Here is a 56,068-nt window from a genome sequence, read left to right as displayed (position 1 = left end):
GTTACCGGGATCTCCCGTCCGTCTACTCGCATCTCGCCAGAACTCTCTTCTCTCGGGGTTACCGACCGTCTCAGTTACCTCGATCAAGGTACCGCGTGAGGGTTCGGCGACTGGGAAGCCGGACCTGTCGTTACCTCCTCGATGCCAAGCAACATTCTCTTCGGACCCGCGGGAGCGGGCTTCGGCGCGTAAAATTCACTTTCCGGACGTTCGTTCATTTCGACGACAGGGAGTGCGTATTCATGAGCCCCGACGCCAGCGGTGTGGACGGTCGGGTTCCTGACCTGCCGACCCCGTCGACCAGAATTTCCGTCACCGAGGATTACGCGGCCGAGATCGACGAGCTGTCGAGTCTCAAGCACAAGCTCGGCGTGCTGGAGCCTTCGGAGTTCGCGGATGCCTGGAAGCAGGGCTATCCGTACGAGAAGAAGATGTCGCGCCGCGAGTACGAGCGGAAGAAGCGGCGTCTGCAGATCGAGTTGCTCAAGCTGCAGCTGTGGGTCAAGGAAACCGGTCAGAAGGTGCTCATCATCTTCGAAGGTCGCGATGCTGCCGGTAAGGGCGGGTCGATCAAGAGATTCACCGAGCATCTCAATCCCCGTGGAGCCCGCGTGGTCGCGCTCGAGAAGCCCACCGACATCGAGCGGACGCAGTGGTATTTCCAACGCTATGTCGCACACCTACCAAGCGGCGGCGAGATAGTGATGATGGACCGGTCCTGGTACAACCGCGCCGGCGTCGAACGAGTGATGGGTTACTGCACGCCGACGCAGTATCTCGAGTTCATGAGAGAGACCCCGGACTTCGAGCGGATGCTCGTCAACTCCGGGATTCATCTGCACAAGCTGTGGTTCTCGGTCAGCCGCGAAGAGCAGTTGGCGCGGTTCGCGGCCCGCCGAACGGACCCGGTGCGTCAGTGGAAGCTCTCACCGACCGATCTGGCTTCGCTCGACAAGTGGGACGACTACACCCAGGCCAAGGAAGCCATGTTCTTCTACACCGATACCGGGGATGCGCCCTGGACGGTGATCAAGAGCAACGACAAGAAGCGCGCTCGCCTCGAGGCGATGCGTCACGTGCTCGCCAGCTTCGACTATCCCAACAAGGATCACCGGGCTGTCGGTACTCCGGATCCCTTGATCGTCGGGCCGGCGTCGGCCGTATTCGAAGAGGGCGAGCACGTGAACGTGGAGTTGCCTCAGCTCTAGCGCAGGTGATCGCTCAGATCGAACTGGCCTCTGCCCACAGATTGATGCCGCTGTCCTTGGCGTGCTGATCTATGGAGGCCAGTTCGGCTGCGCTGAATTCGAGATTGTCGAGCGCGCCGACGTTGGCTTCGAGTTGGGCGACACTGGACGCACCGATCAGTACCGAGGTGACCCGCGAATCGCGGAGTGCCCAGCTCAGTGCCAGCTGAGCCAGCGACTGGCCGCGGTCTGCCGCGATGTCGTTGAGCGCGCGGATGTGGGTGAGAGCGTCGTCGGTCAACCACGACGGATCCAGTGACTTACCTTGAGCTGCACGGGAATCCTCGGGGACGCCGTTCAGATAGCGATCGGTGAGCATGCCTTGAGCGAGTGGTGAGAACGCGATGACGCCGACGCCGAGATCGTCGACAGCCGACAGCAGGTCCTGCTCTATCCAGCGGTTCAGCATCGAATAGCTCGGCTGGTGGATCAAGAGCGGAACCCCCGCAGCGGCGAGCAGTGCGGCGATTTCACGGGTGCGCTCCGGCGAGTACGAACTGATACCCGCGTACAGGGCCTTGCCCTGCTGGACAGCGCTGATCAGGGCGCCTGCGGTCTCGTCGATCGGAGTTTCGGCGTCAGGGCGATGGCTGTAGAAGATGTCGACATAGTCGACGCCGAGTCGTCCGAGCGACTGATCGAGGGACGACAGCAAATACTTGCGGGAACCACCGAATCCGTAGGGGCCGGGCCACATGTCCCAGCCGGCTTTGGACGAGATGACCAATTCCTCGCGGTACGAAGAGAAATCCTCACGCAGGATCCTGCCGAAGTTCGTCTCGGCGCTTCCGTACGGGGGACCGTAGTTGTTCGCAAGATCGAAGTGGGTGATTCCGAGATCGAATGCCCGCCGCAGAACTGCGCGCTGGTTCTCGATCGGTACGTCGTCGCCGAAGTTGTGCCAGAGGCCCAGCGAGATGGCCGGGAGTTTGAGACCGCTCCGACCGGTTCGGCGGTACGGCATGGCTTCGTAGCGGTCCTGCGTGGCGACGTACTGATCGGACATGGTGCCTGCCTTCACATCGTTGTGTTTGCGGTTGAGCGTTCACTCCCGACCATTATCGCCGACGGCGCTCAGGTGTGCCGGCCGCTGGAGGTGTGTCAGTCAAAATGCTTGCGGTTTAAAGCAATTCGATCGATCTTTTGGACCGATGTTCAGGTTCGAGTCACAGTGCCGGGCGGCGGTGACGTCGACCACGTCTGGGCTCGCATCTAAGGGAACGGTAAGGAATCGCGGCTACCATGGTCACAGTCGATCGGCGATACCGATCGCCGATTCGCTTCGAACATGTTGCCCAGCAGCCGGATCCGGGGTCCGGCGAGGAGATCTATGTCGACGCAGTCCGTAGTGCACGCACAATCATCCGCAGACGAGAGCGTCGTGGGGGATTCGTCTCCGCCGGGTGGTGGAAGCAGGCGATATCTCGAGCAACTGATCAGATACGACGTGCCGGCGTCGCTGGTCGTATTCCTGGTGGCGCTTCCCCTGTCATTGGGAATTGCGATCGCCTCCGGGGCGCCGATCATGGCAGGTCTGATCGCCGCAATCGTCGGCGGAGTGGTGGCCGGAGCTGTGGGAGGTTCACCGCTGCAAGTCAGTGGTCCCGCAGCCGGCCTGACCGTGGTGGTCGCCGAACTGATCGGCAAGTTCGGGTGGAAAGTCACCTGCCTGATCACCGTCGGCGCCGGAATTCTGCAGATCGTGTTCGGGCTCAGCCGAATTGCCCGTGCGGCGCTGGCTATTGCTCCAGTGGTGGTGCATGCGATGCTCGCCGGTATCGGCATCACCATTGCGCTACAACAGGTTCACGTGTTGTTGGGTGGAAGCTCGGCCAGCTCGGCGCTGGACAATCTACGGCAGTTGCCCGCACAGATCGGTGCCTTGCATGTCGAGGACCTGATGATCGGACTCGTCGTCATCGCCACCCTTCTCGGGTGGCGCTATCTCCCTGCCGGTGTCCGCAAGGTTCCGGCGGCGTTGGTGGGCATCGTATTGGCAACTCTCGCTTCGCTGGCGCTGCCGATCGACGTCGAGCGTATTGCTCTCGACGGATCTTTGCTGGACTCGATCGGCCTCCCCGCTCTGCCCGACGGCCAGTGGCTCGGCGTCGCAACCGGCATCCTCACCATCGCCCTGATCGCCAGTGTGGAGAGTCTGCTCTCGGCCGTGGCCGTGGACAAGATGCACTCGGGCCCGCGGTCGAACTTCGATCGCGAGATGCTCGGCCAGGGCACCGCGAACATGGTGTCCGGGGCCATCGGCGGCCTTCCGGTCACCGGGGTGATCGTGCGCAGTGCGACCAATGTCGAGGCCGGGGCGAAGTCCCGCGCGTCGTCGATCATGCACGGCCTGTGGATTCTGCTGTTCTCGGCTGCGCTCGCCGGGTTGGTCCAGCAGATTCCGAAGTCTGCATTGGCCGGACTGTTGATTGTCATCGGTATTCAACTGGTCAAGCTGGCGCACATTCGGTTGGCGCGACGGACCGGTGATCTGTGGGTGTACGGCATCACGGTGGTCGGCGTCGTGTTCTTGAATCTGCTCGAGGGCGTCCTGATCGGGTTGGCGCTGGCCATCGCCCTCCTGGTGTGGCGTGTCATCCGCGCAACTGTCACCGCAGAAGAGTTGGGCGACAACGATTCCGGGAAGTGGCGCGTCCTGGTCGAAGGCTCGTGCACCTTCCTGGTGCTGCCCAAGCTGACGTCGGTGCTCGCCGGAATCCCACCGCGGTCGGACGTCACCGTCGAGCTGTCAGTCGACTTCCTCGACCATGCCGTCTTCGACGTCATCGAAGAGTGGGCGAGGCAGTACGAGTTGGCAGGTGGTTCGGTGATCATCGACGAAGTCGGCTCGGTGAGTATGGAGAGCGCGACCACCGGTCCGCCGAAGCGCGGCGCCGCAGTCACCGACCTGCGCGGCTTGCTCGCGCCGTGGGGCAGTTGGCAACCACAGGCTTCGGGGAGGAATCTGAGCAGCCCGCCGGCCTTGCGGCCCATTCTCGACGGGGTGTCCAACTATCATCGCCATCGCGCCGAAGCGATACGGCCGCACATGGATCAGTTGCGCGACGGGCAGAACCCCGACTCCCTTTTCCTCACCTGCGCAGATTCGCGAGTGGTGCCGAACATCATCACGAGCAGTGGCCCCGGTGACCTGTTCACCGTGCGCAATGTCGGAAACCTGGTTCCTGCCGGCGGCCGCGATACGTCGGTGGAAGCGGCACTGGCCTTCGGGATCGACGAGTTGGGTGTCAGTTCGGTGGTCGTGTGCGGACATTCGGGCTGCGGCGCGATGCAAGCACTCCTGACCAACGGTCCGTCGGAATCGGGAGTCGTCGGTGAATGGCTGCGGCATGCGGAGACGAGCTTGCAGGCCTATACGAGTGGCCATCCGGTCGCGCGTGCTGCGGCCGAGGCAGGTTTCTCGGAGGTCGATCAGCTCGGAATGGTCAATGTCGCAGTCCAATTGCAGACTCTCGAACGCCATCCTCTCGTCGGTCAGGCCCGTGTGGATGGTCGCCTGCGTATCGCCGGACTGTTCTTCGACATCGGCTCGGCTCGGGTCATCGAAGTGACAGCGTCGGGGATCGGCCAGTTGATCGAGACCTGAAGGGCTATTCGGGTCCGGGCTGATCCCTGAGTTCGACCAGCAGGCGAGCCCCGCCGAGTGGACTGTCGTGAAATGTCGTCCGTCCGCCGTGCAGGGCCGCCTGCTGCGCCACCAGCGCCAGGCCCAAACCGGAGCCTGTCTTGCCTGCCGTCGATCCGCGAGTGAAGCGCTCGAACACGCTCGAGCGTTCCTCGGCCGGTATTCCGCAACCGTTGTCGTCGATCGTGATCGTGACGGTGTCTGGTGAATCGGCCGGGCGAGCGAGGGTGATGCGCACCGCGCTCGCGCCGCCGTGGCGGACTGCATTGGTGATCGCGTTGTCGAGGATCAACCGGATTCCGCCGGGAAGGGCCCGGATGCAATAGGGGAGTGGGGAATCCACCGTGACGACGCCGACGTCGAGCCCAGGATGATGTCGGCGTGCGTCGTCGGCGGCGATGTCGCAGACCTCGGTCAAATCGGTGTCCTTGAAATCCTCGGCCGTCGAGAGTTCACCCTTCGCCAGGCGCTCGAGGTCTCTCAGAGTTGACTCGACGCGGCCCTGCGCGCGGGCCAGATCTGTGAGGATCTCGCGTCTTTGTTCGTGATCGAGGTCGTGAATGGACAACACTTCGATGTCGGTTCGCATTGCTGTCAACGGAGTTCGGAGTTCGTGAGCCGAGGCGGACGCAAAATCTCGGGCGGCGGCAAGGGCGGAGTTGGTTGCGGCTTGCGCTCGAGCGACGTCGCTGAGCATCGATTCTGCTGCTGCGGCAAGCTCGTCCGCTTCACGGATTCCGGAAACCTCGGTGGCGAGATCGGGATCGCGCCTGGCGATCCGGCGGGTCAACTCCACGAGGGGGCGCACCGCCGGGCCACCGAACAACCATCCCAACGCAGCTGCGGCCGCTACGGCCCCGACGCCGAAGAACGCAACCTGTCGCTGTTGGTCGACTGTGATGTCTCGCGCTTCGGCATAGGGAACCGCCAGCGAGACAAGGGCATTGATCCCGTCGGCCTCGGCGGTATATGCCCGGTACTTCGTACCGTCCACGTCGACGGTCGCCGAGCCGACCGGTAGTTCGGGCAGTCGCGTCGGGGTACTGGATTTGACGGTTCCGTCGGTGTCGGAGCGGATGGTCACGGAAAAGGCGCCGCCGTCTCCGAACGCGCCGAGAAAAGGTCCCGCTGTAGCCGCATTGGCCACGATGACCGTCGATGCCGTCTCCAATCGACGGTCCAACTGCGCCAAATTGTTTCGTGCGATAGCCAGTGCAACGACCACACCGAGTGCGATGACGATGAACGTCGCCCCCAGTGCCGCGGCCGCGGCAACGCGAGTTCGTAGTGAGAAGCGGCGACGCTTCACGGGTTCTCCCGAAGCACGAACCCGACGCCGCGAACGGTATGCAGCAGACGAGGTGAACCGCCGGATTCGAACTTTCGACGCAGATAGCCGATGAAGACGTCCACGACGTTCGTGTCGGCGACGAAGTCGTAGCCCCACACCAGTTCGAGGAGACGTTCGCGAGTGAGCACGATGCCGGAATTGTGTGCGAGCACTTCGAGTAGCTCGAATTCGCGTTTGGTGAGCGGTACTTCCTTGCCGTCGACACGAACCCGGCGACCGGAGAGATCGATGTCGAGGTTTCCGACCCGCAGGGTATTCGTACCCTCGGAGTGATCGCCGGCCGGAGTGTTGCTGCGACGGAGCATTGCGCGGATCCGGGCAACCAGTTCGGCAAGAACAAACGGTTTGACCATGTAGTCGTCTGCACCGGATTCGAGCCCGGCGATGCGATCGTCGACCGAGTTGCGCGCACTGAGCACGCAGATCGGGATTTCGTTGCCGGCGGCACGAAGCGCCGTCACCACACCGGTGCCGTCGAGCACCGGCATGTTGATGTCGAGGACTACCGCGTCCGGTCGCTTGTCGGAGATCACTCGGAGCGCGTCGGCGCCGTCCACCGCCGTCAGTACGGTGAATCCCGAGAGCCGCAATCCGCGTTCGAGTGAGGTCAGGACGTCTGCGTCGTCGTCGACTACGAGGATTTTCGGTATCTCGGTCACAGCCCCATTGTGCCTTGCCTGGTACGTCGGGTTTCGCCGATCAGACCGGCAAGTCGGTACCGTCCGGACGCAGACCGGCCATGAACACCGCGACCAACCGCGGGACCAGGTTCGGCATGGCCTCGTCGGACAACTCGATTTGCGGGCGCGTCAGTTTGGCCAGAGCCATTACGAATTCGAGCGGTTGCAGATCGGCGCGAACCAGTCCGGCGCTCTGAGCGGCGCCGATCGTCGCGGTCATCTTCGTTTTCGTCACCTCACGCACCGCCAGAACTTCGGGCGCCAGCTCGGTGAAACTGCGTTCCACCAGTGCAGGAATGAGCGCACCCAGGCGCAGTTCCACGAGGCGGTCCACCAGCGTGTGCCACGCGTTTATCGGATCGGTGGACATTGCCGTGAGTGCGATGTCGGCAGCCTCGCGGACATCGGTCAGTGTTGCGACGGCAACGGCGGTCACGAGGTCCTCGCGCGTCGGAAAGTTTCGATACAGCGTGGCGATGCCCACTTTCGCGAGTTCTGCGACTGCATCGAGCGGCGCGTCGTGCCCGCGCTCGGTGAACACCGCTCGTGCGGCGTCGACTATTGCGTTTCTGCGTTCACGTGCATCGGCTCGCACATCCACCTCCGGTATTGACAGTTCATCATAACCGGAGGAATATCTTCCACAAATAGTGGAGGAAAAACTTCCACTTAGGGAGGGTAGTTATGAACGCCGACGTCGAAGCACGGGACCGCAAGAAGTTGGTGGCTGTGGTGTTGGGCTTGTCCGCCGTGATCGGGCTGATGCTGCTTGTCTTCGTACTGCCCTCGGTCAACAGTGGCCCGCACGAACTGAAGTTGGGCATCACCGGTCCAGCTGCGGCAACCGAACAGATCAGCACCTCGCTCGAGGCGAGTAAGCAAGGCGCCTTCGATACTCGAGAATTCGCTGACGCCGACGCCCTGCGTGACGCGATTCGGAATCGCGACGTGGTCGGCGGAATCGCCGTTGATGCCAACGGTCCTCACGTGTTGATCGCGACCGCAGGCGGAACCCCGATCGCCCAAACCTTGACCGGTCTGGCCAGTGGGCTCGCGGAGAGTTCGGGGGTGAAGGTTCCCGTCGAAGACGTTGTGCCGTTGACGGCGGACGACCCGACCGGTGCTGGGCTCACGGCATTGGCCTTGCCTCTGGTGTTCGGTGGAATCATGCCTGCTGTTGTTCTCGTGCAGCTGTTTCCGCGCAGCATTGTCAAGCGAGTGTTGGGCGCTGCCGGCGTCGCGGTTGTCGCGGGTTTTGCCCTGACTGCCATTCTGCAGTTCGGTACCAGCAGCCTTGACGGAAACTACCTGCTCACCGCGCTCACACTCGCCGTTGGTATTTCGGCCATCTCGCTTCCCATTTTGGGGCTCGAATCCCTGCTCGGGATGAAGGGGTTCGCGTTGGGCGCCGTCACGATGATGTTCATCGGAAACCCACTCTCGGGGATGGCGACAACTGCCGCGTGGTTGCCCGCAGGCTGGGGCGCATTGGGGCAGCTGCTCCCACCCGGCGCCGCAGGAGCATCCGTCCGTTCGATGGCGTTCTTCGACGGCCATGGCGCCACCACGCCACTTCTGGTGCTGGTGTGCTGGATTGCCGTCGGGATCGCGCTGTGCGTGGCTGCCGGCCGGAAGAAGGCGTCTGCGCCGGTTATCGAACCGGAGGCTGCGCTGGTCTAGCCGGCGTAGCTTGCGTACGGGGTCAGGTCGGGAATCGGCCAGACCCCGTCAACGCGTTCCACGGCCAGTTCGGCGACCACGGTGTCCTCGTCCATCGGTAGAGGTCGGAGGATTCGGGGCTTTTCCGCCTCCCATTCGACGTCGATGCCCGCGGAGGTCAGGGCGTCCTGATCGATGACGGCGACGACCAGCGGCAATGTGAGGTCGCCGAACACCAGATCGAGCACCGAAGCGAGTGCGTCCGGGGTCGTTGCGCGAATGAATCCTGCCTCGTCGTAACTGATTCCGCGCGTCGAGACCTCGTACTCACCGAAACGCTTGCATGCTTCCCAGTCGTCGGCGATAGCGACGTGGACGAGTCGTTGTCCGGTCATGCAGTGCTCCTGTAGTATTCGAATTAATGAAACGTCAACGTAGCATTAATTTACCGGCACGGTAACAGGGGACTTGATGGAGCAACCGCGCAGACGTGGGAGAACCAGTGACGCCGAGCGCGCCGAACGACGCAACGAGATTCTCGACGTCGCTGTCGACTCGTTTCGAGATGTCGGGTTCGCCCGAACTACCATCGAGGGCATTGCCACGGTGGCCGGCGTCGCCAAGCGCACCGTGTACAGCTACTTCGGCGACAAGTCTGCGGTCTTTGCAGCTGCGGTTGCGCGTCAGCACGCGTACGTCGACAATGCCGGCGAGGGCCAGTCCGACCTGCTCGCCGCTGCAGTGGACATCGTCATCGCCCTGCACAGCGACAACTCGATTGCGCTGCACCGCATGATGATCGGCGAGGCAGTGCAGTTCCCTGAATTGGCCGCAGCGTTCTACGAATCCGGCCCGGCCAAGTCGATTGCCTTTCTGGAGAAGATATTGATCGATCAGCACGGCCAGAAGGCTGCGCTGTGCGCGGATCAGTTGTACACCTTGCTGCTCGGGGAGGAGCACCGGCGGCGACTGCTCGGGCTCACCTCCGAACCGACAGTCGAAAGAGCGGCGCAACTGGCGGCCCGCGCGGTGGGATGCGTTCTGAGATCTGATCGGTAGGCTCGACTGGGTGAGTAACTCTGTGATCTGGTTTCGACGCGATCTGAGGGTCGGTGATCTTCCGACTCTGACTGCAGCGGCGGATGCCGGCGGACAGACGTTGGGTTTGTTCGTCCTCGACGAGAAGTTGCTCGGACCGGCAGGCTCACCCCGCCAGAATCAACTGTTCGCCAACTTGTCGGCACTCGACAACCAGCTCGACGGACGATTGATGGTTGTTCGAGGTGATCCGGCAGACGTGGTGCCCCGCGTGGCGGAATCCGTTGGCGCCGAAGAAGTTCACATCAGTGCCGACTACGGGCCCTACGGCCGACGGCGCGACACGGCCGTGGCCGAGAAGGTGGAGTTGATCGCCACCGGGTCACCATATGCCGTGGCGCCCGGACGCGTCACCAAGGCGGACGGTGATCCGTACAAGGTGTTCACGCCGTACTTCCGTCAGTGGATGGAACATGGTTGGCGGGGCCCCGCGTCGACCGATGCGGGGACGGTCCGTTGGTTCGATCCGAGCGAGAAGGACGGTGGCCCGCGCCGGGTGAGTATCCCCGCGCCGTCCGGCACCGTCAGCGATGTCGTCGGTGAGGCCGGTGCGCTCGAACAGTGGAAAGAATACTGCGAGAACGATCTTGACCGGTACGACGACGAACGAAATCGACCCGACCTCGACACCACGAGTCGGATGTCGATCCCGCTCAAGTACGGCACGATTCATCCGAGAACCATGTTGGCAGATCTCTCCAAGCGACTCGGAGACGGCGCTCAGGCGTACCGTCGCCAGCTTGCTTGGCGAGACTTCTACGCAGACATCCTGTTTCAGCGCCCCGACAGCGCGCGGAAGAACTACGACGACAAGTTCGACCGTTTACGTCACGACGGGGGAGTCGACGCAGACGCCGCCTTCACGGCCTGGTGTGAAGGCAAGACCGGCTTCCCGATCGTGGATGCCGGCATGCGGCAACTCGCCGCCGAGAACTGGATGCACAATCGGGTCCGAATGATCGTCGCGTCATTCCTGGTGAAGGACCTGCACATTCCGTGGTGGCGCGGCGCACGGTACTTCATGTCGCAACTGGTGGACGGTGACTTGGCCTCCAATCAGCACGGGTGGCAGTGGACTGCCGGGTCGGGTACGGATGCTTCGCCCTTCTTCCGCGTCTTCAACCCGATCACGCAAGGGGAGAAGTTCGATCCCGACGGCACATACGTCCGTCGGTGGGTCCCCGAACTTCGCGATGTTCCCGGGAAGGCCGTCCACTCGTTGAAGGCGATGCGCCCAGTCGACTACCCGGACCCGATCGTCGATCACGCGCACGAGCGTGAGGAGGCCTTGCGCCGGTACGGCGAGATCAAAGGCTGAGTGCTCAGTGATCTGCGGGCGCTACGCGGACGCGGTTTCCGTCCAGATCTGAAATGACGAACGTCAGACCGAAGACATCTTCGTTGGGTTCTTCGACGACCTCGACTCCCTTGGCCACCCAATCGTCGTGGATCGCCCGAATTTCGTTGCTCCCACCGTCGACCAAGATGCCGACTTCGAAATTGCGCGGTGTCGCGGGATCGAGGTCGCGGGACTTGCCGCTCCACAGTGCAAGGACCACACCGCCGCCGAGGTCGAAGGTCATGTACCGAGGGCTGAGGACCTCAGGCTTCGCGTCGAACAATTCGCCGTAGAACGCTGCTGCGGAGGCGGCATCGCTGACGTAGATCAGAAACTGGTTGGGTAGTCGCACTGTGGTTTTCCCTCTCCCGTTGATTTTCGGGCCACCGGCAGCGGGGCGTGTGCCTGGTCGTGCGGGGCTGCGTTCAACAATCCCCGCGCGCCGGACGAATGTCCAAGAACAAGTGCGTCTGAGTGGCAGATGGATTACTTATGACGACTGCTGCAGTCACACCACACTGAGGTGGTACCCGACGCTCAGGTTCCGGTAGTAGCCGTCGATGTAGCTCGAGATGAAGTAGTGATCAGGGTCGGTGGTGCGAGTTCCGTCGGTGTCGAACTGCGGATAGTCGTTGGCCATGAAGACTGCTTGTCCGCCGTCGGGAGTGGAATAGACGACGTCGACCGTCAGGCCGCGCGGGTCCTGGTTGTATGCCGTGACGATCTCGGTCTCGTGAGGCGCGAGCGACTGGCGTGGGCTCTGCATCCACTGTCCGTAAGGGTTGTCGGCGCCTTCGAGATGAATTGTCTGTTCGGTGTCGTTGCTGATCGTCATCGTGATGCTGTTGCCGGTTGTGGGAAGGGTTCCGGCACTGGCGATTCCGCTCAATCCCAAAGTGAGGGCGCCGGCGGCCAGAGCTGTGATTGCGGCAACTACGTAGCGTGGGTTCGTCATCGTCGGTGTCCTTTGTCCGGGTGAGCGTTCGGTTGGCTCTCTCGAAGACAACTATGTCGGAGCAGATCGATGTCGTATGTCCACTCCCCGGACCCTGTGCAGGCGGAACGGTGTGTCCACCGATCGGGGGACACCTACTCCGACACCGAGACGGCTTCGACCTTTCGCTCGCCGGTGACCAGCAGTCCGATCAGTGCGGCCGCCGCGAGCACCATGACGAGTGCTCCGTAGCCACGCGTCGTATCCACCAATCCGACCTTGCCGACCAGGTAGCCGGCCAGCAAGGCGGGAAGACTGTTGGCCAGATATGCGATGACGTAGACGGTGGACAACAAACCCGCGCGTTCGTGGTTCTCGGCCAGCGGCATGACGGTGAGGATAGTTCCTTGGAATCCTGCTCCGAAGCCGATACCTGCAACAGCCGTACCGACCAGAATCAATACGGCAGAGGATGTTTCAGCACCGATGAGTGTGACGGCCACCCCGAGCACCAAGGCGGTGGTTCCGATCAGCATCACGGTCCGGCCGCCGAGTTTGCGGAAGGTGAGTACTGCTGCCGCTCCGAATCCTGTCAGTGTTGCGACCATGACGGCACCGATGAGGGAGCTGTGAACGTCAAGTGCGTTGCGCGCCAATGCAGGTCCGAGTGAGAGGTAGAAACCTCCCAGCGCCCAGACCGCGATCAGGCACGGTGCGGTCAGGGCAATCATCGTGCGCGCCTGACGAGGAACGGCCAGTGTGGGGCGCAGGGACTGCCAGGCTCCGGGGCGTCCGCCCGAAGTCTCGGGAGCGGCCCATACTCCGAAGATCTCGAGAATGACAAGCACGAGAAGGACCAGGTAGACAGTGCTGGTGGGCCGGGGCAGGTGCTCGCTGATGAGGCTCGAACCCACTGCTCCGACTGCAAGCCCCATCGTCGGAGCGACGCTGTTGATGATCGATCCTCGGCCCGGAGTGCGTTCGAGGTCGATCAATGCCGAACCCAGAGCGCTGATTGCAGCGCCGGTGGCAACACCCTGTACGACCCGGGCGATGAGCAGGATGGTCAAACCGTCGGCCGAGGCGAACAGCGCGAGCGAGACTGCCTCGAGCGCGAGTGCTCCGAGCAGGACCGGGCGCCTGCCGATGTGATCGGACAGGGATCCGGCGGTCAGGAGCGTGGCGAGCAATGCGAGAGCGTAGATGCCGAACACGAGCGTCGACGCGAGCGAGGAGAATCCCCACAACTGTTGATAGTGCTCGTACAACGGTGTCGGGGTCGCGGATGCGCCCAGGAACGTGGCGATGATGACGGCGATGAGTGTGAAAGCGACGCCTCGCCCAAGGCGTGGGCGTGAAGTGCTCTCGGTCTGTGGTGAAACGGTCGTTGTCATTGTCGTAGCGCTTCCCGTGCGGGTGGTGAAGACTTCAAACGCAAATACTTTGCGTTTGGGACGCTACGCCTGGCCGTAGCCTAATGCAACATCTTTGCGTTAGTATTGGATTTATGAGTCCGTCCGCAGGTCCGCGCCCCGGTGGCCGTAGTGCGCGCATCCAACAGGCCGTGCATGCGTCGGCGCGCAAGTTGTTGGAACAGCGTGATCGAGCCGAGATCACGGTGCCGATGATCGCGACCGATGCGGGAGTGACCCCGTCGACCATCTATCGGCGGTGGGGTGACATCAACGAAGTCTTTGCCGACGTCTCGATCGAGAGATTGCGCCCGGACGCCGACCCGCGTGAAACGGGCTCGCTCCGAGGGGATCTGACGATTTGGGCGCAGGAGTACCTCGAGGAGATGTCTGCGCCTGTCGGTCGCGCTTCGTTGCGTGACGTGTTGATGAGCGACGATCAGACGCATGCACCGGACGGTACGAAGAAGTTCAAGTGTGCCTTCTTCTGTCGGACGCAGATCGACGTGATCCTCGCGCGTTGGCCGGAAGCTGCCGGCGTGGATGGTGATTCGGTGGTCGACCATGTAGTGGCGCCGATCATCTACCGAATTCTGTTCGACCTCGAACCGGTTGTGCCGCAGCGAGTTGCGGAATTGGTGGATCAGACGCTTGCCCTCGCGGCGCGGGTCGTTGCCGAAGGCTGATCGCTACGTAGTCGGGCGTGGACGTGCATGTCGTGCCAGCCGTCGGCGTGCCTGGCGGAGCTTCGTCGAACACCTTCTTCGCTGAACCCTGCTTTGGTGGCGACTCGGCACGATCGTGGGTTGTGGATCGAGTGCTCGAGTTCCAGTCGATGAAACCCCGCTTCGCGGAATGCCCACTCGGACAGTGCGGTTACAGACTGGGTGCACAGTCCGCGGCCGCGCGCCGCTGGGGTCACCCAATACGCGAGCTCGGCAGTGCCGTCCCACAAATTCACCCCCTTTGCTGCGATTCGACCGAGGAGTTCATTTGTCTCGGGAGCGGCGATCGCCCAATGGCATTCGGATTCGCTTGCCCACCCGTCTCTCCACTGGGTGAGCCAACCCCGTGCTTCGTCGATCGAGTCGGCGCGGCGGATGTGCCAACGCTGAATCGACGGATCGCGAAAGGCTTCCATGACGGCCGGTGCGTCGTCGCGGGTCCAGGGTCGGAGAATCGCGAAAGTCCCGACGTGGATCGAGGGTTGGTCCATTCCCCGGAGATATCCAGCGGCGATAGCGGGCGTGGTCAACTTGGGCACGTGAAGCATCATCGCCTACCCGCCTGATGGCGGGCAATGGCGTGAGCTTTCCGGTCATTATCCCTGCCAGTCTGCGTTCAGTCGGCGCGCAGATTCCAGAGTTGCGATGGCCTCTTCGGTGTCAACTCGTGCGAGTACCAATGCACTTACCGTGCAGGAGAGAAGGATTCGAGTGCGATCTGAGAGCGTGGCGTCTGTCTCGGTTGGAAACGCGGCGTGTAATCCACTGTTGATCGCGTCGGCGAGTTCTCGGCGGTACGCGCGGATCACTGCGGCCGCCGCATCGTCGTGCGCGCCGAGTCCGGCAGCCGTATTGAGAAGTAGGCAACCGCGCCGAGGCGAGTCGGCGGTCATGGTGCCGATCGCGTGCGCAAGCGAGGAAAGGTAGTCGTCGACTGCGTCTGCCCCGGGATTTGTCGTGAGGCTGCGCAGACGTGGCCGGATGACATGGTCGAGGTACATCTGCACGGCGGCGTCGAACAATCCGCGCTTGTTGGTGAACGAGTTGTAGAGACTTGACCGACTCAGCCCCGTCGCGGATTCGAGGTCGCCGAGTGAGGCACCTTCGTATCCGCGTGCCCAGAAAACGTCCAAAGCGGCAGCGACCACGGCTGTTGTGTCGAATTCTTGTGATCTGCCCATCAAAGCCTCGCTCTTTCTGTATCGTTCGGTCCAGTATATATTGGACCGAACGATACAGAATTCACTCGAAGCAACAGGAGCTCACCGATGAACGTCGCCGGCTACATCTTCGCGGGACTGGCCGCAGCAGTGCACGTGTACATTTTTGTCCTCGAATCGATTCTCTGGACGGCCCCGAAGACCCGCGCCACGTTCGGCGTGAAGTCCGAGGAAGAGGCGATCACCACGCAGCCGCTCGCCTTCAACCAGGGCTTTTACAACCTTTTCTTGGCGATCGTGTCGGCGGTCGGCATCGTGATTGCGGCGACCGGCTCCGCGTCGGTCGGAATTGCCCTCGTACTGGCAGGCACAGGATCGATGGTTGCCGCGGGATTGGTGCTGATTCTCTCGTCTCCCGACAAAGCCCGCGCAGCCGTCGTACAGATGCTTTTCCCAGCTATTGCCGTTGTTCTGCTGGTAATCCACCTGCTCTGAGTGGTCTCTATCCGCCGCCGAGCACCAGTGATTCGATCAACGCAAAAGCACCGTTGAGTGCTCCGCAATCGAAGGCTTCGGCCAGGGCGTAACCGATGACAAGTTCGTCGGTGCTCGGCGTGCTCGACCAGACTGCGTCGGTCTGTCTGGGATCGGATTCCTCGTTCTTGGAGAAGTGCCCGATCCGCAATCCGTCGCGGGTGAATGCACTGTTCGCGTCGTCGACTGGGGCGAAGTTCAAACTCACGCCGTCGACGAGTGCCGAGACAGAGTACGAGCGACGGGACAGAAACCCTTTGCCGACAGTGAGTTCGACTTCATCGCCACCGACAGTGAAGAACAAGTCGGCGGCGGCGCGCGTTCCGATGGGTGTGCCTTCACGGCGCGGGGCATCGACTCGACGCGTCAACAGAGCGTGTGAGTTGCCGTTTCGGACGTCGACGACCCCCGTGTCGACATCGAACGAGATCTCGACTTTTCCGTGAATCGGGTCCATTACGGCGTATTTGACCGTCACTGTGCCTACCCCCTGTAAGTGTGAACTCGGGTCCATAATACGTGGTGGGAGCGTTGTCCAGTATGCCCGAATCCAAAAAAATAGTGCCGAATGACGCGCGTTTGCGGCCAAATGCTTCTACGCTGGGTCTTGGGTTTGTTGCGCATCCCACAACGGTTTGTCCCACGCCAGACGAGGAGCGCCTATGAGGTTGTCGACTACTTGTTCTGTTGCTACGAAGGCTTGATCAAGCCGGAATTGCCTCTGCCGGATGGTGCTCGAGACCCATCCGGCAGAGGCAATTCTGCATCAGTTCGGGCCTTCAGCCGCCGGCGAATTTTTCCGAGGTGCCGAGATCGATCGGCAACGCGATGCCGGTGATCCCGCGGCCTGCCGGCCCCACCAGATAGAACACCGCATCCGCAATCACCTCGGGGTCGACCCACGGGTGGGGCAGCAGATTCAGCTTCGACATGATCGGAGCGGTATCGGCGAGGACAGGATTCTCCAAGTCTGGACGGAACGCACGAATCATCGGTTCGTTGTCGATCATCGTCGTACGCACATTGCCCGGGTGTACGGAGTTGACTCGGATGTCTGCCCAGCCGAGTTCGTTGGCCAGAGACTTCGCCAACCCCCGAACGGCGTGCTTGGACGCGGAGTAATGTGCAATCCCCGGCACGCCTCGAAGCCCGGCCATCGAGCTGATCAACACAATGGATCCACCTCGATTGCCGTTCATGATGTGCGGAATCGACACCTTGGTCGTCAACCAGACGCCGGTGACGTTGATGTCCATCAGCTCGCGGAACTCTTCGGCGCTCAGGTCCCAGGACAATTTCGCCGACGCCGCGATTCCCGCGTTGGCGATCACGATGTCCAGTCGGCCGAGTTTCTCGACTCCGGCGTCGACCGCTGATTTCAGGGCATCGAGGTCGCGAGTGTCCGCGACGGATGCGACGATACGCCGGCCCTGAGCTTCGACCAGGGCGACGGTCTGGGCGAGGTCGGCTTCGGTGGCCATGTCGTACCCCGCCGTTGCGACCGGCGCGCAGAGATCCACCGCGATGATGTCCGCGCCCTCGGACGCGAGCTTGACGGCATGCGCCCGCCCTTGACCACGCGCCGCTCCGGTGATGAATGCGACCTGACCGTCCAAATTGCCCATCGAACTTCCCCTGCCCGTCTGAATCGTTGAAAACTGGAACGTGTTCATACTGCTACGTCCGGAGGCAGACAGACAGGGGAATTCGCTGAATCCTTATCCGCGAAGGAGTTTGGACAACTCGTCCAATACGCTCGCGTCCTCGATGGTCGACGGGACCGTGTACTCCTCGTTGTCGGCGATCTGCCGCATGGTCTTGCGGAGGATCTTGCCGGAACGAGTCTTCGGTAGTGCGGCGACGACGGTGACGTCCCGGAACGTGGCGACGGCACCGATCTGGTCTCGCACCCGCGCGACCAGTTCTTGTCGGAGTGTTTCGGGATCGATGTCGACGCCGGACTTGAGCACGACATAACCGCTCGGCCGTTGCCCCTTGAGTTCGTCGTGAATGCCGATGACCGCGCATTCGGCGACAGCCGGGTGGCCGGCGACGACGGCCTCCATGCTTCCGGTTGAAAGGCGATGTCCGGCAACGTTGATCACGTCGTCACTTCGTCCGAGCACGAAGACGTAGTTGTCCTCGTCGATGTATCCGGAGTCGCCGGTGAGGTAATAGCCTTCGAATGTCGACAGGTAGGACTTCACGTACCGGTCCTCGTCACGCCACAGTCCGGCGAGTGTTCCGGGAGGAAGCGGCAGGCCGATCACGATGTTGCCCTCGGTGTCCGGACCCACGAGTTCGCCCTTGCCGTCGACGATTTCGACGCGGTATCCGGGGCAGGCGACGGTGGGTGAGCCTGCTTTGATCTCCATCGGTTCGAGGCCGCGCAGGTTCGCGCAGATGGCCCAACCGGTTTCGGTCTGCCACCAGTGATCGACCACCGGGCGATCGAGAATCCGAGTAGCCCACTCGTAGGTGTCGGGATCCAAGCGCTCGCCGGCCGCGAACAGTGTGTCGAGCGACGAGATGTCGTACTTGGCAAGCTCTTTTGCGTCCGGGTCGGCCTTGCGGACCGCGCGGATCGCTGTCGGAGCGGTGAAGAGTGCCGACACGTTGTATTCGGAAATGATGCGCCAGAACGCACCGGCGTCGGGGGTGCCGACGGGCTTGCCTTCGTACATGACCGTCGTGGCTCCGGCGAGCAACGGTCCGTAGACGATGTAGGAGTGGCCGACCACCCAGCCGACGTCGGAGGCGGTCCACCACACCTGTCCTGGGCTGATGTCGTACAGATTCTTCATGGTCCACGTCAGCGCAACGGCATGGCCACCGTTGTCCCGGACGACGCCCTTGGGCTTACCGGTCGTTCCCGAGGTGTAGAGGATGTAGAGCGGATCCGTCGCGGCGACCGACACCGGGTCGGCCGGGGTGGCGTCGGCGATCAGCTCGTCCCAGTCGAACCAGGCTGCGGCACTTGACTTGTAGTCGGAAGCTGCACCGGGAATCTGCTCGCGATTCTTCACGATCACGGTGTGCGCGGGAGTGGCGGACAGTTGCAGAGCCTTCTCGACCATCGGCAGGTACTCGATTGTTCGTCCGGGTTCGAGGCCGCCGGACGCCGTCACGAGCACCACTGGACCGGCGTCGTCGATACGGGTTGCGAGCTCCTTGGCCGCAAAGCCGCCGAACACCACCGAATGCACCGCGCCGATTCGCGCACACGCGAGCATCGCGATCGCAGCCTCGGGGATCATCGGCATGTAGATGATCACGCGGTCGCCCGCCACCACACCCTGATCTTTCAAGACGCCGGCGAAGAGTGAGACCTGCTCGAGCAATTCGGCGTAGGTGTACGTGGCCTTGGTGGGGACCATCGCGGAGTCGAAGATCAACGCGGTCTGATCGCCGCGGCCGTCGCGGACGTGCCGATCGAGGGCATTGAAGCTGGTGTTGAGCGAAGCATCCGGGAACCAGCGATAGATCGGCGCGGCAGAGTCGTCGAGAGCCTTGGTGGGCGCGACATCCCAGTCGACGGCCCGCGCAGCGTCGAGCCAGAACTTCTCCGGCTGATCCATGCTCTCGCGATATGCGTCGGCATACGTGGTGTGGGACGCCTGCTCGGAAGAGCTCATCGACGTGTGTCCTCTCGTGAACTTCGTTTACCGGTGACCTGAAACACCTTAGGTCACCGTCAGTGCGGTGCGCCTCAGTAGCGGTGGGGGTACCGTCCCTTTGCGCCGGGCGGGCCTGTCCCGTCGGCCAGTGGCGCGCAGGGGTGGGATAGGGCAGGGACTGAAAGGGGGGGATCGATGTGACAGGTGCAGCGCAACGCGCAGGCTTCTGGGGAGTCCTCGCTCTGCGTGACTTCCGACTTCTGTGGACCGGCGACGCAGTCAGCGGTATCGGAAACGGTGTCACGACCGTCGTACTGTCGCTGATCGCGCTTCGCGAACTGGACGCGAGTAGCTTCCAGATCGGTGTGCTGGCATCGGCAGTGTGGTTGCCGTGGTTGATCGTCGGACTACCAGCCGGTGCCTGGATCGACCGGCTGCCTCGGCGCCCGATCATGATGATCGCGAACGCTGCGTGCGCGCTGTTCTTCGCGAGCATCGCGATCGCCGGCTTCCTGGAGGCGATGACATACGGCCACCTGCTCCTGGTCGCGCTGCTCACCGGTACAGCCACCGTCTTCTTCCAGGCGGCCTATCACTCGTATCTCCCCACGGTGCTCGCCGAAGCGGATCTTGTCGAAGGGAACTCGAAGATTCAGGGCGCCGAGGCCGCAACTCGGGTGATCGGCCCAAGCGTCGGTGGGCTGGTGGTTGCAACTGTCGGGCTCGCGGCCGGTCTGGTTGTCGACGCGTTCACGTTCGCCTTCTGCTTCGTATGCATCTGGCTGATTCGTGTGCAGGAGACCGTCCATCGCGGACAGAATCAGCGAGAACCGTTGCGACGCCAGATTGCGCTCGGACTGCGATTCGTCGCCGGTGATCCGTATCTGCGGTCGATCGTCGTCTACGGCACTCTGCTCAATTTCGGTCTCACCGGGTACTCCACGATCCAGATCGTGTTCCTGGAAAAGACGGTTGGCGTGGGGGAGTTCGGACTCGGGCTTCTCCTGGCGATTGCCGGGGTGGGCGGAATTGTCGGATCGATGATCGCGCGCCCGCTCGGCCGCAGATTCGGCACTGCCCGAAGCGTTCTCACCTGTCAGTTGGTGACGGGACCGTTCATCCTGTTAGCACCTCTGACGACGTACGGTGCCGGCCTGTTCTGGTTCTGCATCGGCGGCATGGTGATGGTTGCGGGCGTCGTGTCGTGCAACGTGGTGCTCGGCAGTTTCCGTCAAAGTTACTGTCCGCCGGACCGCCTCGGACGAGTGGTGGCAACGAGTATGTTCCTGCTGCACAGCAGCATTCCGCTCGGTGCTCTGACGGCAGGCTACCTCGGCGACGCAGTGGGACCGCGCGGGACGATGTGGATCATGGCCTGCCTGATCGCGCCGTGCGGATTGGTCCTGCTCTTCAGCCCGCTCCGCGGGATCCGCGATCTACCGAGTCGGCCTGCGATCTCAGTGCGGTAGAGAATCGCTGCGGTAGGGGATTACTGCGGTAGAGCCGCGGCGGCCTCTTCGCTACGAATCGCGATGCGAAGAGTCGCGAGCATGAACAGCGACACTGCGAAACCGAAAAGCGCGCCGAACTGGTCCTGCGTGAACAGATAAACCTGCGTCACCAGGAGGCTCACGATGAGGGATGCACGCAGGAGCCTTAATGCTCGCAGGTACGGACCTCGGAAGAGGAACCACACTCCCAGAACCACAAGAACTCCGGTTGTGACGGTGGAGATCTGGACCACCAGGTCGGAGACGTCGTCGGCCTCGACGACGTTCTCGGAAACCAACGCGTAGATCACCTGGACAATCGCCAGAAGAGCCTGCAGTACGAACAGGGTCAGTACCAGTCGGCGGACGACCCGGTGCCGGAGCAGTTCCTCGGCACGGTGGAAGAACGCGTTGCGGCCACGAGTGATCTTCGATTCGATACCGCCGGTCGGCGGAGTCTGTGAATGCAGGCCGGCTTTGATCGAATCGACGAGGTCGGTGAGGCTGCGGTCTTCGACGCCGTCGAGTACGCGGAGGGCGTGGTTGTACTGAATCTCGTCGAGCTGACCGAGAGCGAGGTCCGAGAGCGCTCGCGCCCCGATGGCGAGCCGATGACGATCATTCATTCCGCGCCGAATCACCACCTCGCGCGCGGCAAGATAGAAGAGAACGAAGACGACGTACATGATCGCGATGGCAGGCTGGTAGAAGTAATCGACGTCGGCGGTGACGAATTTTCCGACCTCGTCAATGAAGAGACCGAACCCGATTCCGCCGACGAGCGTGGCCAGGTCACGCGTGCGAGAGCCTTCGGTGATGGCGGTCGCCACGATGGCTACGGCCATCAGCAATCCGCCCCAGAGAACGTGTGCGATGTGGAGGGCGCCGCCCCCGATCTGGGGATAGCCCGTTGCCGCCAGATAAGCGCGGGTGATCAGCACGGTGGCGATGCCCGCGAACAGGAACAATTCGAAACGAGCGAGTGCCGCGCGGTCGTAACTGTGCGGCAGCGTCAGCGCATTCCGGTCCTTCGTCGTCATTGCGGAACTCCCAGGTTTCGATAGCGCGCGATACGGGAGGACTGGCGATCGATGTCCGACTCTTCGGCAAGCACGAAGAGTTCGTGCGCTATCGCAGCCCCTACCCTCTTGGAGAATTCCACGGGTTCGTCGGCCGCGTCAGGCGTTTCGGGAATGATCGCGTCGATCACGCCGTCTCGAAGCAGATCCAACGAACGAATGCCCTGCGCTGCCGCCATCTCCGGTGCGTGACTGATGTCGCGATGGACGATCGCGCTTGCGCCTTCCGGCGGCAGGGGAGCGAGCCACCCGTTCTGTGCCGCGAGTACCCGATCGGCGGGCAGCAGCGCGAGCGCCCCGCCGCCTGTTCCCTGGCCGAGCAACACCGACACTGTCGGGGTCTTCAGCGTCACGAGGTCGGCGATGCAACGGGCGATCTCAGGGGCCAGTCCACGTTCTTCAGCTTCTTTGGACAGCGACGCGCCCAAAGTGTCGATCACGAGGACAAGCGGGAGTTGTAGTTCTTCGGCAAGTTTCATGCCCCGTCGCGCTTCCCTGAGCGCGGCCGGTCCCATCGTGGTGAGCGCGGATTGGCCACTGCGGTCTTGGCCGAGCAGGATGCACGGAAAGCCTCGGAAGCGGGCGAGCGAGAGCAAGATCGTCTTGTCGGTTTCACCCTGCCCGGTGCCGCTGAGCGGTACCTGTTCAGTTGCGGCATGGCGGAGCAACTGCCGGATGCCGGGTCGATCGGCCCGGCGCGAGAGCATCACCGACTGCCAGGCGGGAACATCGGGAATCTCGGGTGAGGGAATCGGGTCCGTGGCCGCCGGGGCCGGGGGATCGGTGAGCACGCACAACGCTCGGTTGACCAGCAGACGGAGGCGGTCGACGGGGACGACGCCGTCGATCACGCCGTTGCGATACAAGTTTTCGGACGTCTGGATACCGTCGGGAAACTTTTCGCCGTACAGCGATTCGTAGACACGGGGTCCGAGGAATCCCACCAGAGCACCGGGTTCCGCGACGGTGATGTGGCCGAGGGATCCCCACGAGGCAAAGACCCCGCCGGTGGTGGGATTGCGCAGGTATACCAGGTAGGGCAGGTGTGCCGCTTTGTGAACAGCCACTGCCGCAGCGATCTTCACCATCTGAACGAAGGCGACGGTGCCCTCCTGCATCCGCGTTCCGCCGGAGGTGGGCGAGGCGAGCAGCGGGAGTTGTTCTGCCGTAGCACGTTCGACGGCGGTCACGATCCGCTCGGCCGCGGCGACTCCGATGGAACCGGCGAGAAAGCTGAATTCACAGGCAATTACCGCGACCCGACGGCCCCGAACCGTACCCACACCGGTGACGACGGACTCGTCAACTCCGCTCTTCTCGCGGGCCTTCGCCAGGTCTTCCGCGTATTTCGCGCCAGGTCCGACGTCGACGGGCGGGGAGTCCCAGGAGACGAAGCTCTCGGGATCGAGTACCGCAGTGAGTAGTTCTTCGGCCGAGATTCGCACAACGTCCTCCAAGTAAGCAGCACCCCGTCCAGGATGAACCTACCTGGACGGGGTGCTGCCGGGATCGTGTGGCGTCAGTTGTGTGCCGGATAAATCAGCGTCCGAACGCCTCTTTCCACGAAACGACCTTGCCGATGCGAAGGATGGAGCGCTGGTAGATCTTTGCCGCGATCATCGACAGCGCAGCGGTCACCACCAGCATCAGCAGAATCGTTCCCACGATCTGGAACGGAGAAGCAACACCGGCGGAAATGCGCAGGGGCATGAGGATTGCCGAGAACGGCGGAATCCAACTCAACACGTTGCTCAGGGTTCCTTCTGGATTGCTCACCGAAACGAAAGCCACGCTGACCATTGCCATGACGAGCAGCGCGAGAGGCATCGCGGTGGCGTTGACGTCCTCCTGTCGCGAGACCATGGACCCGGCGGCGGCGTACAGCACGGCGAAGAAGAGGAAGCCGAGAATGAACCACCCGAGAGTGCCGAACAGAACGCCGATTGCGGTGCCCGTCACGGTCAGGACGCCCGTCGCCAGTCCGGTGGCGACGCCCGCGACGGCATAGGCAGCCATCTGCATCAGGCCGACAGCACCGATTCCGAGAACCTTGCCCCACAACAACTGCAGTGGACGGAGAGTGGAGAGCAGCAACTCGACGACACGGCTGGACTTCTCCTCGACGACGCCCATCGCCACGTACGTTCCGAACAACAGGATCTGCATGTACAGGAGCACCACAGCAGCGATCGACATCGCTATACGTTGGCCCTGTTCGGGATCCGGGGGATCGATGGCATCGATGGTGACCACTGCGGTGGACGTGGCTTCGGCGAGCTGAGCCGGGTCGATCCCCGCAGCGGACAGCGCATTCGATTGTGCCTGCTGTGCAACGGAACTCTCGATGACGGCCCGCAGATTCGTGGCTACTTCCTTCTTGGTCACGACAGTGACGCCGCCGCCCGATCCAGCGATCACGGCCACGTCGAGGTCGCCGTCCTTGACTTGATCACGCGCGGTGCCGTCGTCGGAAACCTCCGTTACCGTCACGGGATTTCCGAGGGTGTCGCCGATGGACACCATCGTGGCACTGAGTGATTGGTTGCCGACCAAGCCGATCTTCGACTTGTCCTCGTCGCCGCCGGAGAAGAGCGAGAAGGCGATGATGCCGCCGATGATCGCGACCAGAATGATGACGTTGCTGATCACAAAACTCTTCTTCGAGATCTGCGTCATGAATTCGCGTCGGGCGACCAACCCGATGGCTCGACCTCCGCTCAACTGGTTGCTCATGCGGCTACTACCTCTCGGAACAGATCGGTCAGTGACGGACGTCGTAGCGTGAACTCGTGCACCGGTCCGGTTTTCAACGCTGCATGCAGGATCTGCTGATCGTCGGCGGTTCCGTCGACGCTCAGGAGCGTTCGGCCGTCGAGGTGGCTCAGTGTGGTGACACCGATCAGATGGTGTGCCCAACCGACCGGCGCGTCAGGGGCGAAGACTTCGATTCGGCCGTCGCCCTTGCCTCGTAGTTCGTCGACGGTTCCGATCTCCCGCATGCTGCCGCGGCTGATGATGCCCACGCGATCGCACAAGCGCTCCACCAGATCCAGCTGATGGCTGGAGAAGATTACGGGAACACCGGTGCGAGCCTTCTCGACCAACACGTCACTCATGACATCGACCGCTACGGGGTCAAGGCCCGAAAACGGTTCGTCCAGAACGAGTACCGATGGGTCGTGAACCAGCGCCGCCGCGAGCTGCACACGTTGCTGATTACCGAGGGACAGGGAATCGACGGTGTCCTTGACGCGTTCGGCGATGCCCAGACGTTCGGTCCACCGCTCGGTGGCCGCGTGCGCGTCGGCCTTCGAGAGTCCGTGTAGCTCGGCCAGATAGGAAAGTTGCGCTCCCACCTTCATCTTGGGGTAGAGGCCGCGTTCCTCCGGCATGTATCCGATAGTGCGACGCACGTCGAGGTCGACGGGTTTGCCGCCGAGGCGAACTTCTCCCGAATCTGCTCCGAGCACACCCAGCGCAATGCGCATCGTGGTCGTCTTGCCGGCGCCGTTGCTGCCGACGAATCCGAAGATCTCGCCTGGGCGCACTTCGAAACTCAGGTTGTCGAGTGCGACGACGTCGCCGTAGCGTTTCGAGATGCCGTCGATCGTGAGGGTGGCTGACATGGGTCCTTCCCATCGGTCGAGTGGTGCGCTTCGGTAATACGGGTCAGAGATCGAACTCTTCCGAATCAATCGGATCCGGGTCTGGATTGGTCCACGAGAGAATCATCGCGGGCGTGCACGCGCCGATCAGCATTGCAGTCAGTGCCAATAAACCTCCCGTGTAAGGCAGCCTCTCTACATTCCACTGCACCGACGAGGTGAAAATGAGGAAAATGGCGACAATGAAGACCAACGTTTGGGTCACGCTGAGCCCGACGGAGCGAGCGTCGTTGCGTTGCTGGATCTCCCATTCGTCCAACGCCTGCCGCGGAGCATCCCCTTGCCGGCCCGACACGATTTGAAGTGAGGACCACGTCGGCAGGAACAGCAGGGTGAGGACCGGCCATGCCACGGCGAAGAGCGGATTGAACAGGCATGCTGTGCTGACGGCAACCATCGTGGTGAACAGGACCGCCAGGGCGACGACGAGTACGCGCCGACGTCGACGGGTTCGCCAATTCGGGAGCCAATGTCGGAACGTCTCCTCGTTCTGCAGGAACCGCCGAGTGCGGTGGGCCTGGTAGCGGTCGATCAGATTTGATTCAGGCACTTGGCTTTTCACTCCCCTCGGTAGTGCGGTCAGATCGGTAGACCTCCGTCGACGGTGCATTCCGGTAGACCTCCGTCGACGGTGCATTCCGGTAGACCTCCGTCGACAGCGGCCCGAACTCCGTCCGGGAGAACACCGCCTCCACCGGGAGGTCGAACACCCAGCAGATTCGGAATGCAAGATCCAGGCTGGGGTAGTGGTCACCGCGTTCGAGTGCCCCCACCGTCTGCGGATTCACGTCGACGAGTTGCGCAAGCTGTGCCCGGCTCATCTTCCGCTCGGCGCGAAGCACTCCGATGCGATTGAAGATGGGGAGCGCGTCTCCCCGCCGGACTGGGCTCATGCATCAAAGTGTTGTAAAAACCCAACAGTTTGTCAACACGAACCGCGATTGTTCCGCTTCTGGGGCGTGCCGGCGGATAAGGTTCGGGCAACGGAAGGGGCTTGGCATAGTGGTCGAACAGTTGGTGCTCGAAGAGTCCGGCCTGGTCGTGCAGGTGTGCGAGGATGGTAGCTACTGCGTGGGACCGCAAGGGCGCGAAGCGGTCTGGCGCGATCCGATGGAGAAGGGTGCAGTCATCGGTATCGGGCAGCACACTCCGGGGGATGTGGAAGGCGAATCGTGGTGGGTCGTGTACGGCCAGTCGGACATCGGGGCGGACGTCACCGTTCGACTCGAGGACGGGTCGCACGTGCCGGTTTCGCGCCTCGGTGAGATCTTCGCCAGTGAATGGGTGAGTACCCCGCAGCAGGCGTTGCTGTACCGGTCCGATCGCCCGGTGGAGTCGCAGCCCACTAAACTGTCTGTGCTGTTCGCCAGGCCGAAGTTCATGCCCAAGGCGGCGTTTCCGGAGAATGATCGCTTGTAGTTGAAGCGAGCTGCCGTCGGGAGGCTGGCAGCCATTTTCTCGAAACATTACGGTACGTACTGTACTGTTTTGGAATGACAACTTGGCCGAACGACCTCGCAGTAGTGCAAGTGCGCGTAGCGCGACCCACCGACAGGCTCGACGACGTGATTGCGTTCTATCGCGACTGTCTGGGATTGCCAGAGCTCTACCGGTTCTCCGGTCATGCCGGGTACGACGGAATCATGCTGGGTCTGCCGGATTCGAACTATCACCTCGAATTCACGACCCACGAAGACGGAAGCTCGTGCCCGGCGCCGACGCAGGACAACCTGTTGGTGCTCTACTTCGCCGGCGAGTCGGCGATGTACGAGGTAGTTCAGAGGTTGGGGGAAGCAGGGCACGAACCCGTTGGCGCCGAGAATCCGTACTGGGAGGAGAATGCGGGGATGACTTTCGAAGATCCCGACGGCTGGCGTCTGGTGCTCATGCCGCGGCCGGTGCTGTAGATGGTGCGCGCCCGCGACGAGCGGATCGACGACGCCGTTCTGGCGGCAACCCTGGAGTTGTTGGGGGAGAACGGATATGCGGAGCTGTCGATCGGTTCGGTGGCGACGAGAGCGGGCGTGCATCGACCCGCCATCTACCGGAGATGGCCGTCGAAGCGGCATCTGGTGGTGGACGTCGTCGTGGCGCACATCGGCACTGATCCAACGCCGGACACCGGCGATCTCAGGGCAGACCTGGTCGCCGGCATCACGACATTGGTTGTGGGGCTGAGCGAAACGGTAGTCGGGCGGATCCTGCCCGCGTTGGTCGCGGATCTGGCGGCGGACCCGGAATTGGCGCGGGATTTCCAGTCGGCATTCTTTCAGCCACGACGCGATTCCACTGCGGCAGTGCTGGAATCGGCGCGCCTACGCGGCGACATACGGAGCGACTTCGACCTGGACTTCGTCCTGGACGCGCTGGCGTCGCCGATCTATTACCGAGCGTTGTTCCGTCACTTACCGCTGGACGCGCTCCTGGCCGAGCAGTCCGTCGATTCTGTGCTGCTGACGTTGACTCCCCACGAAAATTCTTGAAGCCGTTTCGATTCAGTTCAATTCGACTGGATCAGGCCCGACACGGCTGTCGGTGTTCAGCGCTGCGATGGCCGCTGACTCGTCGGCATCGAGTGCGAAGTCGAAGATTGCGGCGTTGTCGCGCATGCGTGCAGGCGTGACCGACTTCGACAGAACGGTGTGACCCTGTTCGAGATGCCAACGCAGAATTATCTGTGCCGGGCTCTTGCCTTGTGCTGCAGCAATTTTCCCGATGGCCGGGTCGTCGAGGATGGTTCCCTGTCCCAATGGGCTCCAAGCCTCGATTTCGATGCCGCGACTTCGCGCGTACTCCCGTGACGCGTGCTGTTGCAGTCTGGGGTGCAATTCGATCTGGTTGACGGCCGGGGTGATCGAGCTGTGCTCGGCCAGCAGTTCGAGGTGCTCGGGCAGGAAGTTGGACACACCGATCGCCCGGGTGCGGCCGGAGGCGAGAATTTGCTCGAATGCCGCCCAGGTCTCGACGAACAGGCCCTTTGCCGGCGCGGGCCAGTGAATCAGATAGAGGTCGACGTAGTCGAGTCCGAGCTTGTCGAGGCTGGTGTCGAAAGCGGCGAGTGTTCGGTCGTGGCCCTGATCGTCATTCCACAGCTTGGTGGTGACGAACAGCTCTGACCTAGGGATATCCGAACCTGCGATGGCGCGGCCGACCCCGGCTTCATTTCCGTAGATCGCGGCCGTGTCGATGTGGCGGTAGCCGATCTCGAGAGCTGCGGCAGTGACCTCTTCGGTCTGTGCGTCCGGTACCTGGAAAACGCCGTACCCGAGTTGCGGGATGGTGATCGGCTCGCCGGTGGTTCCGTGAGTCAGTGTGCGGTCGGGGATCGACAACATTGAAGAGTGCCTTTCGGGACTGGGATGTGGCAGCTCGACGGGGGATCATGTCATCCGCGGGCCCACTATGCCGCGCATGCAACTATTGCGTGCGCCTGATAAATAGTTGCACACGCGGGTTGTTTGCGCAAGCAGAGTCGATCGGCTACTCCTCGAAGAGCTGTCCGTTCTCCATTCTCCACCGGCGCGTGCTTCGGGTGGACTGCAGCATGCGTCGATCGTGAGTGACCAGAAGGAGGGTTCCCTCGAACGACTCCATTGCCTGCTCGAGCTGTTCGATCGCCGGAAGGTCGAGATGGTTCGTCGGCTCGTCCAGTACCAGTAGGTTCACGCCGCGAGCCTGGAGCAAAGCAAGTGCAGCCCTTGTTCTCTCGCCGGGGGACAGGGAAGCGGCAGATCTGAGTACGTGGTGTCCGCGCAGGCCGAACTTGGCGAGGAGAGTGCGGACATCGGCATCGGGCCAGTCCGGAACCTGTGCCCCGAAGGCCTCCACGACTGGTTGATCACCTTCGAACAATCCACGCGCCTGATCGATCTCACCGATCGCGACACCGGAACCCAGCGACGCGATGCCCTCGTCCGGGACGAGTTTGCCGAGCAGGACGTTGAGGAGGGTGGTCTTGCCTGCCCCGTTCGCGCCCGTGACGAGAATTCGATCGCCCCAGTCGATCTGCGTCGTGACCGGACCGAACGTGAACTGACCGCGAGTTACCTTGGCGCCGTTCGTGGTTGCGACAACGGAACCGGACCGCGGCGCCGCCGCGATCTCCATGCGAAGTTCCCACTCCTTGCGCGGTTCCTCGACGACTTCGAGTCGCTCGATGCGACGTTGAGTCTGGCGTGCCTTCGCGGCTTGCTTCTCCGTCGACTCGGTCCGCAATCCGCGTCCGATCTTGTCGTTGTCCTTGGCTTTACGACGCGCGTTGCGGACGCCGTGTTCCATCCAGTTGCGCTGCATCTGTGCGCGATCTTCGAGATCGGAGCGGGTGCCTGCGTATTCCTCGAACGCCTCGCGTGCGTGCTGGCGGGCGATCTCGCGTTCGGCGAGGTACGACTCGTAGCCGCCGTCGTACACGGCGATGTCCTGTTGTGCCAGATCGAGTTCCACGATCCCCGTGACGGTGCGCGAGAGGAACTCGCGATCATGGCTCACGACAACCAGTGCTGCGCGCGTCTCGGCGACAAATCGCTCCAACTGCTCGAGACCGCGTAGGTCGAGATCGTTGGTGGGCTCGTCCAACAAGAGAATGTCGTAGCGCGAAAGCAACAGTGACGCGAGGCCGGCGCGCGCGGCCTGACCGCCGGACAATGCCGTCATATGTGCATCGAGTGGAACTCCGAGACCGAGTTCTTCGACCACCTTCTCGGCGCGCTCGAGCAGGTCGGCGCCGCCGAGAGCGAGCCAGCGTTCCAGTGCCGGGGAGTACAGATCCTCTTCGGCTTCGGCCAGGGTTTCGGCTGCGGCGTTCATGACTTCCTCGGCGTGGGCGACGCCGGTGCGGCGGCCGAGGAACTCGAGGACGGTCTCACCCTCGATGCGATCGGGTTCCTGCGCGAGGTAACCGACCGCAGCATCCGGCGGGCTGAGGATGATCGAACCTTCGACGTCGGCGGTTCCGATTCCGGCCAGTGCGGTGAGAAGCGTCGACTTGCCAGCGCCGTTCGCGCCGACGAGGCCGATGACGTCGCCGGGGGCAACGGTGAGGTCGAGGTCGGAGAACAGGGTGCGTTCTCCCCGGGAAGCAGAGAGGCCGCTGATGCGCAGTGTTGCAGTCACCTGAGAAGTATCCCCGGTGCTGTGCGCCTTTATTAACCGCGGGCGGTTAATAAAGGCGCACAGCAGTCAGCCACGGACCAGGTGATACCAGCACGGATGTGCCGCACGGACCGGAAGTGGCGATTCACTCACGTCCGCGGCCATGCTCGAGGCCATCGACCAACCGTCGAATGCTCGCATGACGTCCTCCTCCGAGACGCCGTGTGGCATCGGCCAACGGTGCCCCGGTCCGAATGCGAACATCACCATGGACGCCCCGGGTGCGGTGATCGCGTTGACCGACCTCCCGTAGTCCCGTCGTTGATGATCGGTGAGCCCGTGAAAACAGCCGATGTCGAGCACCAGCATGTGCCCGCCGTCGACAGCAATGTGCAGGTCTGCCGCGTCCTCGTGGAGGAACCGGACGTCGACGTGTGCTTCACGCGCGTGTATGCGCGCTTTGTCCAGCGGTTCCTGTTCGGCGTCGACGCCGGTGACGTGCCAACCGCGTTGCGCCAGCTCGATGGAATGGCGTCCGGTGCCGCAACCGATATCGAGTGCACGGCCACCTTCCGGGACGGGAATCGCATCCAGAAGGCCGGACAGTTGAGCGTCGAACCCGTGCCCGGTGTGCTCCCACGGAGTGACACCGACCTTGTAGGCGAGACGATATGAAAGATTCATCGCTCTCTCTTTTCTCGAGGCGATTCCAATACTTGTCTTCCAAGGTAGACCGGCATTTCGGGCGGTACAAGGGCACTGCCCGGAGGTTCGGCGGGGAATGCCTCCCGGCCCTCGCGCGTTGGATCCATATATGACCGAGACCAACGATGTGACCTCTGTACCGACCATTGTTCTGAACGACGGTAAGACGATCCCCGCACTCGGATTCGGTGTGTTCCAGGTTCCGGACGACGAGACGCAGGAGGCCGTCTCCACAGCCCTGAAGACCGGCTACCGCAGTATCGACACCGCCAAGATCTACGGCAACGAGGTGGGCGTCGGCCGCGCGATCGCCGAATCCGGCATCGCCCGCGAAGACCTCTACATCACGACAAAACTGTGGAACGACGACCAAGGCTACGACTCGACGCTTGCGGCATTCGACGCCAGCCTCGACAAGTTGGGTCTCGAGTACCTCGACCTGTACCTGATCCACTGGCCGGTTCCGTCCAAGGACCTGTACGTCGAGACGTTCAAGGCATTCCAGAAGCTCAAGGCCGACGGACGGGTTCGATCCATCGGTGTCTCCAACTTCACCATCGAGAACCTCGAGCGTGTCATCGGTGAAACCGGTGAGGTGCCGGTCCTCAACCAGATCGAGCTTCACCCCAAGTTCAACCAAGCCGAACTGCGCGCCTTCCACACCGGCAAGGGAATCGCGACGGAAGCGTGGAGCCCGCTCGGACAGGGAACCGTTCTCGGCGACCCCGTCATCACCGCTATCGCCGACGCTCATGGCGTCACCGCGGCTCAGGTGATTATTCGCTGGCACCTGCAGATCGGAAACGTGGTGATTCCGAAGTCGGTGACCCCCGAACGTATCGCCGCCAACTTCGATGTCTTCGGATTCGAACTGACACCGGAACAGATCAACGCGATCGGTGCTCTCGACGACCCGGCCGGCCGCATCGGCCCCGACCCGGTCACGCTCGGCAGCTAGTACTTCCGGCAGACCCACAAACGGCACTCCCACAATTGCGGGAGTGCCGTTTTGTCGTGCGAGGTCAGTTCAGGTGTGTGCGATGTTCTGCGGTGAATGCGATGTGCTCGTCCGCGCGTCCGGTGCGGAGCTTCTCGACCCACTCGGGATCGGCGAGCAGCGCGCGCCCGATGGCAACCATGTCGAATTCACCCCTCTCGTACTGAGCTTCGAGACGCTCCAGTCCGGTGACAGCAGATGCAGCTTCGCCGGTGAATGCCGTCGTGAACACGGAATCGAGTCCGACCGAACCGACGGTGATGGTCGGCAACCCGGTCAGCTTCTTCGTCCAACCGGCGAGGCCGAGTGTGCCGTCTTCACCGTCGAGTTCAGCGAATGCCGGTTCCCAATGACGCCTCGTGGACGGATGCAGAACGTCGACGCCGGCGTCGACCAGGGGAGTGAGGATGCGGCCGAGTTCTGCCGGGCTCTGGGCGATACGAGCGTCGTAATGGCCGGACTTCCACTGCGAGAATCGGTAGACGATCGCGAACTCGTCCCCGACGGCCTCTCGGATTGCGGCGACGACCTCGGCCGGGAAACGGGTGCGGGCCTCGAGTGATCCGCCGTAGCCGTCGGTTCGGACATTGGTTCCCGCCCAGAGAAATTCGTCGAGCAGGTAGCCATGTGCTCCGTGCAACTCGAGACCGTCGAACCCGGTGCTCTTCGCGTTGAGTGCGGCGTCGACCCACGACTGCTTCAAGTCGTCGAGGTCAGAGGTGGTGAATTCTCGTCCCAGGCGGGTGCCGTCCAGTGCCAGGCCGGAGGGGCTGACGGTTTCGACCTCGGGGTTCAGGCGTGAGTTCTCGCCGCGTTCGACTCCGAGGTGCCACAGCTGAGGAATGATCGATCCGCCTTCGGCGTGGACGGCGTCGACGACCGACTTCCAGCCACCCAGGCTCGAATCGCCGTAGATGCGCGGTACGCGGGTGTGCGGGCCGGCTGCCGGGTCCGGGATGTACGTGCCTTCGGTGATGATCAAGCCGACACCCCCTGCTGCGCGACGACGGTAGTACTCGGCTACGTCGGCGCCGGGGATTCCGTCCGGCGAGAAGGCGCGCGTCATCGGGGCCATGGCGAAACGGTTACGCAACGAGAGTGATTTGACCTCGAAAGGCTCGAAGAGGCCGCGCAACGCGGAGGCCTCGGGTGCTGTCGATGTGTCGGGAAGAGTCACGGGTTTGTTCAACGCGGCGGACCCTCGACCTATTCCGCCGCCTGACTTTATCTCACCGAAATCTGCAAAAGGTTGCGTACGTTCGGTTTTCGATAGTTGCTCACGTCGGCCACACTTAGTTTGTGCATTAACTATTAACATGCGATATGGTCGTGCGGAAAGTTCTTGAGGCGGTATCGAGCACGAAAGAGGACGCGCGAGCATGACGACAACGGTGCCGGACGAGCGGACCGGAGAGTTGGAGCCGATTCCGGAGCGGCCGTACCCGAAGCGCCGTGATCCCAAGGGGTCGTGGATGTTCGACATGATCAAGACCACCGATCACAAGAAGATCGGGATCATGTACATGATCACGGCTTTCGTGTTCTTCCTGATCGGTGGCCTGATGGCCCTGTTCATGCGTGCGGAACTGGCTGTCCCCGGGATGCAGTTCCTCTCGAACGAGCAGTTCAACCAGTTGTTCACCATGCACGGCACGATCATGTTGCTGCTGTACGCGACGCCCGTCGTTTTCGGCTTCGCGAACTACATACTTCCGCTGCAGATCGGTGCCCCGGACGTGGCGTTCCCGCGTCTGAACGCATTCGGATTCTGGCTCTTCACTTTTGGTGGTCTCATCGTTCTCGGCGGATTCCTCACGCCGGGCGGCGCTGCCGACTTCGGTTGGACCGCGTACACCCCGTTGTCGGGCGCGGTGCACAGTCCCGGCGTCGGCGCCGACCTGTGGGTCTTCGGTCTGACGGTCGGTGGCCTCGGCACCATTCTCGGTGCGGTCAACATGATCACCACCGTGATCTGCCTGCGCGCACCAGGTATGACGATGTTTCGGATGTCCATCTTCACGTGGAACATCTTCATCACCAGCATTCTGATCTTGATGGCGTTCCCGCTCTTGACCGCTGCGTTCATGGGTCTGTTCGTCGACCGTCATCTCGGTGGGCACATCTTTGACCCGGCGTCGGGTGGAGTTCTGTTGTGGCAGCACCTGTTCTGGTTCTTCGGTCACCCCGAGGTGTACATCATCGCGCTGCCGTTCTTCGGCATCGTCTCGGAGATCTTCCCGGTCTTCAGCCGTAAGCCGATCTTCGGGTACACCGGATTGGTCTATGCGACACTGGCGATTTCAGCTCTGTCGATCGCGGTGTGGGCTCACCACATGTACGCGACGGGTGCTGTTCTCCTGCCGTACTTCTCGTTCATGACGTTCCTGATCGCCGTGCCGACAGGTGTGAAGATCTTCAACTGGATCGGCACGATGTGGAAGGGGCAGTTGACCTTCGAGTCGCCGATGCTGTTCTCGGTCGGCTTCCTGATCACTTTCCTCTTCGGTGGTCTGTCGGGTGTCATTCTCGCGAGCCCGCCGATCGACTTCCATGTCACCGACACGTATTTTGTCGTCGCCCACTTCCACTACGTGGTCTTCGGTACGGTCGTGTTCGCCACGTACGCCGGTATCTACTTCTGGTTCCCGAAGATGACCGGTCGCATGATGGACGAGCGTCTCGGCAAGTGGCACTTCTGGACCACGTTCGTCGGTTTTCACGGCACGTTCCTCGTTCAGCACTGGCTCGGCGGCGAGGGGATGCCGCGTCGCTATGCCGACTACCTGCCCTCGGACGGGTTCACGGTGCTGAACTCGGTGTCCACGATCTTTGCCTTCGTGCTCGGTGCCTCGACGCTTCCGTTCATCTGGAACGTTTTCAAGAGCTACCGCTACGGCGAAGTTGTCACCGTCGACGATCCGTGGGGTTACGGAAACTCGCTGGAGTGGGCAACCACCTGCCCGCCGCCGCGTCACAACTTCACCGAGTTGCCGCGCATCCGCAGTGAGCGTCCGGCGTTCGAGCTGCACTACCCGCACATGGTGGAGCGAATGAGGGCGGAAGCGCACGTGGGTCTCACCGGGCAACCCACGTCGACGTTGGAGAAAAGTGACGATCGTCGCCAAATTGATTAGTGCAATAATAGTTGCTGCACTAATCAATCTGATAATATCGGATTCATGACGACGAAGGCTCCGCAGACGCAGATGGATGATCCGCTGGCTCTCGACCGGCAGGTGTGCTTTGCACTTGCGGTCGCGAACCGGGCGGTGCTGTCCGTCTACCGGCCACTGCTCGAGCCGATGGGCCTCACGCATCCCCAGTACCTGGTGATGCTGGCACTGTGGGGAAAGTCGCCGATGGCGGTCAAGGAAATCGGGCAGGCACTGCAACTCGATTCGCCGACGCTGTCGCCGCTCCTCAAGCGACTCGAGGCGTCCGGGCTGATCACGCGAACCCGTAGCCGCGCCGACGAACGGCAACTGGACGTGGACCTCACCGAAGCCGGTGTGGCACTGCGCGCGGAGGCGGAGAAGATCCCGCCGGCGGTTGTCGCGAAGCTCGGCGTCAGCCTCGCCGAACTCGAAGAACTCCACAATGTTCTGACGCGGGTCAACGAGGCCGCGCTCCGCGCCGGAGCCTTGGACCAATGAGAGAAATGTGATGACTGCATCCGAAAGAAACGTGATGACTGCGTCAGTACCGTCGATGCGTACCGAACAGGTGACTTCCGTGACTTCCAAAAAGCAACGTACGAGCCCGAATCCTCTTCAGTGGTTGGGTTATTCAGTGGGGCGCAAACTGCCCGATTCGATGCAGGACTGGGTACGAAACGACCTGATCGGTGACTGGGCCGTGCCGCGTCACCTGATCCGAAGCATGGTGCCGTTCATTCCAGTGTTCGCGGCCTTCATGCTCTTCCCCGGACCGTGGGCCCTGCGGGCATCGATGGTGCTGCTCGGAGTGCTTCTGGCACTGTTCTATTCGGTCTCCTACATGGCTCAGAACAGGTCGCGCCGCCTCGAGCGTCACGGTTTGCCTTCCGACCTCGAGAACCCGAAGAAGATCTCGCGCCACGACGCCGAGAAGGCCGCCTACGAGAAGTTGCACGGCGGCCCCGCGACGTAGACACCTCGGTCACAAGCCGTGGAGGGCGCTGCCGCCGTTCAACTCGCAGACGCGTTGCTCCACGGTCGCCGAGAAGCCCCCTTCCGGCTCGGTCGAACGGAGAGCCGATTCGACATCTTGCTCGACCAGATATCCGTTGATCGCGATTGCCGCGGTCGAACCTGCCGCCGCAGCATTGATTACCTGGGTGCGAGGGTCGACGACGTTGCCGGCGCCCCAGATACCAGGAACACCGGTGGCGCCGGAACGATCGACAGCCACGAATCCCGTGGGGCTGGTTTTGCAGCCGAGTCGCGTCAGATGTGCGTCGTTCGGAACGAAACGCGGCGCAACGAACAGTGCTGAGCGCGCAACAAGTTGGCCGTTGTCGAGTTCGACGGCTTTCAGTTTGCTTTTCTCGCAGACCAATCCAGATACCGATCCGTCGGCAACCGTCACTCCTCGGGCAGCCAGTCGCGCGCGTTCGTCGGGGGTGAGCGAGATCTTGTCGGGGAAGAACGTCACATCCGACGACCACTGTCCGAGTAGAAACGCCTGGTGAAGTGACATCTCGCGAGCGTCGCCGCCGAGAACGCCGATCGGTTGGTCGCTGATCTCGTACGCATGGCAGTACGGGCAATGGAGCACGCTTTGTCCCCAAAGCTCCTGGATGCCTGGTATTTCCGGGAGTGAATCCCGTAGACCGGTGGCAACCAGCACAGTACGAGTTTCGAGCGTCGTGCCTCCTGAAAGTTCGACGACAAAGCCGGGTTCGATACCGCGCCAGGAGATGTCGACTACGTCATCTTGTGTCAATTCCACTCCGTACGTCTGCAATTCGCTGCGTCCGACGGCGAGCAACTCACGTGGCGCCATGCCGTCGCGCGAGAGGAAGCCGTGCATGTGTGCTGCCGGTGCGTTGCGCGGTTTGCCGGAATCGATGAGGGCGACCGAGCGCCGAGCACGACCCAACACCAGGGCTGCGCTGAGTCCGGCGGCGCCACCGCCGACGATCACGGCGTCGAGGATCTCTGTTTCAGTGTGTGTTCGCATGAGCACAGATTGCTCGCGGAGGGGGTTCTTCAGCAACTAATGTTGCCATTTCTGGGAATCGTCGTCAGACTCGGCACCATGAATGTCAACGGTCCGCACATCGATGCCGCCATCTCGCAGATCGGCGCGCGCCTCAAACGCATTCGTACACAGAGGAACGTCACGCTCACAGCGCTGTCCGAGTCCACCGGTATTTCGAAGAGCACCCTGTCGAGGCTCGAAGCGGGGGAGCGTCGCCCGAGCTTGGAGTTGCTGCTTCCGATCGCGCTTGCCCACCAAGTGCCGTTGGACCAACTGGTGGCGGCACCGCAGGTCGCCGATCCACGCATCCAGAGTGCGCCTCGAAGCGTCAGTGGGCGAACGGTATTGCCGCTGACTCGGCAACCGGGTGGGTTGCAGGCATTCAAGATGACCATCCCGGCAAGCCAGACGGAACCGGATCCCCAAGTGCACGACGGCTACGAATGGCTGTACGTGTTGTCGGGGAGGTTGCGGTTGGTGTTGGCCGATCACGACATCGTGATGGGTACGGGTGAAGCTGCTGAATTCGACACCCGAAACCCGCATTGGTTCGGCAGTGACGGGCGCGGCCCGGTCGAGGTACTGAGTCTGTTCGGCCCCCAAGGAGAACGCATCCACGTTCGGGCCAGGCCTTCGGCGAAGTGACGGACAGTCATACTTTCATTCGATGCTGCCGGAAGCGAAGAGGACAGTGAGGGTCTGTGCGAATCGAAATTGACGACCTGAGTCGGGATGCGGTCCGTGCTCTACTCACCGAACATCTCGCCGACATGCACGCGACCTCGCCCGCGGACAGCGTTCACGCGCTGGACGTCACGGGGCTGATGGATAGCTCTGTGACCATGTGGACGCTGTGGAGCGAAGGTGACGAGTTACTCGGTTGCGTCGCACTCAAGGAACGGTCGTCGGCCGGCGGCGAGATCAAGTCGATGCGAACGTCATCGGCAGCAAGGGGGCGTGGCGTGGGAACGCGACTTCTTCAACACGTCGTGGACGAGTCGAGACAACGAGGTTACCGGCAACTCGAAGTGGAGACCGGTACGCAAGAGTTCTTCGATCCAGCTCGCCGGTTGTACGCGAAATTCGGGTTTGTGCCTTGTCCACCGTTCGGGAACTACCGCGAAGACCCGAACAGCGCATTCTTCGTTCTCACCTTGTGAGCAGCTCGCACGCTACAGCATCTTGGCTGTGATGCGTCGTACTGCACTGTCGGAGTCCATGATTGCGGTGTCGAGCACCAGCCGTTCCGTAGTCCACGGCTCGTAGTCTCGATCCAGAATTTCCTGCCACGTCGGTAGTACGAGATCCGGGATGTCGACGACTCGCCGTTCAGCGCGTCTGCGATGCTCGTCGGGATCCGAACAGATGACCTCGACACCGAGCAGGCGCGCCGAATTATGTTGTGCGGTAGCGGACCAGGCGCTTCGTGTCGCCTCGACGGGGTTGACGCATTCGATCACGACCGAAAGTCCCAGTCGCAATTGTTCGGCGGCGAGCGCGTACCCGGTGATGTATCCGGCGGTCCCGGACGCGTCAGCTATACCGCTGCGGATCAGCGCCTGTTCGATGGTATCGATCCGCACGAAGGGGATTTGGTGACGCTGCGCAAGCGCCCGCGCGATCGTCGACTTGCCGGTGGCCGGCAAACCACCGATCACGACGAGCGTTGCGCGGGTCGATGGCTGGGGGTTGTGTCCGGCATCCACCATCCCCGAAATGTACGGGGCGTTGTCGATTTACGTGAACTCGCCCCGTACTCTGCTCAGTTCGAGATCGCGAACTCTCGTGCTTCGAACGCCAGATCGTCGGCGGCGGATTCCATTCGTGCCGTCGCGCGGTTGGGTGCTGTCAGCACTGCGACAATCGGAACTGCCAACGCCAGCAGGCCGAGAACGAAGACAGGGAAGAGGAATGAGAACACTTCGAGTCCCTGTGGCGCCGGGGCTGCCGCGTCGTGAACAACCTCGACAGCGGCCATTCCGGTGTAGTGCATACCGACGACGGCGATGCCCATGATGATTCCGGCGACAAAACGCAGAATCGTGGACTCGAGCACCATGGTGAACCACAGTGCAGCGGTTCCGGCGACGACTGCGATGAGAACCGACAGTGCAACGAAGAGCAGGTCGTAGTGGATCTCGCCCTGAAAGCGCAACGCGCGCATACCCGTGTAATGCATGATGTTCACGGCGAGACCGGTTACCACGCCCCCGATCAGAAGCCGCGTCCAGCGAAATTCGGTCCCGATGATCAGCAGGCCGACAAACACGGCCCCTACTGAGATGATCGCGGAGATCACGGTCCATCCGAGGTTGTATCGAATGGGACTGCCGGGGACTGCGAAGCCGAGCATGGCGATGAAATGCATGAGCCAGATCGCGACGCCACCGATCGACAAGGCAGCCATGGCGAGCCATCGCATGCGTGTGGCGGTTGTCGTCGCCGACGCTGAATGCCTGGTGCACGCCAGGCCGACTACCGACCCGACCACGGACACGACGTAGGCGAGTCCGAGCAGCCAGATTCCCATCGAGAAATGGTGCATTTCATCCGACATGCCAGTTCCTTTCGGCGACGATTCGCATCTGGTGATTCATCTAGACGACTGCTTCAGCTGCAAGTCGTTCGAGGGAGTATTCGGTGACGGCGATCAGCGCGCGTTTGGCTGATTCGCGGTTTCGGGCGTCGATCTCGATCATGGGAACCCGGTTGGGTAGAGCCAACGCCTGGCGGAGATCGCTCGCCGAATGGATTGGCGCGCCGTCGAAACGGTTGACCGCCACGATGAACGGGAGGCCTCGCGCCTCGAAGAAGTCGACTGCGGCGAAGCTGTCTTCCAGGCGACGCGTGTCGACCAGAATGACCGCACCGATCGCACCGGTGATCAGGTCGTCCCACATGAACCAGAAGCGTCGCTGTCCCGGGGTTCCGAACAGATAGAGGACCAGGTCGTCGGCGAGAGTGATGCGCCCGAAGTCCATCGCGACCGTCGTGGTGCTCTTGTCGGGAGTGGATCCGAGATTGTCGATACCGTCGCTGGCGTCGGTGACCATGGCCTCCGTGCGAAGGGGGACGATTTCGGAGACGGTCCCCACAAGTGTTGTCTTGCCAACACCGAAACCCCCGGCGATCACGATTTTTGTCGATTTCACGCGAGACGATGAGTCAGAGTGCCCGAAGTCCACTGAGGGTCCTTTCGATCAGTTCGCGTCGCTCGACTCGAGATGCGTCGCTTCGCAGAGTGGCATGTATTTCCAGTGATCCGGCTACTACGAGGTCGGCGACCAGTACCCGCACGACTCCGATCGGAACACCCAGGTGGGCAGCGATCTCGGCAACCGAGATCCGCTGCTCGCAGAGTGCGACGATCGATGCACGAATATCCTGCGGTGCAAGATTGTTCGAGACCGCGTCTTCGATCGTCGCGATGATCGCTTCGAGTGGGAGGTCGATGGACGGCAGGGTCCGACCTTCGGTGAGCGCGTACGGCCGGACCAAGCTCGGTTCGGCGTCGTCGTACTCGGATTGATGGTGAGGCATCGAACTCAAATACCCTGCGATGTTCTCGGGGCAATGTCCATGGTGGTGCCGACGCGATCGACGAGAGTCGCCATTTCGTAACCGATCTGGCCGATGTCGCATCCGGCGACAGCGAGAGCGGCAAGGTAAGCGCCACTACCGACGCCCATGAGAAGCAGGTAGCCGTTCTCCATCTCGACGACGGACTGCATGACGGCTCCACCGTCGAAGAGGCGTGACGCCCCCGCGGACAGGCTGGCGAGTCCGGAAGTGACAGCGGCTAATTGATCGGCCCGATCGAGCGGAAGATGTGTGCTCGAGGCCGTCAACAACCCGTCGGCTGAGACGATGATCGCGTGACTCACACCCGGCACGTCTCGGGCAAAAGCCGATACCAGCCAGTCGAGTGCGCGGGGAGTCTCTTGGGCTCCGACAGTGTTCACTGTTCTCCTTCATCGTTGTGCAACATCGTGGACGATTCGAAAGACTGTCCGCCATCGGGCTCATGGTCGGCGGCGCGCCGACGCCCTCGTTGTACGCCGGATTGGTAACTGCTCCAACCACGTTGGACGTCCGCCGGATTGGATGCATGGCGCTGTGTCGTTCCGCCTCTCCCGACGGCACCGGGAACCAGGCGGGCTCCGCGGTCTCGAATGGGAAGTCCGGAATCGGCGATCTTGGTGACCGGCATCTCGAACGAGGTCCGAGCGGCCAGCCAGCCTTGATCCGCGTCGGTGGTCCAAGCACTGCCGGTGGAAGCAGCTGAAGTCTCCGCCGTCGGGTCCACGAGCCACTCGGACACCATCCGGGCGAAAATCGGCATCGTGGTCGGGGCAGCGAGTACGCCGTTCGAGTTGCCCTCTCCCGCGCCGTCAGCGCGCGCCGATGCGCGAGCAGAGAGCCCGTCACGGGTGCGCGAGGAGAAGAACGCCGCAGTATTTGTCGGCGTCGGGGCTGAGAGCCGGTGCCGTGGCGGCGGGGTTGTCGACGGGTGTGGACCCACCGGGATCTCGGGACCCTGTGCCGGCGAGGTGAATTCCGGCGAAGGGGTACGCACGGGAAGGGACGTCGATGCGCTTGTGCCTTCGGGATCGGGCAGAGGAGCGAAGGACGACACGGAGGTGGCGGGTGCAGCAGTGGTCGGAGTCGAGGTACTGACCGCCGGTACTCCACTTGTGCCCGGAGTGCGACGTGGCAACCCCGAAGGCGCTGTTGTCGTGGGAATGGATTGCGGTGTGATCGGGGCGAACGTCTCAGTCCGGTCGGTGCTGTTGCTGGGCGTTCGACGCGGGAGATCTGCGAAACTTCTGGTCGCAGGCTGCGAGGGTGCCAATTCGGTCGGGACGGGCTTTGACCAGGACGGTTCAGACGGTGCGGGCGGCGGAGTCCGATCGAGCGTGGGCACGGGTCCGGTTCGCGGCGTGCGGATCTCGGGTCCCCGAGAAGAATCGAGTATCGACGTCGGTAGGAGCACCGTTGCGGTGATGCCGCTGTGCGTCGACGACGTTGCCGTCGGGCGCAGGCGCACAGAGATGTTGTAGCGACGACTGATTCGGCTCACGACGAACAAACCCATGCGACGCGCTGTATCCGCGCTCATCTCGCCGCCGGCGGCGAGGCGCTCGTTGGCATCGAGGATATCGGCAGGCGACATGCCGATACCGAGATCTGCGATCTCGACGATCATGGAGCCGTCGATGGTGCGGGCAGCGTTGATGGAGACGGTGGTCTCCGGCGGGGAGTACCGCAGAGAATTGTCGAGCAGTTCAGCGATGAGGTGAACGACGTCCGGGGCAGCATGACCGGTGACGACTCCGGGCGGTATCTGCCCGAGTTCGACGCGTCGATATTCCTCGACGCCTGATACCGCCGCACGAAGGATATCGCCGAGAGCGACGGGGGCGGTTCTGGCGCGGCGTACATCGGTTCCGGCGAGAACCAACAAGTTGTCGCCGTTTCTACGCATTCTCGCGGCGATGTGGTCGAGCCGGAACAGATTCTCGAGGCGACGAGGGTCGTCTTCGTCCTGCTCCAACTGTTCGATCAAACCGAGTTGCTGGTCGACGAGGGACTTGTTACGCCTCGACAGCGTTTCGAACATGTCGTTGACCTGGCGCCGCAGGGTGGCCTGCTCGCCGGCCAGCGTGATGGCCTGACCGTGCATGTCGTCCACCGCGCGTGCAAGCTCGCCGATTTCCTCGTGGGTGCGGATCGGTACACGGGCGAAGTCGACGTCGTCGATACTGGCACCTGCGCGAATTCGTTCGATCGCGTCGGGGAGTCCGCGTCGTGCTGCTTGCAATGCGGCAAATCGCAGCCGACGGATCGGATCGATGAGCGATCGGCTGATGACGAGGGCGATGGCCAGTGCCAGCAGGACCGCGCCGAGCACGATTGCAGTGTCACGAAGTGCTGCGGTTCGTGCTGCATTGGATTCAGCGGTGACGGTATCGCCGAACTCGGTGACGGTGGTGTCGGTCAGGCTTTTGTACTGGTCGTTTCCGGATTTCAGATCGGTACCGACGCGGCTCCCCAGAGGAGAGGTCGACGGGGTTGATCCGAGTGCGTTGATCCGGTTCTGAGCGGAGTTGCTGAGGGTCCGGACGGTGTCGTTGCTCCCGTCGATGGCGAGAATGTTGTTCAGAGCGACCAGTTCGGCACCGGCGGCACTGACCATCGAGGTACGAGCCTGCTGGTCCGGATCACCTGAGCCGAAGAGGATTCGTTGTTCGGCCAGTGCTCGTCGCGCATCCCAGAGTGCTGAGAGTCGGCCACCCTCTTCGCGCAGCGCCGGACGCTGAGAATGCTCGACGACGCTGGTGAAGGTGCTCGAGAGTGCGCGAGAGACTTCGCCGACCCGCGAAACCAAGCGTGCGGGAGCCACCGCGCCGGCGGCGACCTCCTCCGTGATGGAACGGCTCTCTGCGAGCGCCGAAGTCACTTGGTCGTTGAGATCGTCGTCGGACTGGAACGCGCGCGCGGCGTCGACCAGTTGATCCATTGCGTCCGAAACCGCTTGTGTGGCGGGGCCGGTGTCAGCGCGTGCCGATGCGGCTTCGGCGAGCTCGTACAGCGCGGATTCGAGATTGATCGCGGCGGGCACAGCGAGGGCGCGCTCGGACGAGGAACTCAGCTGTGCGGCTTCTTCGAGTTCCGTCTGAACGCGAAGGGCTCCGAGGACGACGGCGACGATCATCGGCAATGCGAGAACGGCGATGACCTTCCATCCCAGGCGCCATTCGCCGATCGACCACCAAGAGGTTGTCGTGTGTGAATCGTGTTTCATGCGGAACATGGCCCCTTCACGTCAACCCCCCGTGGGTCATTGCCCGAACCCCTTCGATCCGGTTTGACCAGAAGGGGTAGTTAGCTGAACGGTAACAGACTGTTCGCTGGCTCGCTACATCCCAGTTGGCTTCTTGGATCGCCGATGACTATATCCGGATTGTAAGGCCAGGTGAAAGGGTAAACGGACAAGTGCGGCGAATGGGATAGCCGGAAAGTCCAATTTGGTAGCTCGGCGAGCGGTGCTGCCCGGGAATTCGTGGAACTCACGGCAAGCATCTGGCTCGTGTCCCGACATCGAGGACACGTCCGAACGAGGCGCACACGCATGTCAGAATGTGGAAACCGCACCGATGACCGAATTGAACTTGGAGCCATAGTGAGTGGAACTGCTCGCGACGCGTTGCGCGCGATCGCCGAACTGCTCGCCCCTGACAGCGCTGTTGTCATCGATCGTGTGACTCTCGCGATCGACCAACCGGAACGGTATGTCGAAGTGCAGAACGAGTTGTACTCACAGACGCTCGAGAAGCCACACCCGGAAATGGCGTGGTTTGCTCTCGTCGACGCATTGCACGAACAAGAACGCCTGGTCTGGGTGGATTGGAACGAGGGCGCTGCCGAGGTTCTGGGTCAGCTGCGAGTGCTCACGTCGGCGCCGGCAGGATCGTGGGAGTGGGCGGACAGTCTTGCCATGGGCTTCGATCGAGCTGCCGGACTCGAATCGCTTCTCGCCCGTATCGTCGACAACATCACCGATACGGGCGTTTCACTTGCCTGGCTCGACAGCGACAGCGATACGTTTCTCCTCGCGCTCGTCCCGAGTGTTCACGGTGCAACGCTCGTCGAACTCGCGCTGGCAACCGGGCACTGCGTGCGCGTGTTCTAGAGTCTCAGCGTTTGCCGAGCAGGCGGCGCAATCCTTCGATTCGATCGCTCAGTCTGGGTGGCGTGCGCTCGGGATCCATCAGTGCATTTTCAGCGAGCACGTGGTCTTCGCCGTCGACTGTGTTCCGGTCGAATTCGCGCAGACTGCGAGCGTCGGAGGTCGCGAGAGCGCGAACCGTCGACAACAGTGACTGCTCGCCCAACGCGTCGTCGACTTCTTCCTCGGTGACGTCGAGGTGCTCGCTGAGTAGGCGGCGCCTCAATCCGATGATCGAGGCGCGCAACTCGACATCTGCGTCGTCGTCGGATTCGACGGCGATGTCGCACTCGGTGTCGAAGCCCATCGAACGGTTGTTGAGATTCGACGACCCGATTCGCAGGAGGCGATCGTCCATCACGAGAACCTTGGCGTGGACGTAAATAGGTGCGCCAGAAGAGGTCACGGGATAAAACGCCCCGAACCGGTCGTGGATATCGGCGGACCACAGCAGATGCAACAGGTCGTGGCGCGCCCCGTCCATCGCCTTTTGTTCCAGCCAACCGTCGGCGTTGCGCGGAATGACCAGAACGATCTCCGGTCCGTCGTCCTCACGCAGGCGCGCGGCAATCGCCTCGGCCAGAGTGCGTGAGGCGAGGTACTGGCTTTCGATGTACAGCGTGTGCTCGGCCCCGGCGATGGCCGCGAGATACAGCGCCTCGATCTCACGCACCTCCGTGCGTTCGCCGAGCTCCGGCAATGTTCTGGCGACGGCTACGTCGACCACCCGCAAGGTGGGAGCCAAATTGACGGGCCACGGAGTCGCAGTGCTCTTGACCGGTGTCAGATCCTCGCCGGTTGCGGATTTCCAGCGTGCCCGCGCCAATTCGCCGATGGCCGCAGCCGCATTGCCGTCGACCGCCGTGGTTGCGTCATGCCAAGGGCCGTAACGCCTTCCGCTCGGCGTGATTCGATAATTGTTTCGGTCGACGTGATCCGAGGTGTCCCAGCGGTCCACAGTCATGTCGATGCCGCCGCAGAACGCCAGAGCGTCGTCGATGACGATGATTTTCTGATGGTGCGCCGCACCAACCGGGTGGGCGCCGTCGATCTCGAACCGTAGGCGCTCGTCGGTCAGCCAGTTGGACACGAAGACGGGAGTCATGCCGCGGCCGATTGCGGTGAACGCGCCGATGTTCCATTTGAGTACGAGGATTTCGAGGTCGGGTATCTCGCGGACGAGCCAGCGGAGGAACATTCCCAACCGGTTGGGGCCGTCGAGAGTCTGCTCGCCTGGTTCGAGTTTGATGCGCGTGTCGAAGTCCCAGCCGATCAACATGATTCGCTTTTCAGCTTGCAGCATTGCGGACTTCGCATGATGAAAGTAGTCAGCGGCGTCGACGATGCAGGCAAGATTGTCCGCCGGTTCGATGCGCCAGCAGGTTTCGCCCGGAACAAGGATTCTGTTCATTCGCCGATTCCCAGGTACGCGGTCAGTTCGCGCGCTGCCGCTTGGCCGGCGCGGTTGGCTCCGATCGTCGACGACGACGGTCCGTATCCCACCAGGTGCACGCGAGGGTCGGCTTCGACCTGCGTGGCGAGGCGCCCGGTCATCGGGATTCCGCCACCCGGTCCGCGCAGGTGCAACGGCGCCAGGTGATCGAGTGAGCTACGAAAACCGGTGCACCACAAGATGACATCGGCGTCGGCGACGGTACCGTCGGCCCATTTCACGCCGTTCGGAAGAATTTCGGAGAACATCGGCAGTCGATTCATCACACCACGCTCACGTGCTGCCCGGATGGCAGGCGTTACCGGGAGGCCGGTCACCGAGACAACGGATCCCGGTGGCAGGCCGCGTCGTACACGATCTTCGACCATGGCAACCGCAGCGCGGCCGATGTCCGGCGTGAACGGCTCGTCGCGGAACTCGGGTTCGCGCCGCGTCACCCAGGTAGTGGTCGTGACGCGTGAGATCTCGTCGAGCAGTTGGACGGCCGAGATCCCGCCGCCGACCACGACGACATGTTTGCCTTCGAACTCGGCAGCGGTTCGATAGTCCGTCGTGTGCAGTTGTCGGCCACGGAACGACTCGGCCCCGCGATAGTGGGGGATGAAGGGCCGCTCCCAGGTCCCCGTCGCGTTGATCAAGCCTCGCGCCGCGAATACTCCCTGGTCGGTCTCGATCCGCAGGCGCTCTTCCCTCGGACACACCACTCGCGTGTGTACCGGGCGGTGGACGGGAAGTTCGAATTGCTTTTCGTACAGTTCGAAGTAGTGGGGGACCGCCACCGATGCAAGCACCTGTTCGGCGTCTGTACCGGTGGTTTCCGCGAAGGACATTCCCGGGAGGTCATGGACGCCGTTGACGGTGCTCAGTGTCAGGCTCGGCCAACGGAACTGCCACGCCCCGCCCGGCCCCGACGCATGATCGAGCACCACGAACCCCGATTCGGGTTCGATTCCGAACTTGCGCAGGTAGTACGCGGCGGAGAGTCCGGCCTGTCCGGCGCCGATCACCACCACGTCAACCGGGTGTGGTTGCTGTGCGGCAAGGTCGTCTGTACTCATCGGTAATCTAACCTCCTGATGTACAGAACTTAGCTGCAGAGAAGTATGCGGACGGTATCGGCGCCTCGGAACATCCCTGTGTCGAGCCTTCCAGGAACGAAAGTGAGCGGACATGATCGGGTTCTCCCGTGACGGCAACGTCGTGACCATCGAGTTGCAGCGTCACGAGCGTCGTAATGCGCTCAGCGCGGAACTCTGCATCGCAATACGGGACGCGATGAACGCGGCGGTAGCCGAGCACGCGCACGTCGTCGTCATCACCGGTGAGGGATCGGCGTTCTGTGCAGGCGCGGACCTCTCCGGCGACGTCTATATGGAGGGCTTCACCGATCGCCTGTTCGAGATGCTTCGCTCTATCGACACGGCGCCCATCCCCGTCATCGCTGCCGTCAACGGTCCGGCTATAGGCGCGGGCACGCAACTGGCCATCGCGTCGGATCTTCGCGTCGTAGCGCCGAGCGCTCGCTTCGGAATCCCGGCCGCCACCCTCGGTGTCTCGGTGGACAAGTGGACGATGCGTCGGCTCGCGTCGCTGGTCGGCGGCGGTCCCGCGCGCACCATTTTGCTCGGCATCGAACAGATCGGCGCCGAAGAAGCCTTCACTCGCGGCCTCGCCAACAAAATTGGAACCCTCGACGACGCTCAGGAATGGGCACACCGCATTGCAAATCTCGCACCGCTGTCGTTGCGGCACATGAAGATGGTTCTCAACGACGACGGCACCATGGAGGAGCAGTCTCCCGAGCAGCTCGACGCGCTTCACGCCGCCTGGCTCAGCGAGGACGTCCAGGAAGCCCGCGCTGCCCGCATCGAGAACCGCCCTCCCGTATTCAAGGGTAAGTAAAGCTGGTTGCAGGGAAAACAGGCGCCGGGCACGCAGGGCAGATAGTGGCTACGCTCGTCTGAATGAAGAAGACGACGGTTCTCGGAGTTGCTGCGGTTGCCGCGGCGACGGGGTGGGTGGCGCGAGCCGCATGGGGCATCCCGACGCAGATCGGGGCCTCGCGAAACACGGTGCAACCGTATGCGGCGATGTCCCCGCGATACCGGGACCGCCAGTTCCACAACTCGGAGCCCAGCAGCACACTGGTTCCGGGCACCGATGTCGGAATGTTCAAGTCGATGGCCACGCGAGGGTCGACGGGTCGGCCGCGTCAGCCGATTCCGTTGGCCACTCCGCTGGCACCGGCGGCAGCCGGCGACGCGGCGGTGACGTGGTACGGCCATTCGAGCGTTCTCGTCGAGGTCGACGGCTACCGCGTTCTCGCCGATCCGGTGTGGAGTGAACGCGTATCACCCTCGGCCACAGTAGGTCCCGCACGCATGCACCCCACTCCGGTGGCTTTGACCGAACTGCCTGCAGTGGATGCGATAGTCATCTCTCACGATCACTACGACCATCTCGACATGGCTACGGTCAAGACCCTGACTCGTACACAGACCGCTCCGTTCGTCGTGCCGATCGGTATCGGTGCGCACCTGCGGCACTGGAAGGTGCCCGAGAACCGGATCGTGGAACTGGACTGGGACGAGTCGACCAAGATCGGCGACCTGGTCCTCACGTGCACGGAGGCTCGTCACTTCTCCGGTCGTGGCCTTGTCCGGAACACGACCCAGTGGGCGTCGTGGGTATTCGCCGGGCCGAAGCACCGGGTCTTCTTCGGAGGTGACAGCGGATACACATCACGTTTCGAACAGCTGGGTGAAACCTATGGGCCTTTCGATCTGACGCTTCTCCCCGTCGGTGCGTACGACGTGCGCTGGCCGGACATCCACATGAATCCGGAAGAGGCAGTGCAGACGCACATCGACCTCAACAAGGGCGACGGGTCGCGCGGTGTCTTCGTCCCGATTCACTGGGCGACGTTCAACCTCGCGTTTCACTCGTGGTCGGAGCCGATCATTCGCCTCGACGAGTCGGCTGCAGATGCGGGCACAACAGTGTCGGTCCCGATGCCGGGCGGCAGGATCGACGCGTTGTCACCGACACCGCCGTCGAAGTGGTGGATACCGCTGGGCTGAGCGGCGAAGTGTCGCGGACGTGGTTGCCTGTCGAGTCGCACCCTGATTAGTTGCTCCGGGTGCGTAATCTTTGACCATGGCTCACGAGCACACCAGTTCAGAAGAGACAGCAGTGGCGGTAGCGCCTGAGCGATTGCCGGACGACGTCGACGTCGCCCGCGGTCTGACCGCCGATCAGGTTGCGGCCCGGATCGCGTCGGGACAAACCAACGATGTACCGGACCGGGCGTCCCGCTCGGTCAAGGACATCATTCGCGGCAACGTCTTCACTCGCATCAACGCGATCCTGACCGTGTTGTTGGTGATCGTGCTCGCGACGGGTTCGATCATCGACGGCATGTTCGGACTGCTGATCATCGCGAACAGCGGTATCGGCATCATCCAGGAGATCCGCGCCAAGCGCACGCTCGACGCTCTGGCCATCGTGAGTCAGGCCAAGCCCATGGTCAGGCGTGACGGCGTCGCCGTGGCGATGGCGCCCAAAGATGTTGTGCTCGACGACATTATCGAACTCGGATCCGGTGACCAGATAGTAGTCGACGGTGAGGTGGTCAGTTCGGCTGCACTCGAGGTCGACGAATCGCTGCTCACCGGTGAGGCCGATCCGGTTCACAAGGCGAGTGGCCAGCAAGTGTTGTCGGGCAGTTTTGTTGCCGCGGGCAGCGGTGCATACCGCGCCACCAAGGTCGGCGGCGATGCATACGCGGCCAAGCTGGCCGAAGAGGCGAGCAAGTTCACCCTCGTGCATTCCGAACTGCGTAGCGGCATCGACAAGATCCTGAAGTTCATCACCTACCTGATGATTCCGGCGGGTGCGCTGATCATCTTCAATCAGCTCTTCACGATCGGCCTGCCGATCCGACCGGCACTCAACGGCATGGTGGCAGCTCTGGTTCCGATGGTTCCCGAAGGCCTTGTGCTCATGACGTCCATTGCATTTGCGGTCGGTGTGATCCGGTTGGGCAAGCGCCAGTGCCTCGTTCAGGAGTTGCCGGCGATCGAGGGTCTGGCTCGTGTCGACGTGGTGTGCGCGGACAAGACCGGAACGCTGACCGAGAACGGTATGCGGCTGTCCGAGGTCGACGTCGCACCGGGTGGATCGGGGGAGACTGCGGTCAAGTCCGCGTTGAGCGCGATGGCCGCGTCCGACCCTCGCCCCAACGCGAGTGTCCTGGCGATTCGCGAGTCTCTCTCCGACGACTCCGGGTGGGGCGAAGCGACAGCGGTGGCGCCGTTCTCCTCGGCGAAGAAGTGGAGCGGCCAGTCGTACGGCAGTCACGGCAACTGGGTACTCGGTGCCCCGGACGTGCTGCTCGATCCCGACTCGGAAATGGCCCGCAAGGCCGAGGAAGTGGGTTCGAGCGGACTTCGTGTCCTCATGCTCGGCAGCAGCGACCTCCCCGTCGACGACGCCGACGCCCCTGGCACCGTCACCCCCGAAGCTCTGGTCGTGCTCGAGCAGAAAGTGCGCCCGGACGCCCAGGAGACGTTGGAGTACTTCGCCAGCCAGAAGGTCGCGGTCAAGGTCATTTCCGGCGACAACGCGGTTTCCGTCGGCGCCGTTGCCGGATCCCTCGGACTCGAAGGCGGCGACCGCCCCATCGACGCGCGAGAGCTGCCCAGCGATCAGGAAAAGCTGGCGGACACTCTCGACGGAGCAACGACGTTCGGTCGAGTGCGACCGGATCAGAAGCGGGAAATGGTCGCGGCCTTGCAGTCTCGCGGACATACCGTCGCGATGACCGGTGACGGCGTCAACGACGTGCTCGCACTCAAGGACGCCGACATCGGAGTCTCGATGGGGTCGGGCAGCCCGGCTACCCGAGCCGTGGCCCAGATCGTGCTGCTGGACAACAAGTTCGCGACGCTCCCGTACGTCGTCGCGGAAGGCCGCCGAGTGATCGGCAACATCGAGCGTGTGTCGAATCTGTTCCTGACCAAGACCGTCTACTCGGTGGTGCTTGCGTTCCTGATCGGCATCACCGGCGTCCTGTCCCAGGTCTTCGACTTCGAACCGCTGCCGTACCCGTTCCTGCCCCGCCACGTCACGATCGCAGCGTGGTTCACGATCGGTATCCCGGCCTTCATCTTGTCTCTGGCACCCAACAACGAGCGCGCGCGAACCGGTTTCGTCTCGCGCGTGATGCGTCTGGCGTTGCCGTCGGGCCTGATCATCGGCATCACCACGTTCATCTCCTACGTATTGGCTTACCAAGGCCCGGACCAGACGGAAACCCAGAAGATCCAGGCCGGAACCAGTGCGCTCATCACGTTGATCATGATCGCCGTGTGGGTTCTGGCCGTCGTGGCTCGGCCGTACGTCTGGTGGAAGCTCGTTCTGATCGGCGGATCGGTGGCCGGATACCTCATCCTGTTCGCGCTGCCGTTCACCCGCGAGTTCTTCAAACTGGATCCGAGCAACGTCGCTGCGACGACGCTCGCGATCACCCTCGGCGCGATCGGCGTTGTACTCGTGGAACTCTCGTGGTGGATCAGCGCACGCCTGCACGGGGAGAAACGAAAGATGTTCGCGACACCCGACGACCTGCCCGGCGAGCATCACCATGCCCACAGTGAGTGAGTAGTTTCAGCGCCTGAACATCTGCACCCAGGCAATGCGATCGCCGCCGCGCTTCTTGGCTCGGTACATCGCATTGTCTGCGTGCTCGATCAGTTCGTTTACAGCTCGATCCGGTAAGTCCGTCTCGGGACTCAGATAGACGCTGACGCCGGTACTGGCGGACACAGGATAGGGATCGGAGTCGGACGAGACCGCCGAATGTATCTCGGTGGCGACCTGCTCGATATCTCCTCGATCGACTCCGCGCAGGACGACGAACTCGTCTCCACCGATTCGAGCCACCACCGCATCGGGTCCGGCGGCAGCGAGGAGGCGGTCGGCGACAGCGGTCAACGCGTCGTCGCCCGCGACGTGGCCGTGTGTGTCGTTGAGGTTTTTGAACGAGTCGACGTCGATGAGTAGTGCGATCAGAGCCTGCGTTCGATCACTGCGCAGCAGATGCTGTGCCTCGTCCTGGAGTCCGCGGCGATTGAGTGTCGCGGTGAGGTAGTCCCGGTGGGCGTTGCGTGCGTCGTCGGTCAGGCGCAGCCAGACGATCTGCAGAATCCATGCGGTGGAGAAAACCACACCGGCAACCATCAGATAGAGATTCACGACCACCCAGTCGTCGTTGACCGGCTCGGACATCGCCATGGCAGCGAGCGTCGTGCAGACAGCAAGAGCCCAACCGATGTGGCTGATGGCAACGCGAGGGCTGTGAACTATCGCCGCATAGAAGCCGATCATGATGAACAAGATGCAGCCGATGGTTCCGACGAAAGCGGTGCGCACGGCGAAGAAGAGAGTGACGGCGAGCCACAGGTCGGCCCAGACGACAAAGGCCACGGATTGTCGCCAAGTTGGCCACGATTCATTACGCGCCCAGCGGTAGCCCGCATAGGCGCCACTGATAGTTCCGAGGGCGAAGATCGACCGCGCCAGGGCGGTGTCGGAACCGAAGCGGCTCAACTGCATGGTCGCCGCGATCAGGGCGAAGAGAAAACACCACACCGCGACTAATTTGCGTCCGGGAACGGTCAGCCCGCGAGTGTCGAGGAATCGGGGGAGCCAGGTGTAATCGGTGCGATCCGACCACCACCGGGACAGCAGTTCACGCGTGGGGTAGGGGTCGCTCCCCGTCCCGCGCAGTCCTGCATTCAAACCGGGCACCTGTCGATGTCGATGGGTGGTCAATCAGCTATTGGCGGGTTAACGCTACCTCGAGTTGCGCACGGCTCGAACGCACGGACCTGCTTTCTGGCGCAGAGGCCGTCGACCTGTGAGAATCGAAGGGCGCGGAGGAACGATTCCGCCGAAGGATGTGCGTCAGCACCGGGAGAGGACACGGACATGGGTTTCTTGGACAACGTCAAGGGATTGGTCGAAAAGGGCCAGGAGCTCGCAGCGGAGAACTCCGACAAGGTTCACGACGCTATCGACAAGGTCGCCGACATCGCCGACGACAAGACCGGCAACAAGTACGGCGATCAGATCGACAAGGCAGCTGAGGCCGCCAAGAAGGCTGTTCCCGAAAAGCAGTAATACCGGATTCGGCATACCGTTTTTCGGTAGCACCGTTGCTCAGGGGCCCGTCACCGAAAAGGTTGCGGGCTTCTGTGCGTCCGCTGGGTGAACTCCCAGGGTCGGCGGGCAGAATGAACGCGTGAACTTCACCTGGATTCTGCTGGTCGTCATTGCCGCCATCGCAGTCACCGGGCTGTCCAATCGACGAAACCTGCAGGCTCCGCTGGTTTTGGTGACGGTAGGTTCGGTCGCATCCTTCATACCCGGTATGCCGCGGCCGGAACTCGATCCCCACGTCATTCTCGGTGTGGTCCTGCCGCCGCTTCTCTACTCGGCCGCTCTGAAATTCTCGGTGGCGACCTTCAAACGCAACTTGGCCCCGATCTTGCGCCTCGGCGTCGGAATGGTGTTGGTGACGGCGTTCGTGGTTGCCTTCTTCTCCGAATGGATGGTGCCCGAGTTCACGATCGGCGCCGCCCTGGTGCTCGGGGCCGTGATCGCGCCGACCGACGCCGTCAGCGCGGTGGCGGTCGGTCAGAAGCTCGGGCTCCCGAAACGGGTGATCGCCATCCTGACGGGCGAGGGGCTCGTCAACGACGCCACCGCGCTCACGCTCTTCACCGTCGCCGTCGCAGCAGTGACCGGAACGCGAATTGCCACCGATTCGCCCCTGTTGTTCTTCGCGTACGAAGTGATCGGCGGCGTTGTCGTCGGCTTGGTGCTCGCGTTTGTCGTCAAGTTCGTTCGTGCCCGCATGTACGACTCTCCACTGGAAACCGGCTTGGGGTTGGTGCTTCCGTTCGCTGCCTACCTGGCCGCTGAAGAACTACACGCGTCCGGTGTTCTGGCCGTCGTGGTCGCTGGTCTGGTGATCGGGCACTATTCGACGGACGCGTCGATCATGACCAGGCTGCAGGAGCGCTCGGTGTGGTCGAGCCTGGACACGCTCCTCGAGATGTTCGTCTTCGCGTACATGGGGCTGCAACTGAGCTTCGTGATCGACGATGTTGTCGCCGACGGACTTCCGGTGCTTCACGTGTTCGCGTACGGTCTCGCAGTCCTGGCCGTTGTCATCGTGATTCGGCCGGTGTGGCTGTTCCTGAGCTACTCGCGTGTGCGATTCGGTGTAACCCTGCGCCGTGAGCGCGAGAATCAACTGACGTGGAAACAGAATCTGGTGGTCTCGTGGGCGGGAATGCGCGGCGTCGTCACTCTTGCTGCGGCCGGCGGTATCCCGTTTGCACTCTCGTCCGGCGAGCCGTTCCCCGGACGCGGCGTCATCCAGGCGATCGCATTCATCGTCGCGGTCGGGACATTGCTCATCCAGGGATCTACCTTGCCGTTCATGATCCGTCGCCTCGACGTCGCGGATCCTTACGAGCAGTTGCGCACGCAGGAACAGATGGAGTTGGCCCGCAACATTTCTCGCAAGGCGGGAGAGAAGGCGTTGGCAGACGCGGCCGCGCACCCTCCGCCGGGGATCGACGGGAAGGAACTGCAGGCGATCGTCGAACGCGTACGACGCTCGATGCAGGCGAGGCTTCAACTCCAGGAGGTCGACGAGGACGCCGATCGCGAGGCCGCCTTGTGGAATGCGGGAGCTCTGTTCGACAAGTTCAGGCATCAGTCACTGCGCTCGCAACGAGTTGCGCTGATCGCCGCACGTGACGACGGAGATCTCGACGACGAGGTATTGCGTACCGTATTGGAAGGACTCGACATCGAAGAGGCCGCAGCAGAGGAACGTGTCAGGCGTCGCCGAGCAGGTAGCGGTGCAGGCAAATAGAGGGGAACACTGCGTATGACTGTTCGGAGTTCGCGGGTTCGCGCAGTCTGGGGAGTCGTGGTGGCGAGCGCACTTCTCGTGAGCGTCGGCTGCGGATCGGATGCCTCGCCGGATGTCTCCGTCACCGACACCTCGACCACGACAACCCCGTCGGTCGAGAGCAGTGCGCAACGTGGCGTCGTGTTCGACAGTGAACCCTTCACCAGCACAGCCGAAGTGGCGGCGTCCGGAGCAAGCGCGGTGAAAATCCTGTACGGCTCCACCTCCGGTATCGACGGCCGAGAGACTCAGGTGTCGGGAACGGTGTTCACGCCGCCTGGAACTCC

General features: G+C 62.5%; 58 protein-coding genes (2 of these 58 cut by a window edge). 24 read left to right on the top strand and 34 right to left on the bottom strand.

All coding sequences use genetic code 11. The annotated features are described in order from the left end of the window. Positions 1 to 32, bottom strand: the start of a protein-coding gene (locus M0639_RS22365) for a lysylphosphatidylglycerol synthase transmembrane domain-containing protein (RefSeq protein WP_007733454.1). The gene continues 2,386 nt to the left of window position 1, outside the view; 32 of the gene's 2,418 nt are visible here — the first part of the coding sequence; it begins with the start codon at positions 30 to 32; its stop codon lies off the left edge, out of view. Positions 33 to 242: 210 nt separating this feature from the next. On the opposite strand from M0639_RS22365, the gene ppk2 reads away from it, so the two are divergent. Further along, on the top strand, positions 243 to 1,208 hold the full coding sequence (ppk2, locus tag M0639_RS22360) for a polyphosphate kinase 2 (protein WP_003940295.1): 966 nt from the start codon (positions 243 to 245) through the stop codon (positions 1,206 to 1,208). A 13-nt stretch (positions 1,209 to 1,221) separates the two neighbouring features. On the opposite strand, the gene mgrA is transcribed toward ppk2, so the two are convergent. Beyond that, positions 1,222 to 2,253, bottom strand: coding sequence for an L-glyceraldehyde 3-phosphate reductase (mgrA, locus tag M0639_RS22355; RefSeq protein WP_042451484.1), 1,032 nt, complete (start codon positions 2,251 to 2,253; stop codon positions 1,222 to 1,224). A 324-nt stretch (positions 2,254 to 2,577) separates the two neighbouring features. Here mgrA and M0639_RS22350 point away from each other — a divergent pair, with 324 nt between their 5' ends. Then, positions 2,578 to 4,854 carry a SulP family inorganic anion transporter gene (locus M0639_RS22350; RefSeq protein WP_064073985.1) on the top strand — a complete coding sequence of 759 codons (2,277 nt, stop codon included), beginning with the start codon at positions 2,578 to 2,580 and terminating at the stop codon, positions 4,852 to 4,854. Positions 4,855 to 4,858: 4 nt separating this feature from the next. Here the strand turns inward: M0639_RS22350 and M0639_RS22345 are convergent, their stop codons facing one another. The 3 genes from M0639_RS22345 to M0639_RS22335 are packed head-to-tail and all read right to left on the bottom strand — an operon-like array spanning position 4,859 to position 7,519. Next, complete coding sequence (locus M0639_RS22345; RefSeq protein WP_003939972.1) at positions 4,859 to 6,202, bottom strand: sensor histidine kinase; 1,344 nt, start codon at positions 6,200 to 6,202, stop codon at positions 4,859 to 4,861. Then, positions 6,199 to 6,903 (bottom strand): response regulator transcription factor, encoded by a 705-nt coding sequence (locus M0639_RS22340; protein WP_003939853.1) that lies wholly within the window; start codon positions 6,901 to 6,903, stop codon positions 6,199 to 6,201. Before M0639_RS22340 ends, M0639_RS22345 begins: the two co-directional genes overlap by 4 nt. Before the next feature lie 40 nt (positions 6,904 to 6,943). Further along, a complete protein-coding gene (locus M0639_RS22335; RefSeq protein ID WP_007733449.1) occupies positions 6,944 to 7,519 on the bottom strand; it encodes a TetR/AcrR family transcriptional regulator in 576 nt (191 codons plus the stop codon). Between the two features lie 89 nt (positions 7,520 to 7,608). On the opposite strand from M0639_RS22335, the gene M0639_RS22330 reads away from it, so the two are divergent. Then, positions 7,609 to 8,604 (top strand): hypothetical protein, encoded by a 996-nt coding sequence (locus M0639_RS22330; RefSeq protein ID WP_064073986.1) that lies wholly within the window; start codon positions 7,609 to 7,611, stop codon positions 8,602 to 8,604. On the opposite strand, the gene M0639_RS22325 is transcribed toward M0639_RS22330, so the two are convergent. Then, positions 8,601 to 8,978, bottom strand: coding sequence for a DUF952 domain-containing protein (locus tag M0639_RS22325; protein ID WP_064073987.1), 378 nt, complete (start codon positions 8,976 to 8,978; stop codon positions 8,601 to 8,603). The genes M0639_RS22330 and M0639_RS22325 overlap by 4 nt on opposite strands. 76 nt (positions 8,979 to 9,054) lie before the next feature. Between M0639_RS22325 and M0639_RS22320 the strand changes: the two genes are divergently transcribed. Both M0639_RS22320 and M0639_RS22315 read left to right on the top strand, forming a co-directional pair. Then, the gene (locus tag M0639_RS22320; protein WP_064073988.1) at positions 9,055 to 9,642 is read left to right on the top strand and encodes a TetR/AcrR family transcriptional regulator; all 588 of its coding nucleotides are present in this window, start codon (positions 9,055 to 9,057) and stop codon (positions 9,640 to 9,642) included. Between the two features lie 10 nt (positions 9,643 to 9,652). Further along, positions 9,653 to 10,999, top strand: a complete 1,347-nt coding sequence (locus tag M0639_RS22315; RefSeq protein ID WP_064073989.1) for a cryptochrome/photolyase family protein — start codon at positions 9,653 to 9,655, stop codon at positions 10,997 to 10,999. A gap of 4 nt (positions 11,000 to 11,003) precedes the next feature. On the opposite strand, the gene M0639_RS22310 is transcribed toward M0639_RS22315, so the two are convergent. From M0639_RS22310 to M0639_RS22300, 3 genes are all read right to left on the bottom strand, one after another. After that, positions 11,004 to 11,372 carry a VOC family protein gene (locus tag M0639_RS22310; RefSeq protein WP_054800648.1) on the bottom strand — a complete coding sequence of 123 codons (369 nt, stop codon included), beginning with the start codon at positions 11,370 to 11,372 and terminating at the stop codon, positions 11,004 to 11,006. Positions 11,373 to 11,528: 156 nt separating this feature from the next. Continuing rightward, positions 11,529 to 11,975 (bottom strand): hypothetical protein, encoded by a 447-nt coding sequence (locus tag M0639_RS22305; protein WP_054800647.1) that lies wholly within the window; start codon positions 11,973 to 11,975, stop codon positions 11,529 to 11,531. Between the two features lie 134 nt (positions 11,976 to 12,109). Then, positions 12,110 to 13,348 (bottom strand): MFS transporter, encoded by a 1,239-nt coding sequence (locus tag M0639_RS22300; protein ID WP_063315920.1) that lies wholly within the window; start codon positions 13,346 to 13,348, stop codon positions 12,110 to 12,112. A gap of 113 nt (positions 13,349 to 13,461) precedes the next feature. On the opposite strand from M0639_RS22300, the gene M0639_RS22295 reads away from it, so the two are divergent. Then, positions 13,462 to 14,052: a TetR/AcrR family transcriptional regulator gene (locus M0639_RS22295; protein WP_007733425.1), complete on the top strand. Its 591-nt coding sequence runs from the start codon at positions 13,462 to 13,464 to the stop codon at positions 14,050 to 14,052. Here M0639_RS22295 and M0639_RS22290 read toward each other — a convergent pair. Together M0639_RS22290 and M0639_RS22285 are read right to left on the bottom strand one after the other, a co-directional pair. Beyond that, positions 14,010 to 14,630 (bottom strand): GNAT family N-acetyltransferase, encoded by a 621-nt coding sequence (locus M0639_RS22290; protein WP_063316060.1) that lies wholly within the window; start codon positions 14,628 to 14,630, stop codon positions 14,010 to 14,012. The genes M0639_RS22295 and M0639_RS22290 overlap by 43 nt on opposite strands. Before the next feature lie 57 nt (positions 14,631 to 14,687). After that, positions 14,688 to 15,272: a TetR/AcrR family transcriptional regulator gene (locus M0639_RS22285; RefSeq protein WP_063315921.1), complete on the bottom strand. Its 585-nt coding sequence runs from the start codon at positions 15,270 to 15,272 to the stop codon at positions 14,688 to 14,690. Between the two features lie 87 nt (positions 15,273 to 15,359). Here M0639_RS22285 and M0639_RS22280 point away from each other — a divergent pair, with 87 nt between their 5' ends. After that, complete coding sequence (locus tag M0639_RS22280) at positions 15,360 to 15,746, top strand: DUF1304 domain-containing protein (protein WP_003939752.1); 387 nt, start codon at positions 15,360 to 15,362, stop codon at positions 15,744 to 15,746. A gap of 7 nt (positions 15,747 to 15,753) precedes the next feature. On the opposite strand, the gene M0639_RS22275 is transcribed toward M0639_RS22280, so the two are convergent. From M0639_RS22275 to M0639_RS22265, 3 genes are all read right to left on the bottom strand, one after another. Next, a complete protein-coding gene (locus M0639_RS22275; protein WP_223304422.1) occupies positions 15,754 to 16,263 on the bottom strand; it encodes a hypothetical protein in 510 nt (169 codons plus the stop codon). 301 nt (positions 16,264 to 16,564) lie between these two features. Beyond that, positions 16,565 to 17,410, bottom strand: coding sequence for a mycofactocin-coupled SDR family oxidoreductase (locus tag M0639_RS22270; RefSeq protein WP_063316061.1), 846 nt, complete (start codon positions 17,408 to 17,410; stop codon positions 16,565 to 16,567). Positions 17,411 to 17,503: 93 nt separating this feature from the next. Continuing rightward, positions 17,504 to 19,420: a propionyl-CoA synthetase gene (locus M0639_RS22265; protein ID WP_063315922.1), complete on the bottom strand. Its 1,917-nt coding sequence runs from the start codon at positions 19,418 to 19,420 to the stop codon at positions 17,504 to 17,506. A 179-nt stretch (positions 19,421 to 19,599) separates the two neighbouring features. On the opposite strand from M0639_RS22265, the gene M0639_RS22260 reads away from it, so the two are divergent. Beyond that, complete coding sequence (locus M0639_RS22260) at positions 19,600 to 20,871, top strand: MFS transporter (protein WP_064073990.1); 1,272 nt, start codon at positions 19,600 to 19,602, stop codon at positions 20,869 to 20,871. A gap of 20 nt (positions 20,872 to 20,891) precedes the next feature. Here the strand turns inward: M0639_RS22260 and M0639_RS22255 are convergent, their stop codons facing one another. The 6 genes from M0639_RS22255 to M0639_RS22230 form a co-directional block, all read right to left on the bottom strand. Next, positions 20,892 to 21,932, bottom strand: a complete 1,041-nt coding sequence (locus M0639_RS22255; RefSeq protein ID WP_047270909.1) for a hypothetical protein — start codon at positions 21,930 to 21,932, stop codon at positions 20,892 to 20,894. After that, positions 21,929 to 23,416 carry an acetyl-coenzyme A carboxylase carboxyl transferase subunits beta/alpha gene (locus tag M0639_RS22250; protein ID WP_064073991.1) on the bottom strand — a complete coding sequence of 496 codons (1,488 nt, stop codon included), beginning with the start codon at positions 23,414 to 23,416 and terminating at the stop codon, positions 21,929 to 21,931. Before M0639_RS22250 ends, M0639_RS22255 begins: the two co-directional genes overlap by 4 nt. A gap of 94 nt (positions 23,417 to 23,510) precedes the next feature. Continuing rightward, complete coding sequence (locus M0639_RS22245; protein ID WP_007733417.1) at positions 23,511 to 24,704, bottom strand: ABC transporter permease; 1,194 nt, start codon at positions 24,702 to 24,704, stop codon at positions 23,511 to 23,513. After that, on the bottom strand, positions 24,701 to 25,597 hold the full coding sequence (locus M0639_RS22240) for an ABC transporter ATP-binding protein (protein WP_003939757.1): 897 nt from the start codon (positions 25,595 to 25,597) through the stop codon (positions 24,701 to 24,703). The genes M0639_RS22245 and M0639_RS22240 overlap by 4 nt, the downstream gene beginning before the upstream one ends. A 43-nt stretch (positions 25,598 to 25,640) precedes the next feature. Next, positions 25,641 to 26,186: a hypothetical protein gene (locus M0639_RS22235; RefSeq protein ID WP_003939943.1), complete on the bottom strand. Its 546-nt coding sequence runs from the start codon at positions 26,184 to 26,186 to the stop codon at positions 25,641 to 25,643. Continuing rightward, complete coding sequence (locus tag M0639_RS22230; protein ID WP_042952669.1) at positions 26,179 to 26,529, bottom strand: helix-turn-helix transcriptional regulator; 351 nt, start codon at positions 26,527 to 26,529, stop codon at positions 26,179 to 26,181. The genes M0639_RS22235 and M0639_RS22230 overlap by 8 nt, the downstream gene beginning before the upstream one ends. Positions 26,530 to 26,638: 109 nt before the next feature. Here M0639_RS22230 and M0639_RS22225 point away from each other — a divergent pair, with 109 nt between their 5' ends. From M0639_RS22225 to M0639_RS22215, 3 genes are all read left to right on the top strand, one after another. Beyond that, on the top strand, positions 26,639 to 27,055 hold the full coding sequence (locus M0639_RS22225) for a hypothetical protein (protein WP_083056918.1): 417 nt from the start codon (positions 26,639 to 26,641) through the stop codon (positions 27,053 to 27,055). Between the two features lie 74 nt (positions 27,056 to 27,129). Next, positions 27,130 to 27,543: a VOC family protein gene (locus M0639_RS22220; RefSeq protein WP_064073992.1), complete on the top strand. Its 414-nt coding sequence runs from the start codon at positions 27,130 to 27,132 to the stop codon at positions 27,541 to 27,543. Further along, positions 27,544 to 28,119, top strand: coding sequence for a TetR/AcrR family transcriptional regulator (locus M0639_RS22215; protein WP_007733408.1), 576 nt, complete (start codon positions 27,544 to 27,546; stop codon positions 28,117 to 28,119). Between the two features lie 12 nt (positions 28,120 to 28,131). Here M0639_RS22215 and M0639_RS22210 read toward each other — a convergent pair whose 3' ends face one another. The 3 genes from M0639_RS22210 to M0639_RS22200 all read right to left on the bottom strand — a co-directional run bounded on the left by M0639_RS22210 (position 28,132) and on the right by M0639_RS22200 (position 31,411). Further along, complete coding sequence (locus tag M0639_RS22210) at positions 28,132 to 28,971, bottom strand: aldo/keto reductase (RefSeq protein WP_064073993.1); 840 nt, start codon at positions 28,969 to 28,971, stop codon at positions 28,132 to 28,134. 145 nt (positions 28,972 to 29,116) lie between these two features. After that, positions 29,117 to 30,748, bottom strand: coding sequence for an ABC-F family ATP-binding cassette domain-containing protein (locus M0639_RS22205; RefSeq protein WP_030535395.1), 1,632 nt, complete (start codon positions 30,746 to 30,748; stop codon positions 29,117 to 29,119). A gap of 66 nt (positions 30,749 to 30,814) precedes the next feature. Continuing rightward, positions 30,815 to 31,411, bottom strand: coding sequence for a class I SAM-dependent methyltransferase (locus M0639_RS22200; protein ID WP_030535396.1), 597 nt, complete (start codon positions 31,409 to 31,411; stop codon positions 30,815 to 30,817). A 130-nt stretch (positions 31,412 to 31,541) separates the two neighbouring features. On the opposite strand from M0639_RS22200, the gene M0639_RS22195 reads away from it, so the two are divergent. Next, a complete protein-coding gene (locus M0639_RS22195; RefSeq protein ID WP_037128502.1) occupies positions 31,542 to 32,390 on the top strand; it encodes an aldo/keto reductase in 849 nt (282 codons plus the stop codon). A gap of 64 nt (positions 32,391 to 32,454) precedes the next feature. Here M0639_RS22195 and M0639_RS22190 read toward each other — a convergent pair whose 3' ends face one another. Beyond that, positions 32,455 to 33,606, bottom strand: a complete 1,152-nt coding sequence (locus tag M0639_RS22190; protein ID WP_064073994.1) for an NADH:flavin oxidoreductase — start codon at positions 33,604 to 33,606, stop codon at positions 32,455 to 32,457. A gap of 202 nt (positions 33,607 to 33,808) precedes the next feature. On the opposite strand from M0639_RS22190, the gene ctaD reads away from it, so the two are divergent. Genes ctaD through M0639_RS22175 form a run of 3 tightly spaced genes read left to right on the top strand, consistent with a single transcriptional unit; the run spans position 33,809 to position 36,557 of the window. Further along, entirely contained in the window at positions 33,809 to 35,563 is a 1,755-nt protein-coding gene (gene ctaD / locus M0639_RS22185) for an aa3-type cytochrome oxidase subunit I (protein WP_046379038.1), read from the top strand. Between the two features lie 45 nt (positions 35,564 to 35,608). Continuing rightward, the gene (locus M0639_RS22180) at positions 35,609 to 36,082 is read left to right on the top strand and encodes a MarR family winged helix-turn-helix transcriptional regulator (RefSeq protein ID WP_003939892.1); all 474 of its coding nucleotides are present in this window, start codon (positions 35,609 to 35,611) and stop codon (positions 36,080 to 36,082) included. A gap of 55 nt (positions 36,083 to 36,137) precedes the next feature. Beyond that, the gene (locus M0639_RS22175) at positions 36,138 to 36,557 is read left to right on the top strand and encodes a DUF5313 family protein (RefSeq protein WP_042451127.1); all 420 of its coding nucleotides are present in this window, start codon (positions 36,138 to 36,140) and stop codon (positions 36,555 to 36,557) included. A 9-nt stretch (positions 36,558 to 36,566) separates the two neighbouring features. On the opposite strand, the gene M0639_RS22170 is transcribed toward M0639_RS22175, so the two are convergent. Beyond that, positions 36,567 to 37,595, bottom strand: a complete 1,029-nt coding sequence (locus M0639_RS22170; protein ID WP_064074073.1) for an NAD(P)/FAD-dependent oxidoreductase — start codon at positions 37,593 to 37,595, stop codon at positions 36,567 to 36,569. Between the two features lie 33 nt (positions 37,596 to 37,628). Between M0639_RS22170 and M0639_RS22165 the strand changes: the two genes are divergently transcribed. Together M0639_RS22165 and M0639_RS22160 are read left to right on the top strand one after the other, a co-directional pair. Continuing rightward, positions 37,629 to 38,255, top strand: a complete 627-nt coding sequence (locus M0639_RS22165; RefSeq protein WP_007727793.1) for a helix-turn-helix domain-containing protein — start codon at positions 37,629 to 37,631, stop codon at positions 38,253 to 38,255. Between the two features lie 56 nt (positions 38,256 to 38,311). Beyond that, positions 38,312 to 38,770 carry a GNAT family N-acetyltransferase gene (locus tag M0639_RS22160; protein WP_064073995.1) on the top strand — a complete coding sequence of 153 codons (459 nt, stop codon included), beginning with the start codon at positions 38,312 to 38,314 and terminating at the stop codon, positions 38,768 to 38,770. Between the two features lie 12 nt (positions 38,771 to 38,782). On the opposite strand, the gene M0639_RS22155 is transcribed toward M0639_RS22160, so the two are convergent. The 6 genes from M0639_RS22155 to M0639_RS22130 are packed head-to-tail and all read right to left on the bottom strand — an operon-like array spanning position 38,783 to position 44,415. Beyond that, complete coding sequence (locus tag M0639_RS22155; RefSeq protein WP_064073996.1) at positions 38,783 to 39,319, bottom strand: P-loop nucleotide/nucleoside kinase family protein; 537 nt, start codon at positions 39,317 to 39,319, stop codon at positions 38,783 to 38,785. Between the two features lie 53 nt (positions 39,320 to 39,372). Continuing rightward, complete coding sequence (locus M0639_RS22150; RefSeq protein ID WP_003939865.1) at positions 39,373 to 40,167, bottom strand: MHYT domain-containing protein; 795 nt, start codon at positions 40,165 to 40,167, stop codon at positions 39,373 to 39,375. A gap of 40 nt (positions 40,168 to 40,207) precedes the next feature. After that, positions 40,208 to 40,795 carry a GTP-binding protein gene (locus M0639_RS22145; protein ID WP_003940118.1) on the bottom strand — a complete coding sequence of 196 codons (588 nt, stop codon included), beginning with the start codon at positions 40,793 to 40,795 and terminating at the stop codon, positions 40,208 to 40,210. Beyond that, a complete protein-coding gene (locus M0639_RS22140; protein ID WP_007727785.1) occupies positions 40,776 to 41,150 on the bottom strand; it encodes a DUF742 domain-containing protein in 375 nt (124 codons plus the stop codon). Before M0639_RS22140 ends, M0639_RS22145 begins: the two co-directional genes overlap by 20 nt. Positions 41,151 to 41,155: 5 nt before the next feature. Then, entirely contained in the window at positions 41,156 to 41,572 is a 417-nt protein-coding gene (locus M0639_RS22135; protein WP_003940329.1) for a roadblock/LC7 domain-containing protein, read from the bottom strand. Then, on the bottom strand, positions 41,569 to 44,415 hold the full coding sequence (locus tag M0639_RS22130) for a HAMP domain-containing sensor histidine kinase (RefSeq protein ID WP_231915112.1): 2,847 nt from the start codon (positions 44,413 to 44,415) through the stop codon (positions 41,569 to 41,571). The genes M0639_RS22135 and M0639_RS22130 overlap by 4 nt, the downstream gene beginning before the upstream one ends. Before the next feature lie 378 nt (positions 44,416 to 44,793). On the opposite strand from M0639_RS22130, the gene M0639_RS22125 reads away from it, so the two are divergent. Then, a complete protein-coding gene (locus M0639_RS22125; RefSeq protein WP_042451123.1) occupies positions 44,794 to 45,303 on the top strand; it encodes a DUF6630 family protein in 510 nt (169 codons plus the stop codon). Between the two features lie 4 nt (positions 45,304 to 45,307). On the opposite strand, the gene M0639_RS22120 is transcribed toward M0639_RS22125, so the two are convergent. Both M0639_RS22120 and M0639_RS22115 read right to left on the bottom strand, forming a co-directional pair. After that, the gene (locus M0639_RS22120; RefSeq protein ID WP_064073998.1) at positions 45,308 to 46,750 is read right to left on the bottom strand and encodes a phospholipase D-like domain-containing protein; all 1,443 of its coding nucleotides are present in this window, start codon (positions 46,748 to 46,750) and stop codon (positions 45,308 to 45,310) included. After that, positions 46,747 to 47,850: an NAD(P)-binding domain-containing protein gene (locus tag M0639_RS22115; RefSeq protein ID WP_064073999.1), complete on the bottom strand. Its 1,104-nt coding sequence runs from the start codon at positions 47,848 to 47,850 to the stop codon at positions 46,747 to 46,749. Before M0639_RS22115 ends, M0639_RS22120 begins: the two co-directional genes overlap by 4 nt. 112 nt (positions 47,851 to 47,962) lie before the next feature. Between M0639_RS22115 and M0639_RS22110 the strand changes: the two genes are divergently transcribed. From M0639_RS22110 to M0639_RS22100, 3 genes are all read left to right on the top strand, one after another. Further along, entirely contained in the window at positions 47,963 to 48,694 is a 732-nt protein-coding gene (locus M0639_RS22110; protein ID WP_003940192.1) for an enoyl-CoA hydratase, read from the top strand. Positions 48,695 to 48,756: 62 nt separating this feature from the next. Beyond that, positions 48,757 to 49,872 carry an MBL fold metallo-hydrolase gene (locus M0639_RS22105; RefSeq protein ID WP_030534946.1) on the top strand — a complete coding sequence of 372 codons (1,116 nt, stop codon included), beginning with the start codon at positions 48,757 to 48,759 and terminating at the stop codon, positions 49,870 to 49,872. A 76-nt stretch (positions 49,873 to 49,948) separates the two neighbouring features. Then, a complete protein-coding gene (locus M0639_RS22100) occupies positions 49,949 to 52,453 on the top strand; it encodes a cation-translocating P-type ATPase (RefSeq protein WP_003940410.1) in 2,505 nt (834 codons plus the stop codon). A 6-nt stretch (positions 52,454 to 52,459) separates the two neighbouring features. Here the strand turns inward: M0639_RS22100 and M0639_RS22095 are convergent, their stop codons facing one another. Beyond that, positions 52,460 to 53,602, bottom strand: a complete 1,143-nt coding sequence (locus M0639_RS22095; protein WP_064074000.1) for a GGDEF domain-containing protein — start codon at positions 53,600 to 53,602, stop codon at positions 52,460 to 52,462. 180 nt (positions 53,603 to 53,782) lie between these two features. On the opposite strand from M0639_RS22095, the gene M0639_RS22090 reads away from it, so the two are divergent. The 3 genes from M0639_RS22090 to M0639_RS22080 form a co-directional block, all read left to right on the top strand. Beyond that, positions 53,783 to 53,974 (top strand): antitoxin, encoded by a 192-nt coding sequence (locus tag M0639_RS22090; RefSeq protein ID WP_003940164.1) that lies wholly within the window; start codon positions 53,783 to 53,785, stop codon positions 53,972 to 53,974. Between the two features lie 121 nt (positions 53,975 to 54,095). Further along, on the top strand, positions 54,096 to 55,742 hold the full coding sequence (locus M0639_RS22085; RefSeq protein ID WP_064074001.1) for a Na+/H+ antiporter: 1,647 nt from the start codon (positions 54,096 to 54,098) through the stop codon (positions 55,740 to 55,742). A 15-nt stretch (positions 55,743 to 55,757) separates the two neighbouring features. Then, a protein-coding gene (locus M0639_RS22080) for a lipase family protein (protein WP_064074002.1) crosses the window boundary here: on the top strand, positions 55,758 to 56,068 show its start. The gene runs 907 nt beyond the window's last position; the window shows 311 of its 1,218 coding nt (coding positions 1-311); it begins with the start codon at positions 55,758 to 55,760; its stop codon lies off the right edge, out of view.

This window comes from Rhodococcus qingshengii JCM 15477 (assembly GCF_023221595.1).
Classification (GTDB): Bacteria; Actinomycetota; Actinomycetes; order Mycobacteriales; family Mycobacteriaceae; genus Rhodococcus_F; species Rhodococcus_F qingshengii.
This window is presented reverse-complemented; position numbering and strand designations above follow the sequence as displayed.

What these genes read in the sequence shown, in the direction of transcription:
- mgrA (WP_042451484.1), bottom strand. Translation starts at nt 2,253, where the DNA reads ATGTCCGATCAGTACGTCGCCACGCAGGACCGCTACGAAGCCATGCCG.
- M0639_RS22110 (WP_003940192.1), top strand. Translation starts at nt 47,963, where the DNA reads ATGATCGGGTTCTCCCGTGACGGCAACGTCGTGACCATCGAGTTGCAG.
- M0639_RS22300 (WP_063315920.1), bottom strand. Translation starts at nt 13,348, where the DNA reads ATGACAACGACCGTTTCACCACAGACCGAGAGCACTTCACGCCCACGC.
- M0639_RS22220 (WP_064073992.1), top strand. Translation starts at nt 27,130, where the DNA reads ATGACAACTTGGCCGAACGACCTCGCAGTAGTGCAAGTGCGCGTAGCG.
- M0639_RS22265 (WP_063315922.1), bottom strand. Translation starts at nt 19,420, where the DNA reads ATGAGCTCTTCCGAGCAGGCGTCCCACACCACGTATGCCGACGCATAT.
- M0639_RS22320 (WP_064073988.1), top strand. Translation starts at nt 9,055, where the DNA reads ATGGAGCAACCGCGCAGACGTGGGAGAACCAGTGACGCCGAGCGCGCC.
- ppk2 (WP_003940295.1), top strand. Translation starts at nt 243, where the DNA reads ATGAGCCCCGACGCCAGCGGTGTGGACGGTCGGGTTCCTGACCTGCCG.
- M0639_RS22090 (WP_003940164.1), top strand. Translation starts at nt 53,783, where the DNA reads ATGGGTTTCTTGGACAACGTCAAGGGATTGGTCGAAAAGGGCCAGGAG.
- M0639_RS22120 (WP_064073998.1), bottom strand. Translation starts at nt 46,750, where the DNA reads ATGAACAGAATCCTTGTTCCGGGCGAAACCTGCTGGCGCATCGAACCG.
- M0639_RS22280 (WP_003939752.1), top strand. Translation starts at nt 15,360, where the DNA reads ATGAACGTCGCCGGCTACATCTTCGCGGGACTGGCCGCAGCAGTGCAC.
- M0639_RS22350 (WP_064073985.1), top strand. Translation starts at nt 2,578, where the DNA reads ATGTCGACGCAGTCCGTAGTGCACGCACAATCATCCGCAGACGAGAGC.
- M0639_RS22305 (WP_054800647.1), bottom strand. Translation starts at nt 11,975, where the DNA reads ATGACGAACCCACGCTACGTAGTTGCCGCAATCACAGCTCTGGCCGCC.
- M0639_RS22175 (WP_042451127.1), top strand. Translation starts at nt 36,138, where the DNA reads ATGCGTACCGAACAGGTGACTTCCGTGACTTCCAAAAAGCAACGTACG.
- M0639_RS22115 (WP_064073999.1), bottom strand. Translation starts at nt 47,850, where the DNA reads ATGAGTACAGACGACCTTGCCGCACAGCAACCACACCCGGTTGACGTG.
- M0639_RS22270 (WP_063316061.1), bottom strand. Translation starts at nt 17,410, where the DNA reads ATGGGCAATTTGGACGGTCAGGTCGCATTCATCACCGGAGCGGCGCGT.
- M0639_RS22285 (WP_063315921.1), bottom strand. Translation starts at nt 15,272, where the DNA reads ATGGGCAGATCACAAGAATTCGACACAACAGCCGTGGTCGCTGCCGCT.
- M0639_RS22325 (WP_064073987.1), bottom strand. Translation starts at nt 8,978, where the DNA reads ATGACCGGACAACGACTCGTCCACGTCGCTATCGCCGACGACTGGGAA.
- M0639_RS22105 (WP_030534946.1), top strand. Translation starts at nt 48,757, where the DNA reads ATGAAGAAGACGACGGTTCTCGGAGTTGCTGCGGTTGCCGCGGCGACG.
- M0639_RS22255 (WP_047270909.1), bottom strand. Translation starts at nt 21,932, where the DNA reads ATGACGACGAAGGACCGGAATGCGCTGACGCTGCCGCACAGTTACGAC.
- M0639_RS22150 (WP_003939865.1), bottom strand. Translation starts at nt 40,167, where the DNA reads ATGTCGGATGAAATGCACCATTTCTCGATGGGAATCTGGCTGCTCGGA.
- ctaD (WP_046379038.1), top strand. Translation starts at nt 33,809, where the DNA reads ATGACGACAACGGTGCCGGACGAGCGGACCGGAGAGTTGGAGCCGATT.
- M0639_RS22330 (WP_064073986.1), top strand. Translation starts at nt 7,609, where the DNA reads ATGAACGCCGACGTCGAAGCACGGGACCGCAAGAAGTTGGTGGCTGTG.
- M0639_RS22200 (WP_030535396.1), bottom strand. Translation starts at nt 31,411, where the DNA reads ATGAATCTTTCATATCGTCTCGCCTACAAGGTCGGTGTCACTCCGTGG.
- M0639_RS22180 (WP_003939892.1), top strand. Translation starts at nt 35,609, where the DNA reads ATGACGACGAAGGCTCCGCAGACGCAGATGGATGATCCGCTGGCTCTC.
- M0639_RS22165 (WP_007727793.1), top strand. Translation starts at nt 37,629, where the DNA reads ATGTTGCCATTTCTGGGAATCGTCGTCAGACTCGGCACCATGAATGTC.
- M0639_RS22100 (WP_003940410.1), top strand. Translation starts at nt 49,949, where the DNA reads ATGGCTCACGAGCACACCAGTTCAGAAGAGACAGCAGTGGCGGTAGCG.
- M0639_RS22230 (WP_042952669.1), bottom strand. Translation starts at nt 26,529, where the DNA reads ATGAGCCCAGTCCGGCGGGGAGACGCGCTCCCCATCTTCAATCGCATC.
- M0639_RS22140 (WP_007727785.1), bottom strand. Translation starts at nt 41,150, where the DNA reads ATGCCTCACCATCAATCCGAGTACGACGACGCCGAACCGAGCTTGGTC.
- M0639_RS22215 (WP_007733408.1), top strand. Translation starts at nt 27,544, where the DNA reads ATGGTGCGCGCCCGCGACGAGCGGATCGACGACGCCGTTCTGGCGGCA.
- M0639_RS22130 (WP_231915112.1), bottom strand. Translation starts at nt 44,415, where the DNA reads ATGAAACACGATTCACACACGACAACCTCTTGGTGGTCGATCGGCGAA.
- M0639_RS22245 (WP_007733417.1), bottom strand. Translation starts at nt 24,704, where the DNA reads ATGAGCAACCAGTTGAGCGGAGGTCGAGCCATCGGGTTGGTCGCCCGA.
- M0639_RS22210 (WP_064073993.1), bottom strand. Translation starts at nt 28,971, where the DNA reads ATGTTGTCGATCCCCGACCGCACACTGACTCACGGAACCACCGGCGAG.
- M0639_RS22240 (WP_003939757.1), bottom strand. Translation starts at nt 25,597, where the DNA reads ATGTCAGCCACCCTCACGATCGACGGCATCTCGAAACGCTACGGCGAC.
- M0639_RS22195 (WP_037128502.1), top strand. Translation starts at nt 31,542, where the DNA reads ATGACCGAGACCAACGATGTGACCTCTGTACCGACCATTGTTCTGAAC.
- M0639_RS22295 (WP_007733425.1), top strand. Translation starts at nt 13,462, where the DNA reads ATGAGTCCGTCCGCAGGTCCGCGCCCCGGTGGCCGTAGTGCGCGCATC.
- M0639_RS22155 (WP_064073996.1), bottom strand. Translation starts at nt 39,319, where the DNA reads ATGGTGGATGCCGGACACAACCCCCAGCCATCGACCCGCGCAACGCTC.